The organism is Paracoccus onubensis (assembly GCF_003591515.1).
Classification (GTDB): domain Bacteria; phylum Pseudomonadota; class Alphaproteobacteria; order Rhodobacterales; family Rhodobacteraceae; genus Paracoccus; species Paracoccus onubensis.
Genome location: NZ_QZCG01000019.1, coordinates 1 through 55,381 on the forward strand (window position 1 = coordinate 1; position 55,381 = coordinate 55,381).

Below are 55,381 nucleotides of genomic sequence, written 5' to 3' on the forward strand. Positions count from 1 at the left end.
GCTGACACCTATATCATCGCCCGAAAGCTAATAGGCCGATATGCAAAGATCCGTCGACTAAAAGCCAAACCGCCCGCATATCTCTTCAGTTAATAACCACAAATGTCAAAAAGCAAAGGAAACAAAACAACCGGAGCGCCAATCTCTTAGCGCTTTACCCAGCCGCCTGATCTCCTGAATTCGTCCTGGCAACCCAACCGCTCTGGGCGGGATCACCGTCCCGAACCGCGTCTCCGCCGTCCGGTGAAGGGGTATCTACGGAGACTCGCCGGGGGGCGCAAGAGGATATTTTCAAAAAATGTCACGATTCTTCCGATAAATTTTTAATATATTGATATTAATTGGTAATTTTTAATCCTTTTGCTCTACCTCGCCCCAATGGCCGCCGAATCGCAAGACGCGCGCCCAGCAACAGCAGAATCACCAGCAGCCAGAATCCCGGCGTGACCGGGAACACTTTCAGCGCCCATATCCAGTGCAGCGCAACAAGCGGGCCAGCAAGATAGACAAGCTTGTGCAGGTTCCGCCACGACTGCCCCCCCATTCTGCGAATCGAAAGATTGTTCGAGGTGACGGCAAGTGGAATCAGAATCAGCAACGACAGCATCCCGAAGATCAGATAGGGCCGCTTGACCACATCCTTCGCCATCTGGGACCAGAGGAATCCCATCTCCATGCTGATCCAGCTTGACACATGCAGGACAGCATAGGTGAAACACAGCAATCCGATGGCACGGCGGAACTTCATCAGGCTTATCCCCGTAATCCGCAGCAACGGCGTCACCGCCAGCCCGCCGATCAGGAAATAGAACGCCGTCTTCCCAAGCCGCCACTCGATATCCCGCACTGGATCGATTCCAAGATTCCCGGCAAAGGTATCAAAGATCAGCAAGGCCAGCGGCAACAGCCCGGCCAGCCATACCGCCCAGACAGGCAATCGGCGCAAAAGATCGTTGAATCGTCGTTTCATCAGTAGTTCTTCGCCAGATCCATCCCGGCATAAAGCGAGGCAACCTGTTCGCCATAGCCGTTGAACTTCAGCGTTTCCTGCCGCCCGCCGAACAGTCCGCCACCGATCCGACGCTCGGTCGCCTGGGACCAGCGGGGATGATCGACCTCGGGATTCACATTGGCGTAAAAGCCGTATTCCGAAGCCTGCATCTTCTGCCAGGTACAGACAGGCTGCTTGTCCGTCAGGGTGATCCTGACGATCGACTTGATCGATTTGAACCCGTATTTCCACGGCACGACCAGCCGGATCGGCGCGCCGTTCTGATTGGGCAGCGGATCGGAATACAGCCCCGTCGCAAGAATCGCCAACGGGTGCATCGCCTCATCCAGACGCAGCCCCTCGCGATAGGGCCAGTCCAGGATCGGATAGCTTTGACCCCGCATCTCTTCGGGGCGGTTCAGCGTCTCGAAAGCGACATACTTGGCCGAGGACTGAACACCGGCCTTGTTCAGAACCGACGACAGGGGCACACCGATCCACGGAATGACCATCGACCACGCCTCGACGCAGCGCAGACGGTAAATCCGCTCTTCCAGGGCATTATCCGGGGCGAGGTCTTCGACCCCGTAGCTGCCAGGACGTTCGGCCAGCCCGTCGATCTGCACCGACCAGGGATCGGTGGTCATGGCCGCCGCATATCTGACAGGATCCTCTTTCCCGGTGCCGAATTCGTAGAAATTGTTGTAATTGGTGATCTCTTCCAGACTGTTCGGTTTTTCGTCGGTCGAGAACGAAGACGGCTTACCCGTCAGGGCCACTGCCGGAGATGCGGCCAGCGCCGCGCCTGCCGCGATGAAATTGCGCCGGTTCAACCAATCGGCCTTGGGAGTAACGTCAGACCAGTTAAGTTTCATATCCACTCTCCGATATATCTTGCCCGCCGGGGCGGGCTGACCCATCATCGCACAGTCATGACGATGGAGGCCAAGATGCGTTTCACAATCGCTTTACTTTTCGGCTGCGCGGGGCTGGGCGTTACAGCCAGTGCCGATGACATTCCGGTGATCCCTCCCGTCACGCATCAGGTCGATGGTGAATTCGACGATATCGCCTTCAGCGTCGAGAATGCGATCATCAATGCAGGGCTGGTCATCGAAAACCGCAGCCATGTGGGCGATATGCTGGCCCGCACCAAGGAGGATGTCGGCGGATCCAAGGATATCTACACGAATGCCGAGATCTTCACCTTCTGCTCGGCCACGGTTTCGCGACAGATGATGGAGGCCGATCCGGCGAATATCCAGTTCTGCCCCTATTCCATCTTTCTGTACGAAACACCGGACGCACCGGGCAGGATCACCGTGGGCCATCCCTCCTATGGCGGCTCGGCGGCGCCCGCGCAGGAGATGCTGGACGGGATTCTTGCGGATGCATTGATGCTGGAATAGCTCCATGCTCAGGCTGCTGTTCCTTTTTCTGCTGTTGCCGGCGCAGGTCATGGCCGGTGAATGCGTCGTCCTGCTACACGGTCTCGCACGGACCGACGGGTCTCTGGCGGTGATGGAGCATGTGCTTGAACGTGAATCCTATCAGGTCGTCAGCAAGTCATATCCGTCCACCGACAAACCGATAGAGGATCTGCTTGCCTATGTCGGCGACGCGGTTGCCGAATGCGACAGCACACCGATCAACTTCGTCACCCATTCCATGGGCGGGATATTGCTGCGGGGATGGCTGCGCGATCATCGGCCCGCCGATCTGGGCAGAACCGTCATGCTGGCTCCGCCCAACCGGGGGTCCGAGGTCACCGATACTTTCGGCGATCTTGCGATCTACGAATATCTGAACGGCCCCGCAGGTCAGCAACTTGGCACAGAGCCGGACAGCGTGCCGAACCGCCTGCCTGCCGCTGGTTTCGAACTGGGCATCATCGCCGGAGACAGGACGCTGAATCCGATCCTGTCGACCAGCTTCAACGGCCCGAATGACGGCAAGGTGTCTGTCGAAAGCACGAAGCTGAACGGGATGAGCGATCATATCACTCTGCATGCCACCCACACATTCATGATGAACAATCCGGTTGTGATCGCGCAGACGCTGCTTTTCCTGCGCAACGGACAATTCGACCACGATCTGACGACCGCGGAAGCCGTCAGAATGGTTTTCGGCAAATGATCCGTGCCGGGGCAGGTTTCTGAAATTGCCAATCCGCTCCACCAGAGCATTTCCGGATGGCATATCTTCGGTATCCAGTGGTAAATGGGAGGCTGATAACCGTGTAAACCGCCATTCGCCGATCAGACCCGGCGTTTTGTCGTCGCCTGAAAAATCCGCGATGGATATTCAACACGACCAAAATGAGAGTTCTGTAATGAGAAAACAATTTTCAGTCACAATCGTCATGCTGCAACTGCTCGGTGCCTGCGCCGCTCCGCTCGGCGTGACCGGCAAAGCGAAAGGCCCCTCTGATGACGAGGGCCTGCCCCAAACCGTAATTCAATTGGCGGCGCCGAACCAGAACGTGTATTCCGCGCGCCTGCAACCGGACGGACGCTATTGGTACGAGTATCATGGGCCGGTGGAAACGACATTGCTGCCGCTTCTGACCGTCGATGGAAAGCGCATCTGCGGCGAGGCCGGAGCAGGAGAGACAACGCCGGGCTATGCGACATAGGCGCGGCGGATTTCATTCCTTCGGACAATAGCTGCCCTGCTCGCAAGATAGCCGAATTCCCGATGCCAAAGCGAATTCGGCAGGTTTCGTCGGAAACCTGCCGGGTCGCCTGGAATGTCAGCTGACGGCGCCGAGCGACTCCTCGGCCGGGTAGAGAACCGCCGTCGCCTCCAGTTCGACCTGATCGTAAAGCTCATTGATATGCGGCATGACCATGCGCACGCAGCCCGAACTGGCCCGCGTACCGATAGAGCGCGGATATGGCGTGCCATGTATCCGAAGATAGGTATCGCGATCACCGACATAGAGATACAGGGCGCGTGACCCAAGCGCATTCAATGGCCCCGGCTCCATTCCGTCCGCGAATTCCGCATAAATCTCCGGCTCGCGCTCGATCATGCTTTGCGTCGGCGTCCAGTGCGGCCACCGGACCTTGCGCCGGATCGTGTAGGTTCCCGGCTCGTACAGACCGCCCCTGCCGATGGCCACGCCGTAACGCATGGCCAGACCATTATCCTTGATATGATAAAGGTACCGGGCCACCGCATCCACATGGATATCGCCGGGCACCAGCCCGTCATTCGCTTCCACCAGAACCGGAAGAAACCGCTGATTGAGATCCCAGGGATTCGAGGTCCTCAGGTCGAAGAATGGCGGCGTTACCTCTGCGTCCCAAGCCGCCTTTTGTGCCTCATCTGGCCATTCACTCGCGTACAAAGGGGCGGAAACAGGCGCCGAAAAAAGCGCCGCCGCGGTTACAATAAAATGGCGTCGTGCCAGCATGAACGATCCTTTCTTACCCCGGGAATTGTCAGCTTCGGTAAATTCCCAAGCATGGGTTTCGTGGCGCTTTCACCATATCATGCTGCAAATTCATGGCATTAAAACTAAATGTGAGACCGGGCAGCGTCAGGCCCGCCTCATCTGGATCGCCCCGGCGCAAACAGCATCCGCGTCCCTAACCGGCCCCGGTGATCTCTTCCAGAAACGCCGCACCGAAGCGTTCCAGCCTTGCGTCGTCCAGATGACGGCCAAGCGCGGCCGGATCGGTCGGTTGCTGCTCGGCGATCCTGCGAATCTGCGCGGTCGAGCATGACAAGGGCTTCGCTGTCCCGTCCTCTCCGCGCATCAGCCGGTTCTGCGCCTCCAGCAGACGGTCGAACAATGCGCCGGCAGGCCGCCCCGCCAAAGCGCGGCGATGGGGATGTATCCGGGGCTGATCTCCGGCGATCACCGACAAGAATTCGCGCCCGTAACTTTCCAGCTTCCTGGCGCCCACCCCGTTCACCTGCGCCATCTCATCCAGATTGCCGGGGCGGCGCTCGGCCATCTCGATCAGGGTGCGGTCGGGGAAAATGACATAGGCGGGCACCCGCGCCGCCTCTGCCAATGCCCGCCGCCTGGCCTTGAGGGCGGACAAAAGCGGTTCATCCTCTTCCGCAACCTGGGTGCGGATGACATTGGCGGATTTGGCCCGCAGCGTCGTGTCATGGCGCAATGTCACGCCTGTTTCGCCACGCAACACCGGATGGGCGGCATCGGTCAGATGCAGCGCGCCGTGACGTGCAGGATCGGGCCGGCAGAGATCCAGCCCCATCATCTGCCGGAAAATCGCCTGCCACTGCCCCCGGCTGTGATCGCGGCCAACGCCGAAAGTCGGCAGTTGGTCATGGCCCCGGGCGCGGATCTTGTCGGTCGTGTTGCCGGTCAGGATATCGATCAGATGCCCGGCCCCGAACCATTCGCCGGTCCGCACGATCGCCGACAGGGCCTTGCGCACCGATTGCGTGCCGTCGAACAGTTTCGGCGGGTTCTCGCACAGGTCACAATTGCCGCAATCCCCGGTTTCCTCACCGAAATAGGTCAGCAGACGTTTCCGACGGCACCCCGTCGCCTCGGCCAGTCCCAGCAGGGCATTCAGCCGCGTATGATCCGCGCCCTTGCGCGCCGCCTCGGCCAGCCCTTCATCCACCTGCATGCGGCGGAACCGGATGTCGTCAGGGCCGTATAGCGTCAGTGTCTCCGCCGGATCGCCATCGCGGCCCGCCCGCCCGATCTCCTGATAATAGGACTCGATGCTTTTCGGCAGATCGGCATGCAGAACCCAGCGGATATCCGGCTTGTCGATTCCCATGCCAAAGGCCACCGTCGCGACCACGATCAGGCCGTCCTCGCGTTGAAACCGCCCCTCGACCTCACGCCGCGCCTCCGCCTCCATCCCGCCATGATAGGCCACGGCGCTGTGACCGGCTTCGGCAAGGGCAGCGGCAAGCGTCTCGGTCCGCGCGCGGCTGGCGCAATAGACGATACCCGATTGCCCGCGCCGGGCGGCAACGAAGGCCAGAACCTGCTTGCGTGGGCTGTCCTTGGGCTGAAACGCCAGCCGGATATTGGGGCGGTCGAAACCGCGCAGAAAGGTGACGGGCTGCCTTCCATCGAACAGACGGCTGACGATCTCGGCCCGGGTCTCGGCATCGGCGGTCGCGGTAAATGCGCCCAGCGGCACGTCAAGGCTGCGCTTCAACTCTCCGATGCGCAGGTAATCGGGGCGGAAATCATGACCCCACTGGCTGACGCAATGCGCCTCATCCACGGCAATCGCGGTCACGCCCGCGCGGCGCAGCAGATTCACCGTCCCGCCAGAGGCCAGCCGCTCGGGCGCCATATAAAGGATTTTCAGCCCGCCCTGCGCCAATGCCTCGAATACCGCATCGGTTTCGTCCTGTGTATTCCCGCTGGTCAGCGCCCCCGCCGCCACCCCGGCCTCGCGCAGCGCCCGCACCTGATCCCGCATCAGGGCAATCAGCGGTGAAATCACCACCGTCACGCCGCCGCGCATCACGGCAGGCAGTTGATAGCACAGGGATTTGCCGCCCCCCGTGGGCATGATCGCCAGCACATCCCGGCCATCGGAAACCGCCTCGACAATCTCTTGCTGGCCGGGGCGGAAGCCGTCAAAGCCCCAGATTTGCCGTAAAAGCGCCGTTGGCATCACATGCCGTAGAAGAAGCCCGCATTATTCGCCAGGGCCTGCTGAAGAATGAGGATGATGACGAACACCACCAGAGGCGCAAGATCCAGCCCCCCGGTATTTGGCAACATATTCCGGATCGGGCGATAGATCGGCTCAAGCAGCCGGGACAACCCGTCCCAGATCGATGCGACCAGCGGCTGCCGCAGATTCAGCACCTGAAAATTGATCAGCCACGACATGATGATATGGACGATCATGATGAACCACAGCAGATTAAGGATCGTCATCAAGGCGTAATGCAGCGTTCCCATCATTTCCTCTTCGTAGCGATTGCGTCCTGTATGACCTTGCGAATCGCCGTATGCAACCCGAATGCCGCAGCGTTCACCTTGACGTCCGCGTGACTTCCGGCCACCCCTGTTCCGAACCGGAAAAAGGACGGCCAATGTATCCGTGGATCAGATTTGCCAAGGAAATGTTGAAATTTCGTAACCAGCCGCTTCTCAGTCCGACTGACGCGCATGTTTCGACCCATATCTGCTGGCCCTGGGATCTCGATCCATGGATCGAGTTGAACAATGGCCGGACGCTGACGCTTTACGATCTGGGCCGGATTCCGATGGCGATGCGCTGCGGGTTGATAAAATTGCTGAAAGAGAAGCACTGGGGAATCACGATCGCGGGAAACTCGACCCGCTACCGCCGCCGCGTCCGCGTGTTCGACCGTTTCACCATGGTGTCGCGCATGATCGGCTGGGATCATCGGTTCATCTATATGGACCAGACCATCTGGCGCGGCGGCCATTGCTGCAATCAGGTGCTGATCCGCTCGGCGGTCACCTCTGCTGATGGCATGGTGCCGCCGGCCAAGGTCATGGAAGCACTTGGCCATGAAGCCGAAAGCCCGCCGCTGCCCGAATGGGTCGCAGCATGGATTCAGGCGGACGCGGCCCGTCCCTGGCCCCCGGAGCTTCCAGCAGAGGTAAAACAACCCTTGCCAGCCTGACCCGGCTCGGGCCTTATATGCGCGAACCGGATGAAGGATATGACATGAGCCGCAAGCGCATCTGGGGCTGGTGGTTTTTCGACTGGGCAAGCCAGCCCTATCATACGCTGCTGGTCACCTTCATCTTCTCGATCTATTTCGCCGAGGTCGCCAAGACGCATTTCATCCGGCTCGGGGACGATGCAGCGATTGCGGGCGCGAATGCGCAGGCGCTCTGGGGCTACGGCCTCGCGGCGGCAGGTGCTGTCATCGCGGTATTCGCGCCGGTCCTTGGCGCGGTCGCGGATACATCCGGCAGGAAAATGCCATGGATCTGGCTGTTCTCGGCCTTCTATGTCACCGGAGCTGCCGGGCTGTGGTATCTGACGCCTCAGCACCCGCCGCTGCTTCAGGCGGTGGCGCTGTTCAGCATCGGCATGATCGGGCTTGAATTTGCCACCATCTTCACCAACGCCATGCTGCCCGGCCTTGCCCCGCGCGATGAAATCGGCAGGCTGTCCGGCACTGGCTTTGCTTTCGGTTATCTCGGCGGCGTAGTCGCGCTGGCCCTGATGCTGGCGCTGTTCGCCGAAACGCCCAGCGGCAAGACGCTGGCCGGACTGGAACCGCTCTTCGGTCTTGATCCAGCGCAGCGCGAAGGCACGCGCTTTGTCGGACCGTTCACCGCGATCTGGTTCATCCTGTTCATGATGCCGTTCTTCCTGTGGGTCAGGGAACCGCGCGGCCCCCGTCGCCCGGTCAGGATCGGCGCAGCCTTGCGGGATCTGTGGGCCCTGATCCGCAGCCTGCGCCACCGGCGCAGCCTTGCAAGCTGGCTGGCCTCGTCGATGCTGTCGCGGGACGCCCTGAACGCTCTATACGGGTTCGGAGGCATCTACGCAGGCACGGTCCTGGGCTGGCCGGTCTTTCTGGCGGGCATTTTCGGCGTGGTCAGCGCGATATCCGCCGCCATCATCAGTTGGCTGGGCGGCATGGCCGACAGCCGCTTTGGTCCGAAACCGGTCATCATCGCCTGTACATTGGTGCTGATCGCGGTTTGCGTCACCATTGTCGGGATGGACCGCGAAACGCTGTTGGGCATATCCCTGCCGACAACGCCGGTCCTTGGCAGCCTGTATCCGCCGGACCTGATCTTCTTTGCCTGCGGCGCTCTGATCGGCGGGGCCGGAGGCGCATTGCAGGCCGCCAGCCGCACGATGATGGTCCGCCACACCACGCCCGAACGCGCGACCGAGGGTTTCGGGCTTTATGCCCTGTCCGGCAAGGCCACCGCGTTCCTTGCCCCGTTCCTGATCGCATTGGTGACCGACATGTCCGGAAATCAGCGTATCGGCATCTCTCCCGTGATCTTGATATTTCTTCTGGCGCTTGTTCTGCTACTCTGGGTCAAACCGGAAGGAGAGGGACAGCAGTGATCCGCAAAATCATCACCACGGCAGCCCTGATTGTCGGGCTTGCCTTGCCCGCCATGGCCGATCCGCTGGCCAAGGATGTGTTCGGCCAGTTCCGAAGCGCATCGCAAGGCGCGGCGGTCTCGATCGGCTATTATTCCCAGGGCTGCGGCCAGGGTTTTCAGCAATTGCCCGAAACCGGGCCAAGCTGGCAGGCCATGCGCCTGTCACGCAACCGCAACTGGGGCCACCCCGAGCTGGTCAGCTTTCTGGTCGGGCTGTCGCAGGCGGCGCAACAGGCCGGTTGGCGCGGGCTGTATATCGGCGATATGAGTCAGCCGCGCGGCGGGCCAATGGTGTCCGGCCATGCCAGCCACCAGATGGGCCTTGATGCCGATATCTGGATGTTGCCGCCCCAATCGCTGAGCCTGACACCCTCGCAACGGGAAAGCATCTCTTCGGTTTCCGTGGTTGCAGGCGGCGGCACGCAATTGTCGCAATACTGGAACCCCGGCCATATGGCGATCATGCGCGCGGCGGCACGTGATCCCCGTGTCGAACGGATTTTCACCGATCCCGTCGCCAAGGTCGCGATGTGTCAGATGGAGACCGGCAACCGCAGCTGGCTGCGCAAGGTCCGTCCGCTGAACGGTCACGATTATCACTTCCATGTCCGGCTGACCTGCCCCAAGGGCTCGATCTGCCGCACTCAGGATCCGCCGCCTTCGGGCGATGGCTGCGAAGAAGCTCGGGAATGGATCAGGAACCGGATTGATCCAAGCAGGGTGAAACCCGTTCCTCCCGATCCGAACTATCGCCATCCCCGCAGCTACAGGATGAGCGAGATGCCCAGCCAATGCCAGACTGTCGCCGCCGCACCCTGATCGCGGCTCTTACCATGGCATTCATCACGGCCGGCGGTTCCGCGTCGGCCGTGACTCTGGACTATATCGGCACATATGTCTGGGATGACAACGATCCCCGCTTCGGAGGATTTTCCGGAATCGAAATCACCGAGGACGGCCGTCGTTTCCATGTTCTCTCGGACCGTACAAACCTGTTCTGGGGCAATATCGAGCGTGACGTCGCGGGCCGGATCAGGCATATGAGCATCTCGGGACGCGCGCATCTGAAAGGCAGCGACGGCGAGCCCCTCGCCGGTGGCTATCTGGGTGACAGCGAAGGGCTGGCCATCGACGACGAGGGGCAGATATGGGTCAGCTTCGAGGGGCTGAACCGTGTGGTTCTGCATACCAATCCCGACGCCCCCGGACAGCCTCTTCCCCGCCCGCCGGCAATGCCCGAAGGTAATTCCAACGCGGGCCTCGAATCCCTTGCAATCGACGCGGACGGTGCATTGTTCACCATACCCGAAAGATCGACCGGACCGGATCGGCCATTCCCGGTCCTGCGTTTCAAGGACGGAGAATGGGATCAGCCCTTCACCATCCGGCGCGAAGGACGCTGGCTGCCGGTCGGATCGGATTTCGGACCGGATGGCTGGTTCTATCTGCTGGAACGCAGCTTTCAGGGGGTGCTTGGTTTCTCTTCCCGCGTCAGCCGTTTCCGCTTTGACGATACGGGCGTCACGGAAGAGCAGAGGCTGTTGGAAACCAGCGCCTTGCAATATGACAATCTCGAAGGTCTGTCGGTCTGGCATGACGGTCAGGGGATCCGGCTGACGATGATCTCGGACGACAATTTCCTGTTCGTCCAGCGCACCGAACTGGTCGAGTACCGGCTGCGGGAATGATCCTTTTCCGTTGACAGCGGCACGGACCAGGCGTATGCGCCCTCTGCCCTGTCACCGGGCCGAGTTGTTCCGCTACCTTGTAAAACGGAAATTCATAATGAACCGCTTTCTGCCCGGCATCCTTGCCATGGCCGCCATCGTCGTGGCCTCGAATATCCTCGTGCAGTTTCCGATCGGAAACTGGCTGACATGGGGCGCGCTTTCCTATCCTTTCGCCTTTTTGGTGACCGATGTGATGAATCGGGTCTATGGCGCCGCCGCCGCGAGGCGCGTCGTTCTGGCCGGTTTTGCGGTCGGTGTGATCTGTTCCCTGATCGCCGCCGGGCTGGACAAGACGACACTGCGCATCGCCATCGGATCGGGCTCGGCCTTTCTTTGCGCGCAAATGCTGGATGTCGCGGTATTCGATGCGCTGCGCAACCGCCGCTGGTGGGTGGCCCCGCTTGGCTCCACCCTCGTCGGATCGGCGGTCGATACCTCGCTGTTCTTCTTCATCGCCTTCGCAGCCACCCTGCCCGCCGATGGCAATACCGGCTGGGCGAACGAAATGGTGCCGCTGCTTGGCACCGGGGCGGTCTTGCCGCTTTGGGTTTCGCTGGGAATGGCAGACTGGCTGATGAAAATCGGGCTGGCAATACTTGCCCTAGTACCGTTCCGTATCATCATCCGCAATTTCTTGCGTGTTTACCAAGAAAACTGATTGACAGATTCGATATCTGTGGCACCCTTCTAAGTAACGGCAACTTATTGAAAGGAGGTGGTCCAGTGTCGAGAGTGATATTGGAGAACGGTGGCGGAACAGTCAGGGGGGCCGTGGCCTAAAGGCAATCCTTCGGGTCGTAAACCCTGATTGGGACCGGGCGGATTTCCATCCCTAACCGGACCATCTCCGTGGAACTCGCGGGCCGTCTGATCTGGGCGGCCCGTTCCATTTTTCCGGATTTATACCGGCGGCGATCTCATACGCGTTCGGCCATCCCCACAGCGACGGCTTGCGGCAATATCCAGACACCGCCCGGCGGCGTATGATTCACCCGCAACCGGCAGCCGTAAGCGGTTGAAAGCAGGTTATCCGTCAGCACTTCGGCGGGCGGGCCCTCGGCCAAAGAGCGGCCATCCCGCATCAGCAGGACATGATCGGCAAACATCGCGGTCAGGTTCAGATCGTGCATCACCGCAACGACTCCACCGCCCTGCCGGGCGTAATCCGCAGCAAGTTCCATGACGCTGATCTGATGGGCGATATCCAGACTGCTGACGGGTTCATCCAGAAACAGCCAGCATGGGCCGCCGCGCCCGACCGGGTGCCAGACCTGCACCAGAACCCGGGCAAGCTGTACTCGTTGTTGCTCTCCGCCCGACAATTCCTGATAAAGCCGCCCTCCGTAACCCGGCAGGCCGACCTTCGCCAATGCCGCCTCGATCAGCCGGTCACGCCCGGAATCCACCTGCGCGGTCAGCCCGATGCGAATGATTTCCGCCGCGGTAAAGGGAAAGCTCAGCACCGTATGCTGTGGCAGGACCGCCCGGGTCGTGGCCAGCACCTCTGGCCGCAATCCGGCGATATCACGGCCATTCAGGGTAATGCTGCCGGAATCGGGCAGATATTCCCGCGTCAACGCCCGCAGTAACGAGGTCTTGCCCGAACCGTTCGGCCCGATGATCGCCGTCAGCCTGCCCGCCTGCGCGGTCAGGTCAAGCCCGTGCAGGATCTGGCTGCGGCCCAGTTTCAGCCGAATATCCCGCGCGATCAGGCTCATGCGTCCAGAACCCGGCGGTTGGACAGCAGCACCCAGAGGAAGAACGGACCGCCAATCAAGGCGGTGATGATCCCGATAGGCAGTTCGGCAGGCGCAACGATGGTCCGGCTGACCATATCCGCCGCCAGCAGCGTCGATGCGCCCAGAAGCGCGCTGTTGACCAGCAGCCATCGATGATCCGGCCCCGAGATCAGGCGCAGCAGATGCGGCACGACGATGCCCACGAAACCGATCGCCCCGGCAATCGCAACCGATGCGCCGGTCGCGGCGGCGGTGATCAGGATGGCGGCGGTCTTGACCCGCTGCACATGCAATCCGACATGCGCCGCTGCCGCCTCGCCCAGCGCAAGCCCGTTCAGCCCTCTTGCCAGAAGCGGCGACAATGCCAGGGCAAGCGCGATGACAGGCCCGGCGACGGCGATCTTGGTCCAGCTTGCCCCGGCAAGCGAGCCAAGGCTCCAGAATGTAAGGTCGCGCAGTTGCTGATCGTCGGCGCGATAGATGATCAGCCCGCTGAGGGCGGCGATCATTGCCGACATGGCAATCCCGGCAAGAAGCATCGTCGCGACCGAAGTGCGCCCCTGCCGGGTTGCGATACCGTAAAGCGTGAACATCGCCACCCAGCTTCCGGCGAAGGCGGCGATGGGCACAAGATGCCAGCCGGTCAGGACGGCAATGGCCGGCGGCAGAGCGCCGCCCAGCACGATGGCCGATATCGCGCCAAGCGACGCGCCGGCACTGACCCCCAGCAATCCCGGATCGGCCAGCGGGTTGCGGAACAGCCCCTGCATCATCGCCCCGGACACCGCCAAGGCCGCGCCCACCAGCAAACCGGTCAACAGTCGCGGCAGGCGAATGCTGTACATGATGATCCGGTCAACCTGTGCCGGTTCGCGCCCGGCCAGCCAGTCCAGCAACATCTGCGTGGCCGAAACGCCAGACGCGCCATGCCCCAGCGACAATAACGACATGACGACCAGCAACAGGAACAGCAGGGCTGCAAGACGCCGCCCGATATGGCTGCGATCACCGGCCAGCCTGACCCGTGTCGCCTCAAGCATGGCCATCACCCGTCTCCGTAGATCGCTTCATGCAGATCCAGTGCGGCATCTACGGCGCGTGGGCCGAAACCAAGAAGATACAATCCGTTCATGCGGATAACCGCGCCATTCCTGACCGCCGGAGTCTCGGCAAGCGCAGGCAATGATTGAAGCGTCTCTGCTGCGGCGCCATGCCCGTCCTCGCCATCGCCGCGATCCATCATCAGGATCACATCCGGCGCGGCGGCGGTGATCGCCTCGTCCGACAGGGGTTTATAGCCTTCGAAACCCTGCATCGCATTGCGCGCTCCGGCAAGCTCCATGATCGCCTCGGCCTCGGTTCCCTGACCCGAGGCCATGACCCGTCCGCCCTGCAGGGACAGAATGAACAGTACCGATCTGGTCTCGGACAGATCCTGCGTCTTCTCGGCCAGCCTGCTGAAATCGGCCTGCAATTCTTCAACCGGTCCCGCTGCGGCGTCCGGCACGCCCAATGCCTCGGCCACGGCCTCGATCTTCGCTGTCAGCCCTTCGGCGTCGGTGCCCGATGGAATGGTCACAAAGGGCACCTCGGCCTCTTTCAGCAAGTCGATCGTCTCGGGCGGACCCGCGCCTTCCTCGGACAGGATCAGATCGGGGCCGGCCGAAAGCACACCTTCGGGTGACAAGGCCCGCATGTAACCGACATCCGGCAATTCCTGCGCCTCGGCGGGATAGGTCGAGGTCGAATCCCGCGCGATCAGCCGGTCCTGCTGGCCCAGAGCATAAACGATCTCGGTCACCGATCCGCCGATGGCCAGCACTTTCCCCGCATCGGGATAGGATTCCGCCGCAACCGCGGCAGAAAGCCCGGCCCAGACGACACTCGCCGCGATCAGCCCTCTCATGCGTCATCCCCGGCAGGCAAAGCTTCGACCAGCCGTTTCCAGCCCTCGGCATCGCCACCCTTTTCCGGGCGCATTCCGAAACATTGGAAGATCAGATCGCCGTTTTCGTCGAATGCCTCAACCGAGATCGCAGGGCCGCGTTTCGTCGGCTTATCCACAAGCCAGACCTCGGCCACATGATCGCCGCGCAAATGCAGGTTGAACCGCGCATCCATCACATTGAGCCACGGTCCCATCGGCTTCAGGTTCTGAAACGGGCCCGAATGGATTTCGATGCAGCCCGCATTGCCGACGAAGAACATGACCTGCTGCCCCTCTGCCTGAACCCGCTCCAACAGCGTGGGGACGGCATCGATGGCAAGCTGCCGCGCAAGCGGAGCGCCGGCGACGCGATAAGCGCCAAGCCGATTCATCTTCAGGCGGCGCGTCAATGTGTTGAATTGATGGGTGTCGGTCATTCGCACCCATTCGCTGCGCAATGTTTCGGCCTTGTCTTCCGCGATCCGGGCGCCTTCGGGCGCGGCGCGGCCGGCGAATTCCGAAAGTGTCGTCTGATCCGGCAGCGCAAGCTCGCGCTTCAACGCCTCCCATGCCGCCTGATCAGAGGTGTCGCGCAGATGAACCTTGTGGATCGCATCGCCCGCCGCGTCGAAAACCTGAACGGAACGGCGCGTGCCCTCGGCGATTACCGTCTCGACGACATAGGCATGGACCCAATGCCGGGGGAACATGCGCATGTCGATCTCGGGATCCACGGTCATCGCCGCATGATCGCCGTCATGAAAATCATTATAGGTGCCGATCTTCTCGATCACGCAGGAACGGTTGCGCGTCAGGGCCATGACCTCGCCCAGACGCTGCACCGCCGGGATCAGCCTTGACAGCGCCGGATCGATCCGGATCACGCCAAACCCAAGATCGGCCTCAACCAAGGCAGCCTCGGGCAGGCCAAGCTCTTGTGCAAGGTCATAGGGGCGCGATTTGGTCTCGCGCTTCAATTCCCGTAGCCGGGCGGGGGTCAGATCATTCATTTGTGCCTCTTGTGCAGCAGGTCCGGTCGGGTCACACAACGGCCACTCATTATACTTGACTTCTTTAGTCGGAAAATTTAGCGGAAGCAAGACGCCAGCACCCGCCAGCCCGATAACGAACGCTTGCGAGGGAACTGGCCATGCCAAGACATATCACCGCTGTTGCTCTGCTGCTTGGAACGACTTCTATCGCCCTTGGGCAGGACGCCGGTGAAGGACTGACGCTGGACCCGATCATCCTTCGCGCCGGCACCGAAAAAGTCGCCTCATCCGTGCCGCAATCGGTCAGCGTCATCGAGGCCGAGGAGCTAAACGAGATCGCGGCCGGAAATATCGGCGATGTGCTTGCGCAGGTGCCCGGCGTTGCGGGGGTCGGATCTTCCAGCTTCTTCGGTCAGGGTTTCAACATCCGGGGCTTCGGATCTGATGAGGCGGCGGCGGGCGAAGCCGGGATCATCCAGCTTATCGATGGCGAAAAGAAATATTACCAAAGCTATCGTCAGGGCTCATTTTTCGCGGAACCGGAATTCATCGGCAGGGTCGAAGTTCTGCGCGGTCCCAGCGCGGCCACGCTTTACGGTGTCGGCGCTTTAGGCGGTGTCATCGCCGTGGAAACGATCGATGCCAGCGATATCATCCCGGAAGGCCAGAACAGCGGCGGCCGGGTCAAGCTGGGCTATTCGTCCAATCCCGATTCCGTTGTGGGCAGCGTCATGTGGGGCTGGCGGCCCGCGCAGGATTTCGAAGCCCTCGCCGCCTTCGCCTATCGCACGATCGGGGAAACCGAGGATGCGGATGGCAACCGGCTGGTGCGGTCGAACTCGGACACGCCAAATATGCTCCTGAAAGCCCGCAAGACATTCGGAGATCAGTATATCGAGGCATCCTATCTGCATCTGGAGGCCGAGGGCGATGATCAGGATTTCAACCAGCTTGAGGGCTCACAGGTCGGACTGTTTCCCGGCTTCCCCGGCTGGGGCGTGGGCGATATCCTGACCCGCGACCAGACAGCAAGGCTGGAATGGGGCTGGAACCCCCAGGACAACCGGCTGATCGACGCCACGGTGACATTGTCATACACCAACACCATCAAGGACGTTCAACAAGGTGACAAGCCGGACGAGCCGATCATCGACAGCCTGCTGGGCCGGCGCGATTATGCCCTGGCCAAGCTGAAGGCGCAGAATGTCATGGATCTGTCGGGCGCCGGCTACAGCCATTACCTGACCATCGGCGCCGAGACTTACAAGCAAGACCGTTCAAGTTCCGGCTATTCGGCATCTCATCCCGAGGGTTATACCCGCTCGCAATCGGTATTCGCGTGGTCCGAACTTGAATGGAACCGGCTCACGATCAATACCGGCCTGAGATACGAGCGGCAGAAGACCGAGCCGAAAGACAGCGCCATGCTTGAAGACAAACTGGGCGACGGCAAGCTGAACGCGGAGGCGCTGGAACCGCAAATCGGCCTCATGTACCGGTTGACCGACAATTGGTCCGTTTTCGGATCTGCCGCGCTGGTGAACAGGGTTCCGACCGTGGACGAGCTTTACGACAGCCATATGGGCGGAGCGCCCTCGCCCAATCTCAAGGAAGAGAAGGGCAAGAATATCGAGATCGGGGTCAGTTACCGCGCAGGCGACCTGTTCGCGGCGGGTGACGAGGCGGCGATGAAACTGACCCTGTTCCGCAACCATATCGACGACATGATCGTGCGCACCGGCCTGCCCGCGCCGACACCGGCCTATGAAAATATCGATCGCGCCTATCTTCGCGGCGGCGAACTCGAGGCAAGCTATCGCTCGGGGCCATGGAACATTGGCGCGGCGATATCCGTCGTCAACGGCCGGAATCAGGATGGTGAAGACCTGAACACCCTTCCCAACAACCGACTGGTGCTGTCCGCCTCATGGCAGGCGACATCAAGCTGGAAATTCGGGATGCGCAGCACCCTTGCCGCCTCGCGCGACAAACCGGTGAGCGCGACCAATCCCGCAGGCGAGGATCGCGCAGGTTTCGGCACACATGACATTTATGCGATCTGGACTCCCGATCAGGGCGCCTTGCAAGGGGTAGAGGTCAATTTCGGCATCGATAACGTGACCAACAAGGATTACACGCCCGCAACCTATCTTCTGGGACCGGCGGCCGGGCGGAATTTCAAGATCTCGCTCAGCAGGACATTCTGATCCCTGTCCCCGGAGGCGCGACCCGTCGCCGGCAGGTCTCTCGAACCAGCGGCGCGACCCGTCAGCGCCCCCCCAAAAGGTATTTGGACAAAGAAGAAGGGTGCCGGGCAGGACGGGTGAGGCGCGGATATTCCGGCAATGAGAGACCGGTGGCTGACGGGGGCGGGCCTTATCTTTCCGTAAGCTTCAACTCGATCCGGCGGTTCCGGGCGCGGCTTTCGGCAGTATCCGCCCCGTCTACCGGTCTTGTATCGGCAAAGCCCGCCGCCGCCAGCCGATCGGCCGGGAAGCCCAGTTCGTCAATCATATAGCGCACCACGGCCAGCGCCCGCGCCTGACTGAGCTCCCAATTATCCCGATAGCGGCCGCTTCCGGACAGGGGCGTGTTGTCGGTATGACCATCGACACGGATCATCCAGTCGATCTCGTTCGGGATTTCATCCGCGATGTCGGACAGCATCCGCGCCACCCCGGCCACCTGTTCATGACCGGATGAGGAAAGGCTGGCCTCACCGGGCGGGAACAGCACTTCGGACTGAAATACGAACCGGTCCCCGACGACCTGCACCCCTTCGCGCCCGGACAAGATCTGCGACATCCGGCCGAAGAATTCCGAACGGTAACGGGCAAGATCGCGCGCTTCCTCTTCGGCCAGTTCGCGGGCTTCTTCTTCCAGTTGCAGGCGGCGTTCCTTTTCTTCGGTTGCGCGCAGCAGGGCGGCATTGAGCTGTTGTCCCAGATCCTCAACCCGCAACTCGGCCTGTTCCTGTTCATCCCCGGCGGTATCCAGCAATGCCTGCAATGAGGACAGTTCCGCCGTCAGGGACGCAACCTGTTCGTTCAGCAGGGCCAGTCGGCGCTGATCTTCGGTCGAGATTTTCTCCTGTTTGGCCAGTTCGGCGCGGGCAGTCTCCAGCAAGGCCGCTTGCCGATCGGCCTCGGTCGTAGCCTCCCCGGCATTCCCGGACAGGCGATCGCGGGCAGATTCCGCGGCGGCCAGAAGTGTCAGCGTCTCTTCGGCCTGCTTGCGGCTTTCCTCAAGCGAAAGGGTCATCGCGGTCAGTTCGGCATCCGATTTTTCCAACCGTTCACGCAGGGCCTTCGCCGCCTCGGCCTCGGCAAGACGGGCGGTTTCAGCCTTGGTCAGCCGGGTTTCGGTGGCCGCCAGATCCTCGCGCAATTGCGCCGTCTCTCCGCCGGTTTCGGCATTCCGGCGGCGAAGATCGGCCACCAAAGCCTCAAGCGCCTCGCGCCGGGCAGCGGCCAGCCGGGCGGTTTCGGCATTGGCGTCGGTTTCCTCGCGCGCGGCGGCAACCGCCAGTTCCGCCGCCGAGGCACGCTCTTGTTCCTGATCCAACCGGTCCTGCAGCGCTTTTTGCGCGGCAGCGGATTCCGCGAAATCCTTGTGGCGCGCGGCAATCAGCGTCGCCACCTCGGCCTCGAAATCCGTCAGCCGGGATTTGGCGTCCTGCAATTCGGTTCTGCTGCTGTCCAGCTGGTTGCTGAGCCGGGTGATATGCGCCGCGCGGTCGCGGGCCTGCGCCTCGGCCTGCGCAAGCTGTTCCTCAAGGCCCGCACGCGCGTCATTCTGCTCGGCAAGCCGTTCCTCGAGTTCCGCCCCCTGCTCTTCGGAGACGCTCAGCGCCTGACCCAATGCGGATACCTGCTGGCCAAGCTGGTTCAGCCGCTGCTCCTGCCGGGAAATCTGCTCTTCCTGCCGGGTGATCGTGCTGCCCTGATCGGTGATCTGTTCGCGCAGCACCGACTGGACGATGACGAATATCGTCAGAACGAACATCAGCACCAGAAGAAGCGCGGTCATCGCATCCACGAAACCGGGCCAGATCGTGGCGGAAAAGCGATTGGTCGAGGCGCGATTCAGCGCCATTTCATTCCTCCTGCCGGCGTTGCGACAGGGGCGGAATGGTCAGTTGATCGTCGCGGAACGGATCCGAGAACCGCGCCGCCCGGACTGCCCGTGTCAGCACCAGAAGATCAAGCCGCAATTCCGACACCATCTCGTCGCGGTCTTCGCTGAGATGCCGGGCAAAACGTTCGAGCGCGACGTCAAGTGTCCTGGCATCCACGCCCGAACCCTGCCCCTGCCCCTGCCCCTGCAATGCCGCGGCAAGCCGGTCCTGACCATCGGCCATCCGGCCCACCGCCGCCGTCAATTCGGCTGCTTGCCGGCTGGCCTCTTCGCGTTCTGCCCCCGACTGCTTGACCAATGCATCCACGGTTTCGACCAGTGCCAGAACCCGCTCATCCGCCATCGCCGCCGCTTCGTCACGGATCACGTCGCGCTCGGCATGGAACTGCTGAAGCCAGTCGATCTGCACGGCGATCTGATCCATCAACCCGCTGCCCGCGCCTGCTCCGCCCTCTTCGCCATCGCCGGAAATGCTGATGCGGGTGAAGCCCGACATCCATTCCTCCAGCTCGCGGTAAAAGCGGTTCTGGCCATGGGTGGCGAACAGTTCCAGAAGGCCGACCACCAGCGATCCCGCCAGCCCCAGCAGCGAGGATGAAAACGCCGTCGCCATGCCGCCAAGCTGGGCTTCAAGCCCGCTCATCAGCTTGTCGAACATCTGGGCGCCTGTCTCGCCATCCTGCGGAGCGAGGGCGCGGATCGTTTCGATCACCGCCGGAACGGTCGTCGCCAGCCCGTAGAAGGTTCCAAGCAGGCCAAGGAATATCAGAAGATTGGCAAGATATTTGGTGATATCGCGAAGTTCTTCGATCCGGGTGGCGACGGATTCAAGGATCGACCGCGCCGATCCCGTCGATATCACCCCCCCTGCAGGACCCCGCGCGCCCAGCAGCGCAGCCAGCGGCGCCAGCAGGCGCGGCGGCTGATCGCCATCTTCCACACCACGCGCCGCAAGACCCTTTTCCACCGCATTGCTGCGATGCCCGGCGAAACGTTCGATCCAGTGGACGGAGCGCATAAGTTGCTGAACCTGCCAGAAACAGGCCAGAACCCCCAGCGCGAAGACAAACAGGATCAACCCGTTCAGCCAGCGATTGGCCATGAAGATCGGCAGGATGCGCCCATAGGTGAACCAGCCCCCGACCAGCACCAGAACCAGCAGCGTCAGCATCATCAGGATCTGCCGGACAGGCTGCGAGAAATGCGGATGCGTGGTGGGCATACGCCTTGCAGGGGCAGCAAGTTTCTGCCTGGGCCTGTCGCTGGTCTGGCCGGTGTTCGGATCGCTCAAGGGCTCACCTTCCTGATCGAAGCAGGGTCATTCGCGCGAAGTGTAGGATGCTGCGATTGACTTGCCAAGCACTCGCAACGCCGACCGATGCTTAAGCCTGATCCGTCATCAGACGGCGCACATCCTCGGAAAGCTGCTCGAGCATCTCGTCATTCATGCCGATTTCCGCAAGGTGGCGCACGGTGTTGAACAGGTAATCCGCATTCGGGCCGCGTCCGCCATGTGCCCGCGCGATGATATCCGCCTGCTCATTCGTGCAAAGGCCCCCGGCATATTGCCAGTGATCGCGCCGCATCACATAGGCGATCGCATGAATTTCGCGCCCATCCTCCAGATGCAGCGGGACGATCATTTCCCGGTAGGCGCTGCTTGCGAGTTCGCGGGCACGCAGATATTCCATCACCCCGGAATGTTCGTCTTCGGCGATACGCAATGCCAGACCCCGGCATTCCGCCCCGGGCTCTTCATCAAGACCCAATACGAGACCCGGTGCCTCATGGGTGCCGCGAAACGTGATCGAGCGCAGGCAGAAGCTGCGTGAATAGCCGCTAAGCCGCGCCTTGACCGTCTCGACCGGATTAAAGCCTGGATCCCACATCAGGGAGCCATAGCCGAAGACCCAGAAAACCTTTTCCATCGCCGAAATGCCTTTCATCCGATGAAAAACTAGGTGACGCATGACGGGATTGAAAGCCCCCGGAAAGATTTTACGTCAATTTGAAACACGGTCAGTTCGGCAAGCTCCCGGCACGAAACCAGGGCCCCGCCCGTAAGCCGCCCGGCCGCCAACCGGGCATCACGCAGCGCCGATTTGCAGATTTCACGCAACAGGCCGGATCCTGATGCATGTCGCGCCCGCCAGATTCCGCTTCCTCTGCTTCTTCTTTGTCCAAATACCTCGGGGGTCCGGGGGCTGGCCCCCGGCCATCGCGGGACGCAATTCACCGGCATTTCCGGTTCAACGCGACATGCCCTAGATATCCTGGCCTTTCGCATCGGGGCTGCGTCCGAAATCCGGAGCTTCGGTGTCCTGCCCGGCTTCGATGATCCCGCGGCGGATCGCGCGCGTGCGGGTGAAATAATCGTAAAGCTGCGGCCCGTCGCCCATGCGGATCGCTCTTTGCAGCATGAACAGCTCCTCGGTGAAACGGCCAAGGATATCCAGCGTCGCCTCTTTGTTATGCAGGAAGACGTCGCGCCACATGGTCGGGTCGCTGGCCGCAATGCGGGTGAAATCACGGAAACCGGCGGCGGAATACTGGATCACCTCTTCATCCGCCACCCGGCTGAGATGATCGGCCACGCCGACCATCGTATAGGCGATGAGATGCGGCGCATGGCTGGTCACGGCCAGCACCAGATCATGATGGGCGGGCTCCATCCGGTCCATCTTGGCGCCCATTGCGGTGATCAAGCGGCCCAGCCGGTCAACCGCGCCCGCGTCGCTGTCCGGCAGCGGAGTCAGCAGCCACCAGCGATTGCGGAACAGGCTGGCAAAGCCGGAACGCGGGCCGGAATGCTCGGTCCCGGCCAAGGGGTGACCGGGCACGAAATGCACACCTGCGGGAATATGCGGCTGAACCGCCGCGATCACCGCCTGCTTGACCGAGCCGACATCGGTCACCGTCGCGCCAGCCGCCAGATGCGGGGCGATCTCGGCGGCAACCGTGCCCATGACCCCCACCGGCACGGCCAGAACGACCAGATCGGCGCCGGCAACAGCTTCGGCCGCGCTGTCGCAAACCATATCGCAAAGCCCGATTTCACGCGCGGTTTCCCGCGTCGCCGCGCTGCGCGCATAGCCGGTGATTTCCCGCGCAAGCCCGGCTTCGCGCATGGCATGCGCCATCGAGCCCGCGATCAGGCCAAGTCCGATCAGGGCGACACGGTCATAGATCACGCTCATTCCACAGCCCTTCTGCCCGCCATGAAGCGGCTGAGACAGCCGACAACCCGGCGGCATCCCGCCTCATCGCCCACGGTGATCCGCAACGCTTCCGGCAAGCCATAACCGCCTACGCGCCGTACGATGATCCCATCTTCGCGCAAGGCGGCGTCGGCGGCGTCGGCCTCTTCCGGGCTGACGAAGCGGGCCAAGAGGAAATTGGCGAAGCTCTCGTCGCAGCCGATGCCCATCTGCACGAACGCATTGCGCGTCCAGTCGCGCCAGCGGGCATTTTCCGCGGCACAATGGGCGGTGAAATTCGTGTCGCGGACCGCGGCCGCCGCGGCGGCAAGCTGAGCCGAGGACAGGTTGAAGGGTTGCCGCAGACGGTTCAGCACGTCGATCATCTCTCGCTGCGCATAGCCCCAGCCGATCCGCAGCCCGCCAAGCCCGTGGATCTTCGAGAAGGTCCGCGTCATGATCACATTGGAATAACGTTCGACCAGCGACAGCCCACCGTCAAAGCCATCCGTGAATTCAGTATAGGCCCCGTCATGGACCAGCAGGACATGATCCGGCAAACCGCTGGCCAGCCGGTCAAGTTCTTCTTCGTCCAGCATGGTTCCCGTCGGGTTCCCCGGATTGGCGAGAAAGACGATCCGCGTCTGTTCCGTCACCGCCGACAGGATGGCATCGACATCTACCCGCCGCTCGGCCTCGGGCACCGTGACCGGCTTTGCGCCCACCATGCGGGCCAGAATCGGATACATCGAGAAGCCATGCTCGGTCGTGATGATTTCATCGCCCTGCCCCGCATAGGCATGGGTCACGAATTGCAGCACCTCGTCCGAACCTGCCCCGCAGATGATCCGGGACGCATCCAGCCCATGCACTTCGGCAATGGCGTCGCGCAATCCGGCGTGGTCGGTCGACGGATAACGGTTCAGCTCTGCCGCTGCCTGCGCGAAAGCCGCCTTCGCCGCCTCGCTGCATCCAAGCGGGTTTTCATTGGAGGACAGTTTCAGCACATCTTCATGCCCCTGCAACCGGCTTTCGCCGCTGACATAAAGCGCGATATCCATGATGCCGGGTTTCGGGGTAATCCGATTCATCGCCGACCCTCCTTTTGCGGGCCCGGTTTAGTCGCCGCATCAACGCTTTGAAAGCCTGAATTGGCGGATAACGGCAATCCATGGCGCTGCGTCGCATGCCCCGCCGGAAGAGGGCCGGATTTGTCACGACATATTTAGTCTGAATTTATGCCGATTGCGCATTATAGTTGCGCAACGCCTTCATAGGATCTAGCAATGCTGCAATGCCGCGAAAGGAAGATTCGATGAAAGACATGCGCGACCTGACCGCAACCGTCCTGTCCGAGATCAGGGATCTGCAAAAACGGGGGACCGATGCCTTGCGGGCCGTAGTTGCCCCGGAAGGCAAGGTGGATGCCGCATTGCTTGAACAGCATCAGCATGCCACTCATGCACTTTCGTGGCTGACCACCTATGTCGAGGCATTGGCCCAGCTTGGCGCCTGGTCGGATCGTGTCTCGGGCGAGATGGAAGAGCTGATCCTGAAGATCGGATTTGGCGAATATCTCACCCAGATCGCTGGCGGGATCCCGATGAGCCAGAACGAATTCGCGCGTCTTTCGGATCTTGGCATCGACTGGACTCCGTCCGAAACCGCGCGTGAGCTGATGGCAGGCAATACGCCCGATGTGCGGGCAAGGCTGGCCCGGCTCATGGCGGACAATCCGGGCAGCGCAAGTTTCGGCGCGACCGGGCTGGACGAGGATCTTGAGATGATCCGCGATCAGTTCCGCCGCTGGTCCGATGACAAGGTGGTGCCGCATGCGCATGAATGGCACCTGAAAGACGATTTCATCCCGATGCAGATCATCGAGGAACTGGCGGAACTGGGCGTTTTCGGCCTGACCATCCCCGAAAATCTTGGTGGTCTCGGCATGTCCAAGGCCGCCATGGTCGTGGTCAGTGAGGAACTCTCGCGCGGGTATATCGGTGTGGGCAGCCTTGGCACCCGCAGCGAAATCGCCGCCGAACTGATTCTGGGCGGCGGCACGGACGAGCAGAAAGAGCATTGGCTGCCTCGTCTGGCAAGCGGCGAAATCCTGCCGACCGCCGTATTTACCGAGCCGAATACCGGCAGCGATCTGGGCAGCCTGCGCACCCGCGCCGTGAAGGATGGCGACAGTTGGAAGATCACCGGCAACAAGACCTGGATCACCCATGCCGCCCGCACCCATATCATGACGCTGTTGGCCCGGACCGAGCCGGAAACGAGTGATTATCGCGGATTGTCGATGTTCATCGCCGAGAAAACCCCGGGTGACGATGAAAACCCCTTCCCGACGCCCGGCATGACCGGTGGCGAGATCGAGGTTCTGGGTTATCGCGGCATGAAGGAATACGAGATCGGCTTTGACGGATTCGAGGTCAGAGGCGAAAATCTTCTTGGCGGGGTCGCCGGTCAGGGTTTCAAGCAGCTTATGCAAACCTTTGAATCAGCGCGGATTCAAACGGCGGCCCGCGCCATTGGCGTTGCGCAGAACGCGCTGGAGCTTGGCCTGCAATATGCCCTTGACCGCAAACAGTTCGGCAAGGCCCTGATCGAATTTCCGCGCGTCAGCGATAAACTCGCGATGATGGCAGTCGAAATCATGATCGCCCGCCAGCTTACCTATTTCAGCGCGTGGGAAAAAGATCACGGTCACCGCTGTGATCTTGAAGCCGGGATGGCCAAGCTTCTGGGCGCGCGCGTGGCATGGGCGGCAGCGGATAACGCGCTGCAAATCCACGGCGGCAACGGTTTCGCGCTTGAATATCAGATCAGCCGGGTGCTTTGCGACGCCCGGATTCTCAATATTTTCGAGGGTGCGGCCGAAATTCAGGCGCAAGTGATCGCGCGGCGTCTTTTAGGGTAACGCGAATTTCGCTAGAAGTCTGGAACGAAAGCGGATTTACTGCGTTCAGTCTCGATCAGACCGCCTAAGGAGAGAAATGATGTTCCGACCAGCCCGCATTGGTCTTCCGATTGCCGCCGCAATGGCCGCATTTGCTCTTGCTGCCTGCGAACCGGCTCCGGAGATTTCACCGGATGACCGCGGCTTTATCCCGGGCGGCGATTATGTGCTGGTCGGCATGGACGGCGCCGCGGTGCCCCTGCGGAACGTGACGCTTAAAGTCGAGGAAACGCGGGTATCGGGCCTTGGTCCATGCAATGGCTATTCGGCACAGAACACCGCCGAATTGCCCGCCGTCGCGCTTGAACCGATCGTTTCGAACAGGATGGCCTGCAAGAACTCGGAACTTGAAAACCGCTTCTTCTCGGTGCTGCAATCGGCAACCGAAATGGAATTCTATGGCGGTGTGCTGAAGGTCAAATCGCCCTCGACATGGCTGATCTTCGAGCGTGGCGTCCGGGCGAGCAGCAGCGTCACTGCGCTTGACGAGGTGCGCGGCGGACAATGACCGGCAGCTGACCCACAACCAATTGACCGGTTGCTATCATATAAGAAAGGCGGCGAAGGATGACTTCGCCGCCTTTCTTCATTTGTCAGGCTGACCTGATCAGATCAGCTTGCCCATCGCAACCGCCGTATCGGCCATGCGGTTCGAAAAGCCCCATTCGTTGTCATACCATGTCAGGATGCGGCAAAGCTTGCCTTCCATGACCTTGGTTTGATCCATATGGAAGATCGAGCTATGCGGGTCGTGGTTAAAATCGGACGACACCAGCGGCTCTTCCGTGTAACCCAGAACACCTTTCAGGGGACCGTCGGCAGCAGCCTTGATCGCCGCATTGATTTCATCCACCGATGTATCGCGGGCGGCTTCGAAAGTCAGATCGACGACCGAAACATTCGGCGTCGGCACGCGGATCGCCACACCGTCCAGCTTGCCTTTCAGCTCGGGCAGCACCAGCCCCACGGCCTTGGCGGCGCCGGTCGAGGTCGGGATCATCGACAGGGCGGCGGCGCGGGCGCGGTACAAATCCTTGTGCATCGTGTCCAGCGTCGGCTGATCGCCGGTATAGCTGTGGATGGTGGTCATGAAACCGCGGGTGATGCCGATGCTGTCATTCAGCACTTTGGCGACAGGCGACAGGCAATTCGTCGTGCAGCTTGCGTTGGAAACGACGATATCGTCCTTGGTCAGCGTATTGTCGTTGACGCCGAACACGATCGTCTTGTCGGCATCCGTGCCCGGAGCCGAAATCAGCACCCGCTTCGAGCCGTTCTCAAGATGCGCCTGACATTTATCCTTCGAGGTGAAAATACCGGTGCATTCCAGCACGATATCGATATGCCCCCAGGGAAGTTCGGCAGGGTTGCGGATCGCGCTCACTTCGATCGGGCCGCGGCCGACATCGATAGCCGAACCATTGACCTTCACTTCGGCAGGAAAGCGTCCATGCACGCTGTCATAGCGCAGCAGATGGGCATTGGTCTCGACCGGCCCAAGATCGTTGATGGCGACGACTTCGATATCCGTCCGCCCCGATTCCACGATACCCCGCAAGACATTGCGCCCGATGCGACCGAAACCGTTGATGGCGACCTTCACAGCCATAGTTCATTTCTCCCGACCAGATGACGTTGCATTCCTGTAGCGCGGCTTGAGGGCCGATGCAAATCCCCATAATGCCGCAGCACAAAAGGTCTAGCCCGGACCTATCGCCAAAAGGCAAGCCGCGCTATCGTATCGTCCAGAATTTTCCCGGCCTTCACGAGCAGATTCTGCTCCAACCAGACCTGGTCGAGGACAAGCGTCCCGACGATCAGCGCGACTATCACCACAGCAACCTGATTGTTCATCGCAGCCTCCGGAAACGGCCTGCCCGATCGGCATCCCTCTTCCTGATATCCCCGACCGGTCTTTCGGACAAGGATTCCCGGCATGCCGATCCTTCGGACCATATTTGCGCCCCGAAGGCTGCGCGTAATGGCATGTCAGTCATCCTTGGGCGGAATCAGGGTCAGTTCCCCTTCCGCCGCAAGCCTTCGGATCAGGACCACGACCTCATTGGTGGCCGCCTCGGCATCCTGTGGCGTCACGTTGCCCAGTGACGCGATCTCGTCGCGCAAATTCTCGGACATGCGCTGCGACAGGTTCGACAGGATGAATTCCGCTGCGGCAGCTTCTTCCCCCGAGTTCTGCGACAATGCGCGAAGCAGAACCTGCTGATTCATGTCCCGCACGATCCGGGGAACGTCCCTGGGCTCTACCCGCTTTGGAATATGCGCAAAGACAAAGATCGCCCGCCGGACATCCAGCGCAAATTCCCTGTCCTGCTCATCCAGCATCTCAAGCACATTGGCGCGCAGATCCGCATTGGCGAAATTCAGCATGTCACCCATGCGGTCGCAGGCTTTGATTTCGATGGCGGGACGCGGCAGGGCATCCGCCGCCTGCGCCAGAACCAGCCCGACCCTGCGCAACGCCTGCGGGCTGATATCGCGTGTCATCGCCATGGCCTGCGCGACCTGCCGCGCCCGTTCCGGGTCCATTGCCGTATAGGTTCTGGCCGCCTGTTCGACCGGAAGCTTGGACAGCATCACGGCAATCAGCTCGACCGCCTCACCATCCGCCAGGGACTGGATATCGTCCTGAGAAAGCTCATGTATTCGTGGCCACGGATCACCATTCCCGGTCATCATCACCAGCCGGCGCAGCCGGTCGGAACTGTCTTTCGACAGACGGTCGGACATGATTTCCAACGTGCCGTCCAGATCGCCGGGAAAGGTCACGCCGACAGATTCGAGATGGTCGCAGAATTCCGAAATCACGTCGTCACGGGTCTGACGGTCGATCAGGTCCATCCTTGCCATTTCCTCGAACAGCAGGGCCTGTCTTTCGCCATTCAGGTTATCCAGCGTGACCTCATCGTCATCGTCCAGCAATAGCCGGACGATGATAGCTGCCTTCTGCCGTGGACTAAGCCCGGTCTGCACCGCCATTCCATGCCCTTTTCAGCCGTTATTCCCTTGCAGGCGGCCATTCTGGCACGGAATTCCTAACACGGATTTACCGCGCAGAATATGTCAGGCGGGATTCTCGCCGAAAACACGCGCGAAAATCGTATCGACATGTTTGGTGTGATAGCCAAGATCGAATTTCTCCTCGATCTCATCGCGGGACAATGCCGCCGTAACCTCGGAATCGGCAAGAAGCTCTTCCTTGAAATCCTTGCCCTGCTCCCAGACCTTCATGGCATTACGCTGCACCAGCCGATAGGCGTCTTCGCGCGAGACGCCCGCCTGGGTCAACGCCAGCAGCACCCGCTGACTCATGACCAGCCCTTTGAACTTGTTCATATTGTCCAGCATGTTCTGCGGATAGACGACCAGCTTGTCGATCACGCCTGCAAGCCGGTTCAGGGCAAAATCAAGCGTGATCGTCGCATCGGGCGCAATCCCGCGCTCGACCGAGGAATGGCTGATGTCGCGTTCATGCCACAGGGCGACATTCTCCATCGCCGGAACGACAGTCATGCGGACCAGCCGCGCCAGTCCCGTCAGATTCTCGGTCAGCACCGGATTGCGCTTATGCGGCATCGCCGAACTGCCCTTCTGACCGGGGCTGAAAAATTCCTCGGCCTCCAGCACTTCGGTCCGCTGCATGTGGCGGATCTCGATAGCGATATTTTCCATCGACGAAGCAATGACACCCAGCGTCGCGAAGAACATCGCGTGACGGTCGCGCGGAATGACCTGTGTGCTGATCGGCTCGGGGTGCAGGCCCAGTTTCCTGCAGACATGCTCTTCCACGAACGGATCGATATTCGCGAAAGTGCCTACCGCGCCCGAGATCGCACCGGTGGCGATTTCCTCGCGCGCCCGCTCCAGCCGGGCCTTGCCCCGCGCCATCTCGGCATGGAACCGCGCGAAGGTCAGGCCCATCGTCGTCGGTTCGGCATGGATGCCGTGGCTGCGGCCTATGCGCAGGGTGTCCTTGTGTTCATATGCGCGTTTCTTCAGTGCCGCCAGAAGCTTGTCCATATCGGCAAGCAGAATATCGGCGGCGCGGACAAGCTGGACATTCAGCGTCGTGTCCAGAACATCCGAAGATGTCATCCCCTGATGCACGAAGCGCGCGTCGTCGGAACCGATATGCTCGGCCAGATGGGTGAGAAACGCGATCACGTCATGTTTCGTGACCGCCTCGATCTCGTCGATACGGGCCACGTCAAACTCGACATCCTTCGCGCGCCAGACGGCGGCGGCATTTTCTTTCGGGATCACCCCAAGTTCTGCCTGCGCATCGCAGGCATGCGCCTCGATCTCGTACCAGATGCGGAATTTCGTCTCGGGGGACCAGATTTCGGTCATTTCCGGGCGGGCGTAACGAGGGATCATCGGCAGGCTCCTTGTCAGTCAAGGGCGGCATAGCGCCCCGCTGCCGCTGGGGCAAGCCGCAAACCCGTCACCGGTTGACCTCTGCCCGCCTCTCGGTCAATTTGCAGCGCCTGCAATCTTCATGCCCAGAGGTGACGTCGTGCTGCTTCTTCCCTATATCGCGCTGCTGGTGGCGATTGTCCTCGAGGTTGTGGGTACGTCGCTGTTACAGCTTTCGGCGCAATTCACCCGCCCCTTGCCGACCATCGGCATGGCGATCTGCTATCTGCTCAGCTTCTATCTGCTGTCGGTCAGCCTGAAGGTCCTGCCGCTTGGCATCGCCTACGCGGTGTGGAGCGGGGTCGGCATCGTGCTGGTTGCCATGATCGGACTGGTTGTCTTCGGGCAGCGCCTGGATCTTCCGGCGGTGATCGGGCTGGGGCTGATCGTGCTAGGCGTGCTGGTGGTGAATCTGTTTTCGAAGACCGTGGGGCATTAAGCAGAGACGGAGCGCAGTCTGAATTCGCCGCTGTCTCCCCGCCCGGAATCAAGGGCCAGCGGCCCGCCGTGCCGCGCCCGACCGCCCCGTCGTGCTTTGCACGCATTCGCGTGACGGGCTGGCGCTTCCCGGTTCCGTTTGGCAATCGCAGGACCTTATCAATCCCTGTTGCGGATCACCTTGGCGAAGGCGGCGAAAACCTGCGGATTGGCGGCAATCTGACGGCCCGATTCCAGCGGGTCGTCACCGTCGCGGATCCCCTCGACAAAGCCGCCCGCCTCGCGAACCAGAAGTATGCCCGCGGCTACATCCCACGGATTGTTGGACCGCTCCCAATAGCCATCATGGCGACCGGCGGAGACATAGGCCAGATCCAGCGCAGCCGCGCCCAGATTGCGCACACCGGCGGCCAGCGGCATCAGCCGGGCCAGATCCTGCAACGACGCTGGCAGCGGGCCACGCCCCGCAAAGGGAATACCGGTCGCGAACACGCTTTCCGCCAGCTTCGAGCGTCCGGAAACCCGCAGCCGCTGATCGTTCATATAGGCGCCGCTGCCCTTCTCGGCCACGAACATCTCGTCCTTGGCGGCATCGAAGATCACCGCCGCGACGATCTCGCGCTTATGCTCGAGCGCGATGCTGACGGCCCAATGCGGCAGGCCGTGCAGGAAATTCGTGGTTCCGTCCAGCGGATCCACGATCCAGCGGCGGGTCGGGTCCTCGCCCGGTTCCTCGCCGGTTTCCTCGCCAAGCCAGCCGTAATTCGGCCGCGCGTTGCGCAGTTCTTCCTTGATGATCCGCTCGGCCTCGCGGTCGGCACGGCTGACGAAATCGCCTGCCCCCTTGACGCTGACCTGAAGGTTCTCGACCTCGCGGAAGTCCTTGACGAGACTGCGCCCGGCCTTGCGGGCGGCCTTGATCATGATGTTGAGATTGGCGCTTGCCATCATTCGCTCCTATCGGGTTGCGCGCGTCATATGCGCAACCGCCGGAAATGCCAAGGATCACTGGGCAGGTTCGCGCAGCATTCGCAAGGGTTCGGTGCGCGCAAGCCGCAATACATGAGACATGTAGGGATAGATCATGTCCGCCTCGCGCACAGCGGCGTAAAGCTTGCGCCTGATCCCCTGCTGTCCAAGCGGAAGCAGGGCCAGTTCAGGATTGGCGGCGTGACGGCGCAGCACCCAGTCGGGCATGACCGCCACGCCGCGCCCCGAAGCGACCAGCATCAGCGAAACATCCGTCAATTCGACGGTACGCTGCTGCGCCGGAGAGATGCCGGCAGGAGTCAGGAAATCGCTGAACACATCAAGCCGCGCCCGGTCCATCGGATAGGTCAGCAATATCTCGGACGCTAGATCCTGCGGCTCGGCATAGCCCTTGGCAGCAAGGGGATGCGCGGCGGGCACGACCAGCGTGGGCGAGTAATCGAACAGGTAGTGAAAGACGACGCCCGGCAGTTCTTCCGGATCAGAGGATATCACCAGATCAACCTCTTCCCGTGTCAAAGCGGGCAAGGCCGTAAAGGCCAGACGCTGACGGATATCCAGATCGATATCGGGCCAGGCACGGCGGAACTGATCCATGACCGGCAACAGCCAGTCGAAACAGGCATGACATTCCATGGCGATATGCAACCGCCCGACCCGCCCCATCTCGACGCCCTTGAATTCCGCCTCGGCGGCAGAGATCAGCGGCAGCACCTGCTCGGCTACCCGCAGCAGGCGCATTCCTGCGGCGGACAGGCGCATGGGCTTGGCCCGCCGCACGAAAAGTTCGACCCCGGCCTGATCCTCCAGCGCCTTGATCTGGTGCGAAAGCGCGGATTGTGTCATATTCAGGCTGTCTGCCGCACGGGCCAGCCCGCCTTGTTCATGAACGGCACGAACGGTCCGCAGATGGCGCAGTTCCAGATGCATATGAGCAGCTTTCATTACAATCTTGAAGATTATGAATTTGTCTCACGCTGCGCTTCATGACACAAGACCGGCAATGAAAGGAATCGATATGGCCCTCAGAACGCCGCATGTCAGCTTTGAGTTTTTCCCGCCCAAGACGCTGGATGCGTCTTTCCGGCTGTGGGAAACCGCGCGTGGCCTGGCCCCTTTCGCACCGGATTTCGTTTCCGTCACTTATGGCGCGGGCGGCACCACCCGCAAGCTGACGCATGAGGCGGTGACGACCATCAAACGCCATTACGGACTGGAAGTCGCCGCGCATCTGACCTGTGTCGAGGCGACCCGCGACGAAACGATGAAGATCGTCCAGGAATATGCGGATGCCGGTATCCGCGAGATCGTGGCCCTGCGCGGCGATGCGCCCAAGGGGCAGGAACGGTTCACGCCGCATCTCGACGGTTTCGCCAACTCGGTCGAGCTGATCGAGGCGATTGCCGCGCGTGGCGACATGACGATCCGCGTCGGCGCCTATCCCGAGCCTCATCCCGACGGCAGCGGCACCGATTCGGATGTCGCGTGGCTGAAGCGCAAGATTGATGCCGGGGCAAGCAGCGCGATGACGCAGTTCTTCATCGAGCCCGAGACCTTTTTCCGCTTCCGCGACAAATGCGCGGCGGCGGGAATCGATGCGCCCATCATCCCCGGCGTTCTGCCGATCCAAAGCTGGAAAGGCGCAAGACGCTTTGCCGAAGCGACCGGCACCAGCGTGCCGCAATGGATCGATGACGCTTTCGACAAGACCGATGGCGATCCCGCGGCCGAGCGCGAACTGGCCACCCGCCTTTGCGTCGAACTTTGCGAAAAGCTGATCGACGGCGGCGTGGAGCGCCTGCATTTCTATACGCTGAACCGCCCGGAACTGACCCGCGACGTCTGCCTTGCCCTTGGCGTCAAGCCGACCCGCGCATTGGAAAACGTTGCCTGAACCATCCGCCATGCCGGATCGCTGTGACTGGAACCCGTCGCGATACGAGCCGGCGGGACGATCCTGCCCGCCCTTTACCCTGTCCGCCGATTTTCACCCATGCTCCGTCGTAACAGCGTGTGGCGCCCGTGTGCAGTTTGCCATTCGTCGTCTCCTGATCGGACAGGCCGGGACGGGTATCGGCACATCAACTGGTTCCTCCTTGTCGATATCTTCGGCAAAACCCATCCGATGCGGAATTTTGCAGCCCGTCACGATATGTTATTGGCCGGATCGGCCGGCGCAATCCGCGCCGATTCCCCCGGAAAGGCCCGCGAATGACATGCGACACGACGATTGATGCCCTGCTGGACCGGCTGACGGAACTGGCCGGTCAGACGCGGCGGAGTTTCGTCGCCTTGGCGGGCGCTCCGGGCGCGGGCAAAAGCCATGTGGCCGAGCAGCTGGCAGCCGGGCTTGCGAGCCGTGCGCCCGGCCAGGCGGCGATTCTGCCGATGGATGGCTATCACCTGGACGATGGGCTGCTGGAACAGCGTGGCGACAGGCTGCGCAAGGGTGCGCCGCATACATTCGATCTGGATGGTTTCGCCGCCATGCTGGAACGGCTGGCCGCCGATGACGGCCGCCCGGTTCTGGTCCCCGTTTTCGACCGCTCGATCGAGATCGCCCGCGCCGCCGCCCGTGAAATTCCGGCATCCGCACGGCTGATCATCGCCGAAGGGAACTATCTGCTGCTGGACCGGCCGGGCTGGTCAGAGCTTGCCCGGCGGTTTGACCTGACGGTGTTCATCGACGTTCCCGAAGAGATCCTGCGCAAACGCCTTGCCGCAAGATGGGCCGGGACAGAGGCCACAGAAGCGATGCAAAAGCTGGAGGGCAATGATCTGCCGAACATGCGCCTTGTCGCAAGACATAGCCGGCCTGCCGATCTGCGTCTTCCCAATGGCTGAAACAGCGAAAAACACCTGTGACGGCAAGGCATTGCCATGTTTATACAGGGCCGTTTACAATTAATTTCAGATAGTGCAACAATTGGATGAACCGGACTCGATAGATCGAGTGGCTCATCCGGGAGCCTATCCCCCGGCCATCCGAGCAGGTTCCTGTTGCCGTGGGTTACGATGGTCCTGTTGGTTAACAGAATTTGCGGCGGCAGATTCGAACCGGTGCTCATATCCAATGTGAACACAATGCCATGACGAAACGCGACTCTTTTTTCCAGGAACTCATACAAAAGAAGTTCAAGAATCTCGTCAAAGACACGATCCGCACGGGCACTCTGATCATCGAGCTCCCGTCCGGTGCCCGTTACCAGGGCGGAGACGGTTCGGGTCAACCGGTGATCATGCGGATCAAGAACTGGCGGGCACTGGCGCGAATCGTGTTGTATCCAGATCTTGCGCTTGGCGAAGCCTATATGGATGGCGATCTGATCCTGATCGAAGGCGACATGTACGACCTTCTCGATCTGATATTCGTCAATCTGACAGTCGAGGAACCCCGCGGATTATCCACCTTGACCCGGCGCCTTGTCCGCCTGTTCATCCGCATCACCGATTACAATACACCTCTGCGTTCGCGCCGGAATGTCGCCTATCATTACGATCTGGACCGGCGGTTATACGACCTGTTCCTGGACAGCGACCGGCAATATTCCTGCGGTTATTTCGAAACTCCCGACAAGGGCCTGGAAGAGGCGCAGCTTGCCAAGAAGCGGCATCTTGCGGCGAAGATGAACATGCAGCAGGGCCAGCGGGTGCTTGATATCGGTTCGGGCTGGGGCGGGCTGGCGCTGTATCTGGCGCGGATGTTCGATGCCAGGGTGCTGGGCGTCACCCTGTCGGATGAGCAACTGGCGATCTCGACCGATCGCGCCCGCGCCGAGAAACGCGCCGGTCAGGTGGATTTCAAACTGCGCGATTACCGTGCATTGACCGGCAAGTTCGACCGGATCGTTTCCGTCGGCATGTTCGAACATGTGGGACGCCGAAGCTATGGCGAGTTCTTTTCCAAGGTCAGCGAATTGCTGGCGGATGACGGGGTGATGCTGCTTCACTATATCGGACGCTCGACCGCGCCCTATGTGACGAATGGCTGGGTGCGGAAATACATCTTCCCGGGCGGTTATCTGCCTTCGCTTTCGGAAGTGATGCCCGAGATCGAGAAATACGGCCTGATCGTCACCGATCTCGAGGTTCTGCGCCTGCATTACGCCGAGACCCTGCGGCATTGGCGCAAGCGTTTCATGGCCAATCGCACCCGCGCCATCGAACTTTACGACGAACGCTTCGCCCGCATGTGGGAATTCTATCTTGCGGCGGCCGAGACCGCATTCCGTTATCAGGGTCTGGTCATTCATCAGATCCAGCTTGCGAAATCGGTTTCATCCCTGCCGCTGACCCGCAATTATATCCATATGCAGGAAGACAGCCTTCGGAAGCAGGATAGCGGCCGCGGCCCGGTCCTGGCGAAAACCGCCGCGAGTTGAGCCGGGAATATCCATGCGCAGCCTGGGACGTCACCGCCTGCTCTCGCAAATGTGAGTCAAAGGCGAGGGCGTTCCTTGCCGTTACTGCGTTGCCACCGGCAAATGCCCCGTCTAACCTGCCGTCATGACATTCAAGCGCAGACATTTTTTAGTTGGTATCCTGTTATCCGGGCTTGTGGCCTGCGGTGACAGCAAATTCAAATCCTATTCCGGCCCCAGGGTCACCCGGATCGACGTCTATAAAAGCTCGCGCCAGATGTATCTGTTCAGCGGAAACAAGGTTCTGAAGGTCTATCCTTTCGGGCTGGGTTTCGCGCCGGTCGGGGATAAGGAATTCGAGGGCGACGGCAAGACGCCCGAGGGGCTGTATTACATCAACCGCCGCAATCCGGACAGCCGCTACCACCTTTCGATCGGAATTTCCTATCCCGATATACAGGATGTTGCAGAGGCTCAGGCCAAGGGTCTGCAAGTCGGCAGCGACATCTTCATTCACGGCCAGGGCCCGGAAGGCCGGGTGTTGTCGCAGCGCAAACGCGACTGGACCGTGGGTTGCATCGCAGTGACGGATGAGCAGGCCGAGGAAATCTATGCCATGGTCGAAGACGGAACCCCGATCCGCATCCTTCCGTAAAAGGCCGAAACCATCGGATCTCGACGGGCAGATCTTATCCGCTTAATGCCCGTCGCAGCCGCCCGAATTCACCTCCGCCCCTTCTTCTTTGTCCAAATACCTCGGGGGTCCGGGGGCAGCGCCCCCGGCCGTCTGCCCCGAAAAACAGACTTCACCATCGGGAACAGGATAAGCGCAACAGCCGCCATGATGAATCCGCAGGCGATCGGGCGTTCCAGAAAGATCATCGGATCCCCGCGCGAGATCAGCATGGCACGCCGCAGATTGGTCTCGATCAGCGGGCCAAGAACAAAGCCAAGCAGCAGCAATGCCGGGCTGAATGCGGCCAGCGACAGCGCGTAACCGACGGCTCCGATCCCGGCCACCATCGCGATATCGAAAACCGAGCCGCGCACCGAGTAGACGCCAAGGCAGATGAACACGATAATCGCCGGATACAGCCAGCGGAACGGGATGCGCAGCATCGACACCCAGATCCCGATCAGCGGCAGGTTCAGGATCAGCAGGAACAGGTTGCCGATCCCGAAACTGACCACCAGCCCCCAGAACATGTCGGGCCGCGCCTCCAGCATCAACGGACCGGGCTGAATGCCGTGGATGATCAACGCGCCCAGCATCAGCGCCATGATCGGATCGCCGGGAATGCCAAGGGTCAAGGTGGGCACGAAAGCCGTGATCGCAGCCGAGTTGTTCGCCGCCTCCGGCCCCGCGACCCCCTCGATCGCGCCCTTGCCGAATCTTTCGGGCTGGCGCGCTATGCGCTGCTCCATCGCATAGCTGAGGAAAGACGAAATCGTCGAGCCGGTCCCCGGCAAGGCACCCAGCATGCCGCCCAGCCCCGTCCCGCGCAGCACAGGCGCCACCATCCGGCGCAGATCCTGACGTGTCGGGATCAACTGGCGCAGCGTTACCCGGTCGGGCGGGCCATGACGGTCGGCCCTGCGGATATTCGAGATCACCTCGGCCACGCCGAAAAGACCCATCGCCAAAGCCACCAGATTGATGCCGTCGATCAACTCGGTCCGGCCGAATGTCAGTCTCTGCGCTCCCGAATTCACATCCGTCCCGACACAACCAAGGATCAGGCCAAGAACCACCATCGCAAAGCTTTTGGCCGGATGTTTCGATCCGATGGTCGAGGCCGCGACCAGTCCCATGATCATCATCGCGGCATAATCCGCCGCGCCGAACTCGGTCGCGACAGCGGACAGCCAGCCGGCAAGCACCACCAGCACCACGATCCCCAGCATCGAGCCCGCAAAGGACGAGATCATCGCCGTGAACAGCGCCACCCCGCCCCGGCCCTGCTGCGCCATCGGATAACCGTCCAGCGCCGTCACCACCGATTGCGGCGTGCCGGGAAGGCGCAGCAGGATCGAGGCGACCGCGCCGCCATATTGCGCGCCGTAATAAACCCCGGCCAGCATGACCAGAGCGGCTTCGGACGAAATGTAATAGGTCAGCGGCAATAACAGCGTGATCGCCGCCATTGCGCCGATCCCCGGCAAGACTCCGACAAAGGTTCCCAGCAATGCGCCGAACAGGCTGTAGATCAGCACTTCCGGCTGCAGGGCGACGGTGAAACCGTGGGCGAGTCCTTCCAATGTCGTCATGTCCGCCGCTCCTGAATCACCGGCTCCACGGCCAGACGGGGATCGCCATTTCAAGCGCCTCGATAAAGACCGCCCATGTCAGCCCCGCGATCACCGCCGCAAGAACCAGCCGCCAGACGATCCCGGGACGTGGCGCCACCGCGCTTGCCACGAAGGACACGGCCGCCGCCGTGACAACGATACCTACGCGATTCATCAATAACGCGAACAAAAGCAATGCAACGATGATTCCGAGCAATTCGCGCCCGGCAAAGCTGCGGGTTTCCCCTGCACGCCACAAAGCCGGGATGGCGATGACCACACCCAGCAGCGCCAGAACCGCGCCGAGCGAGACCGGAAAAAATCCCGGTCCCATCCGCCGCAGATTGCCGATATCGTAATGCGTGGCCGAATAAACGGCCACGGCGAGACCAAGCAGGGACAGAAACCCGCCCCATAGAATATCGTGATAATCGCGCTGCATTCCCGCCGCTTACTCTGCCGCTGCTTCGGTCTTGTCGATCACGGCACCCCATAGCTCGGTATCCTCGACGATACGTTGCGCAAGAAGATCGGGCGCACCGCCTTCGGCCTTCCATCCGATGGCCAGAAGTTTCTCCTGAATCTCCTTGTCGCCCAGAATCGCGGTGATTTCGGTGTTCAGCCGCTCGATGATCGCCGGATCCGTTCCGGCGGGCGCGATGAATGCGTCCCACAGCTCGGCGCGGAAATTGTCAGGCAATCCGGCCTGACCGGCCAGCACCGGAACATCGGGCACCTGCGGGAACGGCTCGGCCGAGGTGACGCCAAGCATCTTCATCTTCCCCGCCTCGACATGCGGCAGGGCGGCCGAGGGGGCCATGAAGCCGGAATCGATCTCGCCGCCAAGGATCGAGGTCGTGACCTCGGCATAGCTTTGGAAAGGGATATGGAACAACTCGATCCCCGCCTCGCTGGCAAAGAGTTCCGCGGTCAGATGCGCCCCCGATCCCTGCCCGACCGAGCCATAGCTGATCTCGCCGGGGCGGGCCTTGGCGTCCTCGATGAAGCTGGCGGCGTCATCGGCGGCGAAATCGCTGGACACGGCCAGCACCAGAGGAGTCGTCGCAATCAGGGAAACCGGCGCGATATCCGTCACCGCGTCATAGCCAATATCCGCAATCATCCGTTGCGCCGTGGTCAACGGACCGTTGATCGTCACGCCGAAACTGTGGCCATCGGATTGCGCCAACATCTGCTGCACGCCGATCACGCCACCCGCGCCGGGTTTGTTCTCGATCACGACGGGCTGGCCCAGTGCCTCGGCCAGCGGTTCCGCGATCATCCGGGCAATCGTGTCGGGCGATGATCCGGCAGGAAACCCGACATAGACATGCAGCGGCCCCGTCGGCCATTCCTGCGCCAGAACCGGCGTAGCGGCGGTCAGGGCGATCGCGATGGCAGCGGCAGAAAATCCCCGTCGGCTGATATGAGTGATCATGGTCCGGTTTCCTTGTTGTTCCTTGTATGTCTTGTCCCGTCTTTGCCTGGCAGCGTCAATGTTTCACGGGTCCGGTTGCGCAGATCGACGCGGAAAATCCGGGCGTTGACAGGATATAGTAGCGTCACGGGGAATGATTTGTTATCGACCCGAAAGGATATCCGATTGGTCAGGCGTCGTAATTGTGACTGATTTTCATTGCCCGAATTGCGGAACACCGGTGAATGAGCTGGCGCGATATGCGCGGATGACCGTCTGCGAAGCCTGCGATACCGCAATCCTGATCGAAGACGACGCAGTCCGCGCAGCAGGCGTCAAAGGCGTCATGCATGACACGGTTTCGCTGTTCGACATCGGCGATACCGTGAAGGCGGGCGGTCAGGTGATCACGCTGGGCGGCAAGGCGCGGTTTTCCTATGGCCGGGGCTTCTGGGACGAGTTCTGGGGCGTGGATGAGAAAAACGCCCCGGTCTGGGTGTCACTGGACGAAGGCGACGTGGCCATCCAGCGCGAACTTGACGACCGAAGCCTGTCCAGCGCCGTCCAGAAGGCCCGGATCGGTGATGCGATCCGCATGGGCGGAACTGAATATGTCATCACAGAAATCGAGCAGGCGGAATGCGTGGCCCTGCGCGGTGTTTTCGATCATGAATTGAAAGTGGGCGAAACCTATAATTTCTTTAACGCATCCGGGCGAGGCAGCGCGATTTTGTCCTATGAATATTGGGATGGTGGCGCACAGCTATATCTTGGCGACTGGTTCAACCCCTTTGATATCGTCGTGGAACCCGCTTCATGACGCTTTCCGCCGAACTCAGGTCGATCGACTGCACCTCTTGCGGTGCGGGGCTGAACGTCCTTGGCGGCGGGCGCGTGACCACGCATGTCTGCCCCTATTGCGGCACGTTGCTGGACGCGAATGACGATTACCGCGCCTTGAAATCCTTCGGCGAATTGCAGCGCCCGGCAAGCGCATTCAAACTTGGCGATCGCGGCCGGCTTTTCGGCGTCGAGTTCACCGTGATCGGCACGCTGGGATATGAGGAACACTGGAATGGCGAAGTTTGGGCATGGACCGAGCATCAGGTCTATTCCGAAACCCATGGCTATGGCTGGCTGAATTTCGAAAACGGCCATGTCACCTTTTCCCGGCGCGTCAGGACCGATGCCTGGATCAGCACCTATCAGGTCGAGCATTCGGAACATCGCCCCTCGGCCAGCTGCGGGGACGAGACATACAGATATTACGAGACCACCGATGCCGTGATTTCCTTTGCGGAAGGCGAATTCACCTGGCAGCCCGAACCGGGGCAGCGCACGCAGACAATCTCGGCCTTGGGCAATACGGGCATGCTGGATTTCTCGCAGGAGGAAACCGAGCGCGAGATCTACCTGACCACCTATGTCCCTGCAAAGGACATCGCCGACGGTTTCGGGATCGAACTGCCGCCGCCTTTACAGAAAAATCATCCGCTGAAACCCGCCAGGACATGGGCACATCGCAAATTTGTCGGCGCCGTCTCGGGCCTGTTCGGGGCGATGCTGCTGATCCTTGGCCTGATCCTGTCGCTGAATCCCGGCGAACAGCTTGTCTCGCGGGTGTTCGACATCAATGCCGACCTGCCCGCCACAGTGGATTTCGAGATCACCAATGACCAGGGGCTGGTCGTCATCGAATTGGACAGCGATGTCGTGGACGGCTGGGCCGGCATCGATTTCCTGCTGACCGATCCCGATGGCAATCCCCGCTTCGAGATCGGCAGGACCAGCGATTACTATTCGGGCCGCGACGGCGACGGCAAGTGGACCGAAGACGGCTCTCACGCGGCAATCCGTTTCAGGCCAGGGGAAAAGACCGGCCCTTACCAGCTTGAGATCGATATCGAAGAGGCGGGATTCTGGAAGGACGGGATATCCAGAACCCTGTTGCGCTCTGAATTCCCCGAGGTCGTCCGGCAGATCTCGGTAAGCGTCAGTCAAGCGCAGACCAGCGGCGTCCCCGCGTATTTCGCCGCCGCGCTGTTCTTCGTCCTGTCATTCGTGACACTCGCGCTGCCGGCTATCCTGCACCAGCGGCGCTGGGCGGGAAGCGACTGGGACGATGAGGATTGAGGGGCCAGATAGATGAGCGTTTTCCGCATATTTTTCATCGTCTTGTGCCTGTCCGCCTTTGGCGGATCGTGGTATGTGGGGCGCCTTGGTATCGGCGGAGAAAGTACCGACATGCCCTCAGCCGGTGCCGGATCGGTCCGGGTTGGAGGTTCCGGCGGGTATTATGCCGGAGGCAATGTGAAATGATCTTTGCAAGGGGAAGCTGATATGGACCACTTTATGGCAAGTTTCGTTCTGGATGTGATCAGCACGATCGCATTCACATTCCTTGGATGCGCCCTGATGTGGGGAGTCTGGAAGCTGATCGACCGGGCAACGCCCTTCTCGATCATCAAGGAGATCGAAGAAGATCAGAATATCGCGCTGGCGATTCTGTTCGGGTGCATCTTCCTGTCGATCGCCCTCATCATCGCAGCCGTCATCGTTTCATGACGGCGGGTTCGCGGCCGGCGCATCGAGATGTCTGGCTGCTGATCGCGACATTCCTGATCGCCGTCGCGGGGCTGGTCTATGAATTGATCGCCGCAACGGCATCCAGCTATCTTCTGGGCGATTCCGTCCGCCAGTTCTCGCTTGTCATCGGTGTGTTCCTGTCCTCCATGGGCGTCGGCGCATGGCTGTCGCGCTTTGTCGAACAACCGGTTTCCGGCTTTATCTGGGTGCAGATCCTCATCGCGGTGGTCGGCGGCTTCATGGCTCCGGCGCTGTTCTATGCCTATGCCTATCTTTCGGCAGTCGGCCCGGTGCTGTTCGGCCTGCTTGCGGCGGTGGGTGTTTTGTCGGGCATGGAAATCCCGCTGATCGCACGGGTTCTCGAACGTGTGGGCGCGGCGCGGTTCCGTTTCGAGAACGTGCTGAGCGTGGATTATGCCGGCGCCCTGATCGCTTCGCTGGCCTTTCCCTTGCTGATCGTTCCCCATCTGGGCCTGATGTCCGCCAGCCTTGTTTTCGGCGCATTGAACCTGCTGGTCGCCGGAATCTCGCTTTGGCTGTTTCGCGATGAAAGCAGCGGGCGGCAGCGTGCCGCATGGCTGATTGCGCTGGTCCTGACCTGTACGGCATTGATCCAGTCCGAGAAACTTCTGTCGGTTACCGAGGCGCAATTGTTCGAGGATGACGTCATTTTCAGCGAAGCGACGCCCTATCAGAACATCACCCTGACGCAGTTCCGCGACCGGACACGGCTTTATCTGGATTATTCGCTGCAATTCGATTCGCTCGATGAATATCGATATCACGAAATGCTGGTGCATCCGGCCATCGGCATGGCTCCGCGCCGCGAGGATATCCTGATATTGGGCGGCGGCGACGGCATGGCCGCGCGCGAGGTTCTTCGCCATGACGAGGTGAAGAATGTCACGCTGGTCGATCTGGACTCCCGCGTGACAGAGCTGTTCCGCGACCATCCCCAGCTTGCGCCGCTGAACGATCATTCGCTTTCCGACGACCGGTTGAAGATCGTAAACGAAGATGCGTGGCAATTCGTCGAAAATGACGATGGGGCCTATGATGTCATCATTCTGGACCTGCCCGATCCCAAGAACCTGACGCTGTCCAAACTCTATTCGGCAGAGTTCTACGCGCTGCTGATGGAAAGGACGACGGCGCAATCGGTCATCGTCACCCAGTCCGGCGCGCCGCTGTTTGCCCGCGAAGCCTTCTGGTCGATCGTCACCACATGGGACGAGACCCGCAACCCGTTCGATCTGTCTGCGCCGCTTTCCGTTCTGCCGTACCACGCCTATGTGCCCAGTTTCGGAGAATGGGGCTTCGTGATGGCGTCACCCATGCGCTTGCGGGATCGCATGCCTGACTTGCCCGATGGGCTGCGATATCTGGATTCCGGACAATGGAGCGCCGCCACGCGCTTCCCGCCCGACATGGCCCGCCTCGAGGTCGAGGCGAACCATATACAGACCCATGTTCTGGCAGATTATTATATGGATGGCTGGGAAAAATGGTTCGAGTGACCGCGCATCACCCGCCGTGTTTCCACATGCCGGGGCGCAAGCGATTGCTTCAGCATCCCCGCCGCCTTGTCGGGATTCGCGTCTCCGCACATGAAGATATCGATGGCCGCAAAGCCCCGCTCGGGCCAGGTGTGGATCGAGATATGCGACTCGGCCAGAAGCAGCACGCCGGTCACGCCGTTGCCGCCGCCGAAATGATGAAACGAGCCCGACAAAACGGTCGCCCCGGCAGCCGCGGCGGCAGCGCGCAGGATGGCTTCAAGACGGGCGGGATCGTCCAGAAACCGACCGCCGAAATGGTCGATCAGAAGATGTGTTCCCGTGATATGTCGTAAGGGTTCGATCATGCGGGCAATTTTAATGCCCTGCGCCGGAAAGCGCCATGCGACTTCGCATGAACCATGTGAATATGGTTAACCGGGCCAAATCCCGGTTAAAGATCGGATTTTATGGATTAAGGAATGCCCGGCATCTTGCGCCGCCGATCGTTTCAATGCAGATTTAAGCCGTTCACATCTGGTTGATCGGCATAAGCCCGATAACTCTGGGGAATCGATATGGGTTTTAAAGAGGCAGTTCGCACGTGTCTGCGTGAAAAATACGTCACGTTTTCTGGCCGGGCGCCGCGCTCGGAATATTGGTGGTTCCAGCTTTTCTATTATCTGGTTCTGCTTGGCGGTATCGCACTTATCATGTTGGCGTCCGGCCTTCTTTACTCCTCGCAAGGCACCGGATTTGGAGCGGTCACGATAATCCTGTTCGTGATTGTCGGAATCGTGGTTCTCGCCCTTACATTGCCGTCGATTTCGGTCATGGTTCGCAGATTCCATGACCGGAACCTGTCCGGCTGGTGGGTTTTGGCCGTCTTTGTGGTGCCGGGCATCTTCAGCGTCATCGGAACCGAGATTCCGGGACTCATCATCACGGTGGCATCATTCGTGATTACCGTGCTCAGGGGCACTGACGGCCCCAACAAATACGGCCCCGATCCCCTCAATCCGGAATCGAGTGCCGAAGTTTTTGCCTGATGGCGTCGTTCCCGCCCTGTCTTCGGCGGGGATCTGTCGTCTTCGTTCCGGCCCTGATTGCCTTTTGCGCCGCGCCTGCCGTGGCGCAGCAATCCGGGGAAAAGAACGGCTATCGCATCATCGAAAGCATTCCCGCACCGCAAGGGGAAAGCACTGATGCTTATGCGGAAATCGTGGCGAAACAGCGACTGAATCCCGATACGACCTATGCGACGCGCATCGAGGGGCAACTGGTCACCGGCCGACGGCTGCCATCCGAAGAACCTGACGGCCCCCCCGATCTTTCCCGCGAACCGTTATTCGACATGAATGGCGCGGGTGTCGCAGTTGCCGTGCTGTTGCTTTTGGCGGGGCTGGCGGCCTGGATGAAATTCGCGGGCGGCGGCGCATTGCTTGCCCGTGCGCCCACGGATGCCGCCACCAAACCCGAAGACGCACCCGACGGCTGGAAGATGTCCGCGCAGGAAACCGCAGCGAGCCCGGCAGATCTGCTGTCCAGGCTTGCGCAGATGTCCGATCGCGGAACCGCGCTTGTCCTGCTGTTGCGGCATTGTCTGCTGGCCGCCGGGACTGCGACGCAGATCCGCTTTGCGCGTTCCGATACGGAACGGCGCGCATTCGCCCGCTTGCCGCGTGAATATATCCACGGCAATCGCCTGTCCGAGATTCTGAAAACGGCGGAACTCGCGCATTATGGCGGCCGCCAGGTCGGAGAGGCCGAATTTTCGGCCATGCTCGATGCTGGCCGGTCGATCCTCGCCGAAACCCGCAGGGGTGCGGCGGATGGCTGAGGGGCGGGGCAGGAAAAGCGGCAAATCCGGACTGTTCATACTGTTGATCGTGGTGATTCTTGCCGGATTGGGGCTTTGGCTGCTCAGCATCGGCGCGAATAACGCACGCGACCGGGCGCTGGACAAATCGCCAATCGGGCTGGCCGGGCTGGCGCCGTGGCTTCGATCTCAGGGTCTGGACGCGCGAACGGCCAATCCGCGACTTATCCTCCCCGCCGAGGATTTCGGACTGACGGTGGTGCCGCTTTACGATGTGGATCTGTACAGTTACGAAAACGCGCCCGATAATCGGGAAGAGCGTATCGCCGCGCCGACCCTGCGCCAGATGGACGAGTGGGAGTTCGACCAGAAGATCAACCAGATCCCGGCCCTTGTGGCATTGCCGAAATGGCGTGGTGCCATGGTGGAGTTGGGCGTCGCGCATGAACAATCGCTGATCGCGCCGGACGATCTGGACCGCTTGAAGCTGCAGCTGGGCCTGGGCGATACCGCCATCATCAGGGAAGGGCCTGAATTCACCGGCTCGGCGCAACGCTCTGGCGAGCGGGTGGAATTATTCCATGCGCAGCTTTTCGACCGGGCAACGCTGACCGATGATTGCCGCGAGGTCATCGGGCTGGATTCCGGCGCATTGGTTTTGCGCTGCCAGTGGGAATCCGATCAATTGCCCGTATGGTTCCTGTCCGACCCGGATCTGCTGAATAATCATGGCCTTGCGGTTGCGGATAACGCCGCATTCACCGCCAGCTTCCTCAAACGTCTGCAACAAGAGGCTCGCCCCGGCGCGATCTATGTCGATTTTCTGTCCGTGACCACGACCAAACAGGAATGGGAGGACGAACGGCAGGATTACAGCCGTGACAGCGAGGAATTCTCGCGGTTCTTCGAATATCCGTTCTCACTGTTATGGGCATCGCTGCTGATCGTCTCGGCGCTTGCGTTCTGGCGCGGCTCGCTTCGCTTCGGTCCGATCAACCAGTTCGGGATGGGTGCGCAAAGCGTCATGCGCGAACGCACGAAACGGGTTTCTCTGGGGGCCAAGGCGCGGCTGTTGCGCCTGTCAGGGCATGACGGGCAGCTGGTTTCGGATCTCGTCCGGGCGCAGATGGCGGATCTTGCCCGAAATCTGCTGGGCCGGGATGAGGGATTGCGGGGAACGGAACGCGCGCTGGCCATGCTTGCCCGACGTGATCCGGAACTTGCACAGGAATTCGGCGCGGTCTCGCAGGGCCTGATAGAGAGTGGACCGGCAATGCCCCCGCATCAGCTTTCGGCGCAGCTCGCGCAATATCAGTCACTTCGCAAAAAGGTCATGAATATTTATGGATCTGCCTGAATTTCAATCGCTTGCCGCCGATATACGCGGCGAAATCGGTTCGGTCGTGCAGGGGCAGGACGAATTGATCGACATGCTTCTGGTCTCGCTTTTCGCGCGCGGGCATTGCCTGTTGGAGGGGCCTCCGGGCACCGCAAAGACCTTGCTGGCGCGATGCCTCGCGCAGGTGGTCGATCTGGAATTCGGACGGGTTCAGTTCACCCCCGACCTGATGCCCAGCGATGTTCTGGGCGTCAACCTGTTCAATTTCCAGACCAATGCGTTCCATCTGACCAAGGGACCGGTCTTCACCGATATCCTTCTTGCCGATGAAATCAACCGCGCCCCGCCCAAGACTCAGGCATCGCTGCTGCAGGCCATGAACGAACGGGAAGTGACGATCGACGGCACCAGCTATCCGCTGGGCGGCGATTTCTTCGTGCTTGCCACCCAGAACCCGATCGAACAGCACGGAACCTATCCGCTGCCCGAGGCGCAGCTTGACCGTTTCCTGTTCAAGATACTTGTGGATTTCCCGGACCGGCAGGCCGAGATCGACATTCTGACCCGCAATGCCGGGCTGCCGCTTGACGCGGATAGCGGGCGGCGGGAATTGCGCAAGGTGCTTGATCGCGGCACCCTGCGCGCCGGGCATGAACTGGTGGATTCCATCCGTCTGGACAGCACGATCATCACCTATATCGTCGATCTGCTGCGGGCGACCCGAAATAACGGAGACATCCAGCACGGCGCCTCGACCCGCGCGGCGGATTCGCTGGCGCGGGCGGTCCGGGCAAGGGCGGCGCTCGAGGGCCGGGATTATGCCCTGCCCGACGATGTGCAGATGCTGTTCACCCCAGCACTGCGGCATCGTCTTGTGCTTGGCCCCTCGGCCGAGATCGAGGGGCGTCGCCCCGACGACGTGCTTGAGGCAATCATCCAGCGTGTAGATGCGCCGCGCTGATGAGACCGTCGCGGCTTCTTGTCATCCTTGGCGTTGTCGCATCGGCGGCAAGCCTGTCCGTCGGGCTTTTCAGCCCCGATAACGGGATATACGCCTTTGCGCTATGGTTTATTCTGGCGATGGCCGGGGCGCTGGATCTGCTGATCTCGCCCGCGCCGCGCCGATTCACGATCAAGGCCGATCTGCCGCAACGGGGTTTTGTCGGAACGATGGTTGCGCTGGATGTCGAGATTGCGGCAATGAAGGGGCAGCTCCCCGCAGATATGCAGCTTCGGATCAGCCATGACGACCATATCGTCCCCGAATCCGAAACGCTGACGATCCGGCCCGATGCCGGAGCAGGCAGGATGAAGATATCCCTGCCGCTCGGATTGCGGGCACGCGGCAATTCCCGGATCGAACGGTTATGGCTGCGTTTTCCGTCGCGCCTGCAATTATTCGAAATCATGCCAAGCCGGCCGCTGGATCTGGATATCCGCATCCAGCCCGATATCCAGCCCGTTCTGAACGGCGAGATTCAGACCCGGTTGCTGCCTTTGACCGACGGGCTGAAATCCATGCAGATCCGTGGACAGGGCTCTGAGTTCCACCAGCTGCGCGAGTTCCAAAGCGACATGGATCCCCGCATGATCGACTGGAAGCGTTCAGCCCGGAGGCGGGAACTGATCGCGCGTGAAACAAGGGCCGAGCGCAATCACCAGATCGTATTGTGCCTGGATAGCGGGCATCTGATGGGTGAGCAGATCGGCGGGGTTTCCCGATTCGACCGCGCCTTCAACGCGGCGCTTGCACTGGCATGGGCCGGAGGGCTGGGCGGCGACAATGTGGGTTTCTACAATTTCGGCAGCCGCCCCGGCCGTTTTCTGCCGCCCCGGCCCGGACGAAATGCGTTCAACCTGATTCAGTCGGAAGGGGCGGATCTGTTCCCGGAAGAAGCCGAAACCAACCACACGCTGGGGCTTTCGCATCTGAACGGCGTATTGTCGCGCCGCTCGCTGGTGGTCGTGTTCTCGGAATTCGCCGACAGCGAAACGGTGCAACTGATGGTCGAGAATCTGGCCGTGATTTCGCGGCAGCATCTGGTGCTGTACGTCGCCTTCCGCGAGCCGGATATCGAAACTCTGGCCCAGCCGGAAAGTACCGGCATGGACGATGTCGCGCTTGCCGTGGCCGCCCGCCAGTTCCGGCAGGAACGGCAAAGCGTGTATGACCGGCTTAACCGTCTGGGGGTGCTGTGCCTCGACACCGCGCCCGAGGATCTCACTGCCGGGCTGATCTCGCGTTACGTCGATATCAAGGCACAGGAGTTGATATGACGCCCGAGCATGACATCCCGGCCGATCTGATCCGCTCTTCCCGCTTCAGGGCAGAGCGCGAGGAAAACTGGAAGAAACTCGACGAGTTGGTCAGCCGGGCCGAGAAATCCGGCGTGCAGAGTCTGGGATACGGGAACACGATGGCGCTTGCCAGCCTGTACCGACAGGCAATGAGTTCGCTTAGTCTTGCGCGGGCCATTTCAATGGACAAGGCGCTTGAAACCTATCTGGCGGCGCTTTGCGCCCGTGCATATCTGGTCGTCTATGCGCCGCAGGAAAGCATTCGCGGCGTGACATCCCGCTTCTTGTCCCGGCGGATACCGCAGGCCGTACGCAGATCATGGTTCCCGATCCTTCTGGGCTTCTTCATGATGATATTCGGCGCGGTGGTCGCGCATATCCTTTACCGGCAGGATCCAAGCTGGTTCTTCACCTTCGTTCCCGGCGGTCTGGCCGACGGGCGCACGCCGGAAGCGTCGGTCGATTATCTGCGCAGTACATTGTTCGATGACGGTGATCAGAATCACGAACATCTGGCCGTCTTTTCGACATTCCTGTTCTCGCATAACACCCAGATCGCGATCCTGATCTTCGCATTGGGTGTATTCGGCGCCCTGCCAAGCTTTGTGCTGACCTTCTATAACGGGCTGGTGCTTGGCGCTTTCGTCACCATGTTCGCCGATGCCGGGCTGGGATTCGAGGCTTTCGGCTGGCTGTCGATCCACGGCGTCACCGAGATTTCCGCAATCGCCATCGCCTGCGGCGGCGGCGCGCGTCTTGGCCTTGCAGTTCTGGAACCCGGCAGTTGCAGCCGCAGCGAGGCCCTGTACCGCGCCGGGCGGGATGCCGTGACGCTGATCATCCTGGCGGGGCTGATGCTGATCGCCGCCGCGATGATCGAGGGTTTCCTGAGGCAATTGGTACAGGACACAATGTGGCGCCTGATCGTCGGCTGGGGGATCGGCGCCCTCTGGCTGGCATGGTTCCTGCTTGGCGGGCGCGAGGATGCGACGGGCGGGCTGAATGCCGATCAGGAAAGCGCCGGAACATGAGCAGCAAGACCCTGTCCATACATCCGCCCGAAGGCGTGCCGATCAGCTTTGCGCTTGCCTCGATCGGCGCGCGGTTCGGCGGGCAGCTTATCGATATCCTGCTGACTTATGGCGGGTTGATCCTGTTCTTCTGGCTGATGATTTTCACCGGAATCTGGGACTGGTCCTTTCTTGCCGCCCTGTTCTTCCTGCTGAGTTTCCTGGTCCGCACCCCCTATTATATCTTCTCCGAATTGGTCTGGAACGGGCGCACATTGGGCAAGCGGATCACGAAAACCCGTGTGATCAGTGCCGACGGAAAGCGGCTTTCGGCTTATCAGATCGTGGTGCGGAACCTGATGAAGGAGGTCGAGGTCTTCATGCCGATCGTGGTGCTGTTCGGCGGCGATCTGATCGGCTCGGAAAGCAAGGCCTTCATGACATTCTGGATGATCGCGGTTCTTTGCGTTCCGTTGTTCAGCAAGCGCAACCAGCGTCTGGGCGACATGATCGCCGGAACGCTGGTTGTCGATCAGCCGGCAACCGTGCTGCTGCCCGATCTGGCGGTGCAGAACCCGTCGGACCGGGTCGATTTCACCTTCACACCCGAGCAGTTGGGCGTTTACGGCCGCTTTGAACTGCAAACCCTTGAACAGATCCTGCGCGAACCGCCTCATACGCAGGAAGCGACCGACCGGCTTGATGCGGTCGCGCGGACGATTGCCGAAAAGATCGGGTTCGAAGGACAGGTACCCCCCTCGGATCATTGGGATTTCCTGTCGGATTTCTACCGTCAGCAGCGCGAATTCCTTGAAAGCAGGCATTTGTTCGGCGACACCCGCGAGAACAAGTTCCATGCCGGGAAAAGCGAAAAACCGACGCCCAAAGCCCGGTCAGACTCGGATCACCGCCCGTAAAGGCACCACCACCCACCGCTGGCCTTCACTCCTTCCTGTCAGATACCGCATCCTCCCCGGCAAAACGATCCGGTATCGATCAGGCTTCTTCTTCACTCAAATATCCCGGGGGTCCGGGGGCTGGCCCCCGGCCATCGCGGAACACAAGTAACCGGCATTTCCGATTCAGCGAGACACGCTCTAGCCCGCCAGCCGCTCCTTTGCCGCCTTCCGAAGTGCCGAGATCGTCGTCCGGGTCGAGATCTGTTCGGGATCCGTCACCAGTTCCAGCACTGCGGGGCGTCCGCTTTCCCGCGCCCGGTCAAAGGCGGCGGCGAAATCCTCGGTCCGGGTCACACGCTCGGCGTAACACCCCAGACCTTCGGCCATGCGGCAGAAATCCTGATTGCGCAGGGTCGTGCCTGAAACACGCTCGGGATGCTCCCGCTCCTGATGCATTCGGATCGTGCCATACATGCCATTATTGAACAGCAGCACGATGGGACAGGCACCGTATTGCGCGGCGGTGGCCAATTCGTTCCCGCTCATCATGAAGCCGCCATCGCCCACGAAGGACAGCACCAGCCGGTCGGGATTCACAATCGCGGCCGCCACGGCGGCGGGTACGGAATATCCCATCGCCCCGCAGGTCGAACCCAGAACCCGGCCCGGACGGCCATAGCGCATATATCGCTGCGGCCAGCCATTGTGATTGCCCGCATCCATCGCCACCACGGTATCGGCGGGCAGATTGTCGCGAAGCTGCGCCAGCACGACACCCATATCAAGCGCCCAGTCGCCGCCATTGGGCGCTTCGGTATCGGCAAGATAATCGCGATTCAGCGTGGCGCACCATTCGGCCCAGTCATCCGCATGGCCCAGATCGCAGCCATCCAGGGCAGCAGCAGCCCCGGCAGGGGTTCCGGCCAGCCCCAGATCGGGGGAATAGACGCGGCCAATCTCATCAGCATCGGGATGGATATGGACCAGCCGGATGCCGGGATTTGGTGAATCCAGCGTGCTATAGGCGCGGGTCGTCATCTCGCCCAGCCGCGCGCCGATGACCAGAAGCAGGTCGGCCTCTGCCAGATGCCGGTAAAGATCCGGGCCGGTCGAGGTGCCGAAATCGCCCGCATAGCATGCCGAACGGTTGTCGACGATGTCCTGCCTGCGAAACGCCGAGGTGACGGGAATATTGTTCGTCTCGGCAAAGCGGGTGATCGCCATCGCCGCCTGATCGGTCCAGCCCGATCCGCCAACCAGCATCAGCGGGCGTTTCGCGGTTTTCAGTTCCGCCTTCACCGCTTCGACCGATTCCGCGGCAAGGCCGGCGCTGGTCGCGGTATAGGGCCGCGCATCCGCCACGGCGACGCGATCGGTCAGCATGTCTTCGGGCAGGGCGATAACAACCGGCCCGGGGCGACCCGAGGTCGCGACGCGGAAGGCCCGCGCCATATATTCGGGAACGCGCCGCGCATCGTCGATCTGCGTAGCCCATTTCGCCACGGTGCCGAACATGGCGCGGTAATCGATCTCCTGAAACGCCTCGCGGTCTGTGGTGTCGCGGGCGACCTGACCGACCAGCAGGATCATCGGCGTGCTGTCCTGCTGCGCGATATGCACGCCGATCGCGGCATGGCAGGCACCCGGGCCGCGCGTCACCATGCAGATCCCCGGCTTTCCGGTCAGCTTGCCATGTGCCTCGGCCATATCGGCGGCACCCGCCTCGTGCCGCGCGTTGATCAGGGTGAAACGGTCCTTCACGTCATGCAGCGCGTCCAGCACTTCCAGATAGCTTTCTCCGGGAACGCAGAAAGCGGTATCCGCACCATGGATCAGAAGCTGATCGACAAGGATCTGGCCGCCGCTTCGGACCGGTGTCTGGGAAGATTGCAGCATGTTCGTCTCCGTTATTTCACAGTGGCCATTCGCCCGCATGGAAAGCCAGGCTTTGTTCGCGCATATCCTGGCGGAACCAGACAAGCACGGTGCTGGCCGGACCGCAATATGTCATCCTTTGGCATGGGATAGTGGATGCATGACAAGCCCGCAAACGGAATGACGGCCATCAGGGATCAAACTTGCGGGATCCCCGCTATATATGGGTCAAGGGTTACGGCAAGGGGCGCAAAACTTGCAATAATCTGCCATCTGCTCCATGCCCTGACGCGTGCCGGGCAATACGGCAATGCGATAGATCCGAAAGGCCGATGATGAACGACGAAGCACGACAAAGCCGGTTTGCGCCTCCTGCCGGCGCGGCGGAACTTTTCCTTGTCCGGCATGGCGAATCCATGCCCGCGCTGCGGGGCGAAGACTTCCCGCTGAAGGACGGTCACGGCGACCCGGCACTGCATCCGGACGGCGAGGCGCAGGCGCGGGCCGTGGGACAGCGGCTTCGGAACAGCAATATCGCGGCGATCTATGTGACCACGCTTCAACGTACCCATCAGACTGCCGCACCTCTGGCCGCGGCACTGGGCCTGGAACCCCGGATCGAGGCGGATCTGCGTGAAGTATGTCTGGGGGAATGGGACGGAGGCGCATATCGCTTTCACGCGACCGAAAAACATCCCGCCTATCTGCAAGCGATGCAGCGGCATGAATGGGGCGAGATCCCCGGCGCGGAAACGACCGACGCGCTTCATCTGCGTGTCCGGCGCGGATTGTTGCGGATCGCGGCGGCGCATCCGGATTCGCGGGTCGCGGTTTTCGTGCATGGCGGCGTGATCGGCGCGGCCATGTCGATTGCCACCGGCGCAAGGCCATTTGCGTTCAACCGTGCCGATAACGGATCGATCAGCCTGCTGGTGATTCACGGCGAGACGATGATCGCAAGGCGATTCAACGACACCACGCATCTGGAGTGATCAATCGACGGTCAGCACGACCTTGCCAAGCACCTTCCGATCCTGCAGCAGCGCAAGCGCCTTTCCCGCCCGTTCAAGCGGGTAGCGCGCGCAGATGCGGGGTTTTATCCGCCCGCCGGCATATAGCGAAAACAGCTCTGCCACATTCTCGGCGTGACCTTCCGGCTCGCGCCGAACCGCAGCGCCCCAGAAGACGCCCATGATCTGGCATCCCTTGAGAAGGGTAAGATTAAGCGGGATCCTGGGAATTCCCGCAGGAAATCCCACGACCAGAAAGCGCCCCTTCCATGCCAGTGCACGCAGCGCCGGTTCGGCATAATCCCCGCCCACCGCGTCATAGACCACATCCACGCCCTCGCCGCCGGTCAGCGATTTGATCTGATCGGAGAATTGCTTCTGCGCGTCACGATTCATCTCGCGCGGATAGATGATGATCTCGTCGGCCCCAAGATCCCGGCAGAATTCTGCCTTTTCCGGCGATGAAACCGCCGCGATGACCCGAGCCCCCGCCGCCTTGCCAAGCTCGACGGCCGCGGCACCGACACCGCCTGCCGCGCCAAGCACCAGAAGCGTCTCGCCTTGCCGAAGCTGTGCGCGATCCTTCAATGCGTGATGTGAGGTCTCATAGGTGAACAGAAAGCAGGCCGCTTCATCGAAGGGCATCTGGTCGGGTATCCTGACCGTCCGCGTGGCCTCGGCAATGACATGTGTGGAATATCCGCCATGACCGGTCAGGGCCAGAACGCGATCCCCGACGACAAAACCGCTGACATCCTCACCTATCGCCGCAATCTCGCCAGAAACTTCGCCGCCCGGCGCGAAGGGGCGCGGAGGCTTGACCTGATACAGGTCGCGAATGATCAGCGTATCGGGAAAGTTGACCCCGGCGGCACGGACCCGAAGCAGCACCTGCCCCGGTCCCGGTTGCGACATGGACTGCCTTGTCAGGACGAGTGTTTCGGGTCCACCCGGCCCAAGGCTCAGCATGGATCTCATGTCGCCCTCCTTTCATTTCGGCCTCAATAGGCCAAAGAAGCGTCCATCTTGTCAAACGATTTTCAAAATGGCATTTTGCATAGCGAAACACCCATGCAGGAAAGCGGGCAGGGCATTCTTGCTTGGGATCGCGCCCGGCGCCGGTTCAGGCGGTACCGCCATCGAATCCCGGCCGCCGCAAAAGATATGGGAGGCAAGATATGCGTGATGCCGTAATCGTTTCCACCGCGCGGACCCCTATTGGCAAAGCATATCGGGGCGCATTCAACGATACGCAGGCCCAGCAACTGATCGGCCATGCAGTGTCCCATGCGGTCAGCCGGGCGGGCGTCGATCCGGCGGAAATACAGGATTGCATCATCGGTTGTGCCATCCAGCAGGGCAGCACGGGTGCCA

The 55,381-nt window shown here is 61.1% G+C and carries 56 protein-coding genes and 1 other annotated feature (1 of these 57 cut by a window edge); of the genes, 30 read left to right on the forward strand and 26 right to left on the reverse strand.

What is annotated here, in order from left to right; all coding sequences use genetic code 11:
- Window positions 1-337: 337 nt before the first annotated feature.
- Both D3P04_RS21160 and msrP read right to left on the reverse strand, forming a co-directional pair.
- Complete coding sequence (locus D3P04_RS21160) at window positions 338-970, reverse strand: protein-methionine-sulfoxide reductase heme-binding subunit MsrQ (protein ID WP_119751869.1); 633 nt, start codon at window positions 968-970, stop codon at window positions 338-340.
- Window positions 970-1,866: a protein-methionine-sulfoxide reductase catalytic subunit MsrP gene (gene msrP, locus D3P04_RS21165; RefSeq protein ID WP_119751931.1), complete on the reverse strand. Its 897-nt coding sequence runs from the start codon at window positions 1,864-1,866 to the stop codon at window positions 970-972. Before msrP ends, D3P04_RS21160 begins: the two co-directional genes overlap by 1 nt.
- Window positions 1,867-1,941: 75 nt before the next feature.
- On the opposite strand from msrP, the gene D3P04_RS21170 reads away from it, so the two are divergent.
- The 3 genes from D3P04_RS21170 to D3P04_RS21180 all read left to right on the forward strand — a co-directional run bounded on the left by D3P04_RS21170 (window position 1,942) and on the right by D3P04_RS21180 (window position 3,626).
- The gene (locus D3P04_RS21170; protein WP_119751932.1) at window positions 1,942-2,400 is read left to right on the forward strand and encodes a DUF302 domain-containing protein; all 459 of its coding nucleotides are present in this window, start codon (window positions 1,942-1,944) and stop codon (window positions 2,398-2,400) included.
- Window positions 2,401-2,404: 4 nt separating this feature from the next.
- Window positions 2,405-3,127 (forward strand): esterase/lipase family protein, encoded by a 723-nt coding sequence (locus tag D3P04_RS21175; protein ID WP_119751870.1) that lies wholly within the window; start codon window positions 2,405-2,407, stop codon window positions 3,125-3,127.
- Window positions 3,128-3,323: 196 nt separating this feature from the next.
- A complete protein-coding gene (locus tag D3P04_RS21180) occupies window positions 3,324-3,626 on the forward strand; it encodes a hypothetical protein (protein ID WP_119751871.1) in 303 nt (100 codons plus the stop codon).
- Between the two features lie 117 nt (window positions 3,627-3,743).
- Here the strand turns inward: D3P04_RS21180 and D3P04_RS21185 are convergent, their stop codons facing one another.
- From D3P04_RS21185 to D3P04_RS21195, 3 genes are all read right to left on the reverse strand, one after another.
- A complete protein-coding gene (locus D3P04_RS21185) occupies window positions 3,744-4,409 on the reverse strand; it encodes a L,D-transpeptidase (protein WP_119751872.1) in 666 nt (221 codons plus the stop codon).
- Window positions 4,410-4,584: 175 nt separating this feature from the next.
- Complete coding sequence (gene recQ, locus D3P04_RS21190; RefSeq protein WP_119751873.1) at window positions 4,585-6,618, reverse strand: DNA helicase RecQ; 2,034 nt, start codon at window positions 6,616-6,618, stop codon at window positions 4,585-4,587.
- Window positions 6,618-6,911, reverse strand: coding sequence for a YggT family protein (locus tag D3P04_RS21195; protein WP_119751933.1), 294 nt, complete (start codon window positions 6,909-6,911; stop codon window positions 6,618-6,620). The genes recQ and D3P04_RS21195 overlap by 1 nt, the downstream gene beginning before the upstream one ends.
- A 134-nt stretch (window positions 6,912-7,045) precedes the next feature.
- Between D3P04_RS21195 and D3P04_RS21200 the strand changes: the two genes are divergently transcribed.
- From D3P04_RS21200 to D3P04_RS21220, 5 genes are all read left to right on the forward strand, one after another.
- On the forward strand, window positions 7,046-7,606 hold the full coding sequence (locus tag D3P04_RS21200; protein WP_119751874.1) for a thioesterase family protein: 561 nt from the start codon (window positions 7,046-7,048) through the stop codon (window positions 7,604-7,606).
- 44 nt (window positions 7,607-7,650) lie between these two features.
- Entirely contained in the window at window positions 7,651-9,021 is a 1,371-nt protein-coding gene (locus D3P04_RS21205; protein WP_119751875.1) for an MFS transporter, read from the forward strand.
- Window positions 9,018-9,881: a penicillin-insensitive murein endopeptidase gene (mepA, locus tag D3P04_RS21210; RefSeq protein ID WP_119751876.1), complete on the forward strand. Its 864-nt coding sequence runs from the start codon at window positions 9,018-9,020 to the stop codon at window positions 9,879-9,881. Before D3P04_RS21205 ends, mepA begins: the two co-directional genes overlap by 4 nt.
- A gap of 14 nt (window positions 9,882-9,895) precedes the next feature.
- On the forward strand, window positions 9,896-10,750 hold the full coding sequence (locus D3P04_RS21215) for an esterase-like activity of phytase family protein (protein ID WP_232845115.1): 855 nt from the start codon (window positions 9,896-9,898) through the stop codon (window positions 10,748-10,750).
- Between the two features lie 97 nt (window positions 10,751-10,847).
- A complete protein-coding gene (locus D3P04_RS21220) occupies window positions 10,848-11,450 on the forward strand; it encodes a queuosine precursor transporter (RefSeq protein ID WP_119751878.1) in 603 nt (200 codons plus the stop codon).
- Between the two features lie 259 nt (window positions 11,451-11,709).
- On the opposite strand, the gene D3P04_RS21225 is transcribed toward D3P04_RS21220, so the two are convergent.
- Genes D3P04_RS21225 through D3P04_RS21240 form a run of 4 tightly spaced genes read right to left on the reverse strand, consistent with a single transcriptional unit; the run spans window position 11,710 to window position 15,468 of the window.
- Window positions 11,710-12,510, reverse strand: a complete 801-nt coding sequence (locus D3P04_RS21225) for a heme ABC transporter ATP-binding protein (protein ID WP_119751879.1) — start codon at window positions 12,508-12,510, stop codon at window positions 11,710-11,712.
- Window positions 12,507-13,571: a FecCD family ABC transporter permease gene (locus tag D3P04_RS21230; protein WP_408634414.1), complete on the reverse strand. Its 1,065-nt coding sequence runs from the start codon at window positions 13,569-13,571 to the stop codon at window positions 12,507-12,509. Before D3P04_RS21230 ends, D3P04_RS21225 begins: the two co-directional genes overlap by 4 nt.
- Window positions 13,572-13,576: 5 nt before the next feature.
- Window positions 13,577-14,437: a heme/hemin ABC transporter substrate-binding protein gene (locus tag D3P04_RS21235; protein ID WP_119751881.1), complete on the reverse strand. Its 861-nt coding sequence runs from the start codon at window positions 14,435-14,437 to the stop codon at window positions 13,577-13,579.
- Window positions 14,434-15,468, reverse strand: coding sequence for a hemin-degrading factor (locus D3P04_RS21240; protein ID WP_119751882.1), 1,035 nt, complete (start codon window positions 15,466-15,468; stop codon window positions 14,434-14,436). Before D3P04_RS21240 ends, D3P04_RS21235 begins: the two co-directional genes overlap by 4 nt.
- A 140-nt stretch (window positions 15,469-15,608) precedes the next feature.
- Between D3P04_RS21240 and D3P04_RS21245 the strand changes: the two genes are divergently transcribed.
- On the forward strand, window positions 15,609-17,657 hold the full coding sequence (locus tag D3P04_RS21245; protein WP_119751883.1) for a TonB-dependent receptor domain-containing protein: 2,049 nt from the start codon (window positions 15,609-15,611) through the stop codon (window positions 17,655-17,657).
- Between the two features lie 169 nt (window positions 17,658-17,826).
- On the opposite strand, the gene D3P04_RS21250 is transcribed toward D3P04_RS21245, so the two are convergent.
- The 5 genes from D3P04_RS21250 to hisC form a co-directional block, all read right to left on the reverse strand.
- Window positions 17,827-19,545, reverse strand: a complete 1,719-nt coding sequence (locus tag D3P04_RS21250; protein WP_119751884.1) for a peptidoglycan -binding protein — start codon at window positions 19,543-19,545, stop codon at window positions 17,827-17,829.
- Between the two features lies 1 nt (window position 19,546).
- A complete protein-coding gene (locus D3P04_RS21255; RefSeq protein WP_232845116.1) occupies window positions 19,547-20,878 on the reverse strand; it encodes a biopolymer transporter ExbB in 1,332 nt (443 codons plus the stop codon).
- 91 nt (window positions 20,879-20,969) lie between these two features.
- Window positions 20,970-21,515: a gamma-glutamylcyclotransferase gene (locus D3P04_RS21260; RefSeq protein ID WP_119751885.1), complete on the reverse strand. Its 546-nt coding sequence runs from the start codon at window positions 21,513-21,515 to the stop codon at window positions 20,970-20,972.
- Window positions 21,516-21,851: 336 nt separating this feature from the next.
- A complete protein-coding gene (locus D3P04_RS21265; RefSeq protein WP_119751886.1) occupies window positions 21,852-22,784 on the reverse strand; it encodes a prephenate/arogenate dehydrogenase family protein in 933 nt (310 codons plus the stop codon).
- Entirely contained in the window at window positions 22,781-23,875 is a 1,095-nt protein-coding gene (gene hisC, locus D3P04_RS21270) for a histidinol-phosphate transaminase (protein WP_119751887.1), read from the reverse strand. The genes D3P04_RS21265 and hisC overlap by 4 nt, the downstream gene beginning before the upstream one ends.
- Window positions 23,876-24,099: 224 nt before the next feature.
- Between hisC and D3P04_RS21275 the strand changes: the two genes are divergently transcribed.
- Together D3P04_RS21275 and D3P04_RS21280 are read left to right on the forward strand one after the other, a co-directional pair.
- The gene (locus D3P04_RS21275) at window positions 24,100-25,707 is read left to right on the forward strand and encodes an acyl-CoA dehydrogenase family protein (protein WP_408634413.1); all 1,608 of its coding nucleotides are present in this window, start codon (window positions 24,100-24,102) and stop codon (window positions 25,705-25,707) included.
- A 76-nt stretch (window positions 25,708-25,783) separates the two neighbouring features.
- Window positions 25,784-26,254: an META domain-containing protein gene (locus D3P04_RS21280; RefSeq protein ID WP_119751889.1), complete on the forward strand. Its 471-nt coding sequence runs from the start codon at window positions 25,784-25,786 to the stop codon at window positions 26,252-26,254.
- A gap of 99 nt (window positions 26,255-26,353) precedes the next feature.
- Here D3P04_RS21280 and gap read toward each other — a convergent pair whose 3' ends face one another.
- From gap to purB, 4 genes are all read right to left on the reverse strand, one after another.
- Window positions 26,354-27,355, reverse strand: coding sequence for a type I glyceraldehyde-3-phosphate dehydrogenase (gene gap / locus D3P04_RS21285; protein ID WP_119751890.1), 1,002 nt, complete (start codon window positions 27,353-27,355; stop codon window positions 26,354-26,356).
- A gap of 101 nt (window positions 27,356-27,456) precedes the next feature.
- Window positions 27,457-27,600: a hypothetical protein gene (locus D3P04_RS23485; RefSeq protein WP_182912958.1), complete on the reverse strand. Its 144-nt coding sequence runs from the start codon at window positions 27,598-27,600 to the stop codon at window positions 27,457-27,459.
- 135 nt (window positions 27,601-27,735) lie between these two features.
- The gene (locus D3P04_RS21295) at window positions 27,736-28,743 is read right to left on the reverse strand and encodes a FliG C-terminal domain-containing protein (RefSeq protein ID WP_119751892.1); all 1,008 of its coding nucleotides are present in this window, start codon (window positions 28,741-28,743) and stop codon (window positions 27,736-27,738) included.
- A gap of 84 nt (window positions 28,744-28,827) precedes the next feature.
- On the reverse strand, window positions 28,828-30,141 hold the full coding sequence (gene purB / locus D3P04_RS21300) for an adenylosuccinate lyase (RefSeq protein ID WP_119751893.1): 1,314 nt from the start codon (window positions 30,139-30,141) through the stop codon (window positions 28,828-28,830).
- Window positions 30,142-30,262: 121 nt separating this feature from the next.
- On the opposite strand from purB, the gene D3P04_RS21305 reads away from it, so the two are divergent.
- On the forward strand, window positions 30,263-30,619 hold the full coding sequence (locus D3P04_RS21305; protein WP_119751894.1) for an SMR family transporter: 357 nt from the start codon (window positions 30,263-30,265) through the stop codon (window positions 30,617-30,619).
- Window positions 30,620-30,777: 158 nt separating this feature from the next.
- Here the strand turns inward: D3P04_RS21305 and D3P04_RS21310 are convergent, their stop codons facing one another.
- Window positions 30,778-31,569, reverse strand: a complete 792-nt coding sequence (locus D3P04_RS21310) for an inositol monophosphatase family protein (protein WP_182912959.1) — start codon at window positions 31,567-31,569, stop codon at window positions 30,778-30,780.
- A gap of 54 nt (window positions 31,570-31,623) precedes the next feature.
- Window positions 31,624-32,538: a LysR family transcriptional regulator gene (locus D3P04_RS21315; RefSeq protein WP_119751895.1), complete on the reverse strand. Its 915-nt coding sequence runs from the start codon at window positions 32,536-32,538 to the stop codon at window positions 31,624-31,626.
- 88 nt (window positions 32,539-32,626) lie between these two features.
- Here D3P04_RS21315 and metF point away from each other — a divergent pair, with 88 nt between their 5' ends.
- The 4 genes from metF to D3P04_RS21335 all read left to right on the forward strand — a co-directional run bounded on the left by metF (window position 32,627) and on the right by D3P04_RS21335 (window position 36,624).
- Window positions 32,627-33,502: a methylenetetrahydrofolate reductase [NAD(P)H] gene (gene metF, locus D3P04_RS21320; protein ID WP_119751896.1), complete on the forward strand. Its 876-nt coding sequence runs from the start codon at window positions 32,627-32,629 to the stop codon at window positions 33,500-33,502.
- 317 nt (window positions 33,503-33,819) lie between these two features.
- Complete coding sequence (locus tag D3P04_RS21325) at window positions 33,820-34,452, forward strand: nucleoside/nucleotide kinase family protein (protein WP_119751897.1); 633 nt, start codon at window positions 33,820-33,822, stop codon at window positions 34,450-34,452.
- A gap of 90 nt (window positions 34,453-34,542) precedes the next feature.
- Window positions 34,543-34,595, forward strand: a sequence feature (sul1 is cis-regulatory element that is thought to sense ions involved in sulfur or methionine metabolism; They are found in Alphaproteobacteria).
- A gap of 102 nt (window positions 34,596-34,697) precedes the next feature.
- Window positions 34,698-35,990 (forward strand): SAM-dependent methyltransferase, encoded by a 1,293-nt coding sequence (locus D3P04_RS21330; RefSeq protein ID WP_182912960.1) that lies wholly within the window; start codon window positions 34,698-34,700, stop codon window positions 35,988-35,990.
- Window positions 35,991-36,114: 124 nt separating this feature from the next.
- Window positions 36,115-36,624, forward strand: coding sequence for a L,D-transpeptidase family protein (locus D3P04_RS21335; protein ID WP_119751898.1), 510 nt, complete (start codon window positions 36,115-36,117; stop codon window positions 36,622-36,624).
- Between the two features lie 68 nt (window positions 36,625-36,692).
- On the opposite strand, the gene D3P04_RS21340 is transcribed toward D3P04_RS21335, so the two are convergent.
- Genes D3P04_RS21340 through D3P04_RS21350 form a run of 3 tightly spaced genes read right to left on the reverse strand, consistent with a single transcriptional unit; the run spans window position 36,693 to window position 39,696 of the window.
- Window positions 36,693-38,237 carry a tripartite tricarboxylate transporter permease gene (locus tag D3P04_RS21340; RefSeq protein WP_119751899.1) on the reverse strand — a complete coding sequence of 515 codons (1,545 nt, stop codon included), beginning with the start codon at window positions 38,235-38,237 and terminating at the stop codon, window positions 36,693-36,695.
- Between the two features lie 16 nt (window positions 38,238-38,253).
- Window positions 38,254-38,700 carry a tripartite tricarboxylate transporter TctB family protein gene (locus D3P04_RS21345; protein ID WP_119751900.1) on the reverse strand — a complete coding sequence of 149 codons (447 nt, stop codon included), beginning with the start codon at window positions 38,698-38,700 and terminating at the stop codon, window positions 38,254-38,256.
- 9 nt (window positions 38,701-38,709) lie between these two features.
- Window positions 38,710-39,696: a Bug family tripartite tricarboxylate transporter substrate binding protein gene (locus D3P04_RS21350; RefSeq protein WP_119751901.1), complete on the reverse strand. Its 987-nt coding sequence runs from the start codon at window positions 39,694-39,696 to the stop codon at window positions 38,710-38,712.
- A 184-nt stretch (window positions 39,697-39,880) separates the two neighbouring features.
- On the opposite strand from D3P04_RS21350, the gene D3P04_RS21355 reads away from it, so the two are divergent.
- From D3P04_RS21355 to D3P04_RS21365, 5 genes are read left to right on the forward strand one after another with little or no spacing between them, the layout of a single operon-like run.
- A complete protein-coding gene (locus D3P04_RS21355) occupies window positions 39,881-40,495 on the forward strand; it encodes a DUF4178 domain-containing protein (protein ID WP_232845117.1) in 615 nt (204 codons plus the stop codon).
- A complete protein-coding gene (locus D3P04_RS21360; protein WP_119751903.1) occupies window positions 40,492-41,808 on the forward strand; it encodes a DUF4178 domain-containing protein in 1,317 nt (438 codons plus the stop codon). The genes D3P04_RS21355 and D3P04_RS21360 overlap by 4 nt, the downstream gene beginning before the upstream one ends.
- Before the next feature lie 12 nt (window positions 41,809-41,820).
- Window positions 41,821-41,994 (forward strand): hypothetical protein, encoded by a 174-nt coding sequence (locus D3P04_RS23490; RefSeq protein WP_182912961.1) that lies wholly within the window; start codon window positions 41,821-41,823, stop codon window positions 41,992-41,994.
- A 21-nt stretch (window positions 41,995-42,015) separates the two neighbouring features.
- Window positions 42,016-42,240 (forward strand): DUF350 domain-containing protein, encoded by a 225-nt coding sequence (locus tag D3P04_RS23805; RefSeq protein WP_232845118.1) that lies wholly within the window; start codon window positions 42,016-42,018, stop codon window positions 42,238-42,240.
- Entirely contained in the window at window positions 42,237-43,778 is a 1,542-nt protein-coding gene (locus D3P04_RS21365) for a polyamine aminopropyltransferase (protein ID WP_232845119.1), read from the forward strand. Before D3P04_RS23805 ends, D3P04_RS21365 begins: the two co-directional genes overlap by 4 nt.
- On the opposite strand, the gene speD is transcribed toward D3P04_RS21365, so the two are convergent.
- Complete coding sequence (gene speD / locus D3P04_RS21370; protein WP_119751905.1) at window positions 43,745-44,125, reverse strand: adenosylmethionine decarboxylase; 381 nt, start codon at window positions 44,123-44,125, stop codon at window positions 43,745-43,747. The genes D3P04_RS21365 and speD overlap by 34 nt on opposite strands.
- A gap of 210 nt (window positions 44,126-44,335) precedes the next feature.
- Here speD and D3P04_RS21375 point away from each other — a divergent pair, with 210 nt between their 5' ends.
- The 7 genes from D3P04_RS21375 to D3P04_RS21405 are packed head-to-tail and all read left to right on the forward strand — an operon-like array spanning window position 44,336 to window position 51,140.
- Window positions 44,336-44,806 (forward strand): DUF805 domain-containing protein, encoded by a 471-nt coding sequence (locus D3P04_RS21375; RefSeq protein WP_119751906.1) that lies wholly within the window; start codon window positions 44,336-44,338, stop codon window positions 44,804-44,806.
- Window positions 44,806-45,597: a hypothetical protein gene (locus D3P04_RS21380; protein WP_119751907.1), complete on the forward strand. Its 792-nt coding sequence runs from the start codon at window positions 44,806-44,808 to the stop codon at window positions 45,595-45,597. Before D3P04_RS21375 ends, D3P04_RS21380 begins: the two co-directional genes overlap by 1 nt.
- Window positions 45,590-46,933: a hypothetical protein gene (locus D3P04_RS21385; protein ID WP_119751908.1), complete on the forward strand. Its 1,344-nt coding sequence runs from the start codon at window positions 45,590-45,592 to the stop codon at window positions 46,931-46,933. The genes D3P04_RS21380 and D3P04_RS21385 overlap by 8 nt, the downstream gene beginning before the upstream one ends.
- Window positions 46,920-47,876, forward strand: coding sequence for an AAA family ATPase (locus D3P04_RS21390; protein ID WP_119751909.1), 957 nt, complete (start codon window positions 46,920-46,922; stop codon window positions 47,874-47,876). Before D3P04_RS21385 ends, D3P04_RS21390 begins: the two co-directional genes overlap by 14 nt.
- The gene (locus tag D3P04_RS21395; protein WP_119751910.1) at window positions 47,876-49,192 is read left to right on the forward strand and encodes a DUF58 domain-containing protein; all 1,317 of its coding nucleotides are present in this window, start codon (window positions 47,876-47,878) and stop codon (window positions 49,190-49,192) included. Before D3P04_RS21390 ends, D3P04_RS21395 begins: the two co-directional genes overlap by 1 nt.
- Window positions 49,189-50,244 carry a stage II sporulation protein M gene (locus tag D3P04_RS21400; protein ID WP_119751911.1) on the forward strand — a complete coding sequence of 352 codons (1,056 nt, stop codon included), beginning with the start codon at window positions 49,189-49,191 and terminating at the stop codon, window positions 50,242-50,244. The genes D3P04_RS21395 and D3P04_RS21400 overlap by 4 nt, the downstream gene beginning before the upstream one ends.
- Entirely contained in the window at window positions 50,241-51,140 is a 900-nt protein-coding gene (locus D3P04_RS21405) for an RDD family protein (protein WP_119751912.1), read from the forward strand. The genes D3P04_RS21400 and D3P04_RS21405 overlap by 4 nt, the downstream gene beginning before the upstream one ends.
- Before the next feature lie 180 nt (window positions 51,141-51,320).
- Here the strand turns inward: D3P04_RS21405 and D3P04_RS21410 are convergent, their stop codons facing one another.
- Window positions 51,321-53,018 (reverse strand): thiamine pyrophosphate-binding protein, encoded by a 1,698-nt coding sequence (locus D3P04_RS21410; RefSeq protein ID WP_119751913.1) that lies wholly within the window; start codon window positions 53,016-53,018, stop codon window positions 51,321-51,323.
- A gap of 311 nt (window positions 53,019-53,329) precedes the next feature.
- Here D3P04_RS21410 and D3P04_RS21415 point away from each other — a divergent pair, with 311 nt between their 5' ends.
- A complete protein-coding gene (locus D3P04_RS21415) occupies window positions 53,330-53,989 on the forward strand; it encodes a histidine phosphatase family protein (protein WP_232845120.1) in 660 nt (219 codons plus the stop codon).
- On the opposite strand, the gene D3P04_RS21420 is transcribed toward D3P04_RS21415, so the two are convergent.
- Window positions 53,990-54,985: an NADPH:quinone oxidoreductase family protein gene (locus D3P04_RS21420; RefSeq protein WP_119751914.1), complete on the reverse strand. Its 996-nt coding sequence runs from the start codon at window positions 54,983-54,985 to the stop codon at window positions 53,990-53,992.
- Between the two features lie 200 nt (window positions 54,986-55,185).
- On the opposite strand from D3P04_RS21420, the gene D3P04_RS21425 reads away from it, so the two are divergent.
- On the forward strand, window positions 55,186-55,381 hold the 5' portion of the coding sequence (locus tag D3P04_RS21425; RefSeq protein WP_119751915.1) for an acetyl-CoA C-acyltransferase. Its footprint extends 1,007 nt past the window's final position; the window shows 196 of its 1,203 coding nt (coding positions 1-196); its start codon is at window positions 55,186-55,188; its stop codon lies off the right edge, out of view.

What these genes read in the sequence shown, in the direction of transcription:
- hisC (WP_119751887.1), bottom strand. Translation starts at nt 23,875, where the DNA reads ATGAATCGGATTACCCCGAAACCCGGCATCATGGATATCGCGCTTTAT.
- D3P04_RS21230 (WP_408634414.1), bottom strand. Translation starts at nt 13,571, where the DNA reads ATGCTTGAGGCGACACGGGTCAGGCTGGCCGGTGATCGCAGCCATATC.
- D3P04_RS21410 (WP_119751913.1), bottom strand. Translation starts at nt 53,018, where the DNA reads ATGCTGCAATCTTCCCAGACACCGGTCCGAAGCGGCGGCCAGATCCTT.
- D3P04_RS21180 (WP_119751871.1), top strand. Translation starts at nt 3,324, where the DNA reads ATGAGAAAACAATTTTCAGTCACAATCGTCATGCTGCAACTGCTCGGT.
- D3P04_RS21340 (WP_119751899.1), bottom strand. Translation starts at nt 38,237, where the DNA reads ATGACGACATTGGAAGGACTCGCCCACGGTTTCACCGTCGCCCTGCAG.
- D3P04_RS21385 (WP_119751908.1), top strand. Translation starts at nt 45,590, where the DNA reads ATGGCTGAGGGGCGGGGCAGGAAAAGCGGCAAATCCGGACTGTTCATA.
- D3P04_RS21220 (WP_119751878.1), top strand. Translation starts at nt 10,848, where the DNA reads ATGAACCGCTTTCTGCCCGGCATCCTTGCCATGGCCGCCATCGTCGTG.
- D3P04_RS21390 (WP_119751909.1), top strand. Translation starts at nt 46,920, where the DNA reads ATGGATCTGCCTGAATTTCAATCGCTTGCCGCCGATATACGCGGCGAA.
- D3P04_RS21325 (WP_119751897.1), top strand. Translation starts at nt 33,820, where the DNA reads ATGACATGCGACACGACGATTGATGCCCTGCTGGACCGGCTGACGGAA.
- D3P04_RS21235 (WP_119751881.1), bottom strand. Translation starts at nt 14,437, where the DNA reads ATGAGAGGGCTGATCGCGGCGAGTGTCGTCTGGGCCGGGCTTTCTGCC.
- D3P04_RS21175 (WP_119751870.1), top strand. Translation starts at nt 2,405, where the DNA reads ATGCTCAGGCTGCTGTTCCTTTTTCTGCTGTTGCCGGCGCAGGTCATG.
- purB (WP_119751893.1), bottom strand. Translation starts at nt 30,141, where the DNA reads ATGATCCCTCGTTACGCCCGCCCGGAAATGACCGAAATCTGGTCCCCC.
- D3P04_RS21275 (WP_408634413.1), top strand. Translation starts at nt 24,100, where the DNA reads ATGAAAGACATGCGCGACCTGACCGCAACCGTCCTGTCCGAGATCAGG.
- D3P04_RS21295 (WP_119751892.1), bottom strand. Translation starts at nt 28,743, where the DNA reads ATGGCGGTGCAGACCGGGCTTAGTCCACGGCAGAAGGCAGCTATCATC.
- D3P04_RS21330 (WP_182912960.1), top strand. Translation starts at nt 34,698, where the DNA reads ATGACGAAACGCGACTCTTTTTTCCAGGAACTCATACAAAAGAAGTTC.
- D3P04_RS21380 (WP_119751907.1), top strand. Translation starts at nt 44,806, where the DNA reads ATGGCGTCGTTCCCGCCCTGTCTTCGGCGGGGATCTGTCGTCTTCGTT.
- D3P04_RS21405 (WP_119751912.1), top strand. Translation starts at nt 50,241, where the DNA reads ATGAGCAGCAAGACCCTGTCCATACATCCGCCCGAAGGCGTGCCGATC.
- msrP (WP_119751931.1), bottom strand. Translation starts at nt 1,866, where the DNA reads ATGAAACTTAACTGGTCTGACGTTACTCCCAAGGCCGATTGGTTGAAC.
- D3P04_RS21350 (WP_119751901.1), bottom strand. Translation starts at nt 39,696, where the DNA reads ATGATCACTCATATCAGCCGACGGGGATTTTCTGCCGCTGCCATCGCG.
- recQ (WP_119751873.1), bottom strand. Translation starts at nt 6,618, where the DNA reads ATGCCAACGGCGCTTTTACGGCAAATCTGGGGCTTTGACGGCTTCCGC.
- D3P04_RS21260 (WP_119751885.1), bottom strand. Translation starts at nt 21,515, where the DNA reads ATGGAAAAGGTTTTCTGGGTCTTCGGCTATGGCTCCCTGATGTGGGAT.
- D3P04_RS21400 (WP_119751911.1), top strand. Translation starts at nt 49,189, where the DNA reads ATGACGCCCGAGCATGACATCCCGGCCGATCTGATCCGCTCTTCCCGC.
- D3P04_RS23490 (WP_182912961.1), top strand. Translation starts at nt 41,821, where the DNA reads ATGAGCGTTTTCCGCATATTTTTCATCGTCTTGTGCCTGTCCGCCTTT.
- D3P04_RS21420 (WP_119751914.1), bottom strand. Translation starts at nt 54,985, where the DNA reads ATGAGATCCATGCTGAGCCTTGGGCCGGGTGGACCCGAAACACTCGTC.
- D3P04_RS21280 (WP_119751889.1), top strand. Translation starts at nt 25,784, where the DNA reads ATGATGTTCCGACCAGCCCGCATTGGTCTTCCGATTGCCGCCGCAATG.
- D3P04_RS21205 (WP_119751875.1), top strand. Translation starts at nt 7,651, where the DNA reads ATGAGCCGCAAGCGCATCTGGGGCTGGTGGTTTTTCGACTGGGCAAGC.
- D3P04_RS21310 (WP_182912959.1), bottom strand. Translation starts at nt 31,569, where the DNA reads ATGATGGCAAGCGCCAATCTCAACATCATGATCAAGGCCGCCCGCAAG.
- gap (WP_119751890.1), bottom strand. Translation starts at nt 27,355, where the DNA reads ATGGCTGTGAAGGTCGCCATCAACGGTTTCGGTCGCATCGGGCGCAAT.
- D3P04_RS23805 (WP_232845118.1), top strand. Translation starts at nt 42,016, where the DNA reads ATGGACCACTTTATGGCAAGTTTCGTTCTGGATGTGATCAGCACGATC.
- speD (WP_119751905.1), bottom strand. Translation starts at nt 44,125, where the DNA reads ATGATCGAACCCTTACGACATATCACGGGAACACATCTTCTGATCGAC.
- D3P04_RS21265 (WP_119751886.1), bottom strand. Translation starts at nt 22,784, where the DNA reads ATGAGCGTGATCTATGACCGTGTCGCCCTGATCGGACTTGGCCTGATC.
- D3P04_RS21240 (WP_119751882.1), bottom strand. Translation starts at nt 15,468, where the DNA reads ATGAATGATCTGACCCCCGCCCGGCTACGGGAATTGAAGCGCGAGACC.
- D3P04_RS21170 (WP_119751932.1), top strand. Translation starts at nt 1,942, where the DNA reads ATGCGTTTCACAATCGCTTTACTTTTCGGCTGCGCGGGGCTGGGCGTT.
- D3P04_RS21395 (WP_119751910.1), top strand. Translation starts at nt 47,876, where the DNA reads ATGAGACCGTCGCGGCTTCTTGTCATCCTTGGCGTTGTCGCATCGGCG.
- D3P04_RS21375 (WP_119751906.1), top strand. Translation starts at nt 44,336, where the DNA reads ATGGGTTTTAAAGAGGCAGTTCGCACGTGTCTGCGTGAAAAATACGTC.
- D3P04_RS23485 (WP_182912958.1), bottom strand. Translation starts at nt 27,600, where the DNA reads ATGAACAATCAGGTTGCTGTGGTGATAGTCGCGCTGATCGTCGGGACG.
- metF (WP_119751896.1), top strand. Translation starts at nt 32,627, where the DNA reads ATGGCCCTCAGAACGCCGCATGTCAGCTTTGAGTTTTTCCCGCCCAAG.
- D3P04_RS21360 (WP_119751903.1), top strand. Translation starts at nt 40,492, where the DNA reads ATGACGCTTTCCGCCGAACTCAGGTCGATCGACTGCACCTCTTGCGGT.
- D3P04_RS21215 (WP_232845115.1), top strand. Translation starts at nt 9,896, where the DNA reads ATGGCATTCATCACGGCCGGCGGTTCCGCGTCGGCCGTGACTCTGGAC.
- D3P04_RS21305 (WP_119751894.1), top strand. Translation starts at nt 30,263, where the DNA reads ATGCCCAGAGGTGACGTCGTGCTGCTTCTTCCCTATATCGCGCTGCTG.
- D3P04_RS21365 (WP_232845119.1), top strand. Translation starts at nt 42,237, where the DNA reads ATGACGGCGGGTTCGCGGCCGGCGCATCGAGATGTCTGGCTGCTGATC.
- D3P04_RS21225 (WP_119751879.1), bottom strand. Translation starts at nt 12,510, where the DNA reads ATGAGCCTGATCGCGCGGGATATTCGGCTGAAACTGGGCCGCAGCCAG.
- D3P04_RS21195 (WP_119751933.1), bottom strand. Translation starts at nt 6,911, where the DNA reads ATGGGAACGCTGCATTACGCCTTGATGACGATCCTTAATCTGCTGTGG.
- D3P04_RS21315 (WP_119751895.1), bottom strand. Translation starts at nt 32,538, where the DNA reads ATGCATCTGGAACTGCGCCATCTGCGGACCGTTCGTGCCGTTCATGAA.
- D3P04_RS21245 (WP_119751883.1), top strand. Translation starts at nt 15,609, where the DNA reads ATGCCAAGACATATCACCGCTGTTGCTCTGCTGCTTGGAACGACTTCT.
- D3P04_RS21200 (WP_119751874.1), top strand. Translation starts at nt 7,046, where the DNA reads ATGTATCCGTGGATCAGATTTGCCAAGGAAATGTTGAAATTTCGTAAC.
- D3P04_RS21415 (WP_232845120.1), top strand. Translation starts at nt 53,330, where the DNA reads ATGATGAACGACGAAGCACGACAAAGCCGGTTTGCGCCTCCTGCCGGC.
- D3P04_RS21185 (WP_119751872.1), bottom strand. Translation starts at nt 4,409, where the DNA reads ATGCTGGCACGACGCCATTTTATTGTAACCGCGGCGGCGCTTTTTTCG.
- D3P04_RS21160 (WP_119751869.1), bottom strand. Translation starts at nt 970, where the DNA reads ATGAAACGACGATTCAACGATCTTTTGCGCCGATTGCCTGTCTGGGCG.
- D3P04_RS21335 (WP_119751898.1), top strand. Translation starts at nt 36,115, where the DNA reads ATGACATTCAAGCGCAGACATTTTTTAGTTGGTATCCTGTTATCCGGG.
- D3P04_RS21250 (WP_119751884.1), bottom strand. Translation starts at nt 19,545, where the DNA reads ATGGCGCTGAATCGCGCCTCGACCAATCGCTTTTCCGCCACGATCTGG.
- D3P04_RS21345 (WP_119751900.1), bottom strand. Translation starts at nt 38,700, where the DNA reads ATGCAGCGCGATTATCACGATATTCTATGGGGCGGGTTTCTGTCCCTG.